Here is a 57114-nt window from a genome sequence, read left to right as displayed (position 1 = left end):
TCCAGTGGTGTATGGGCGGCGCAAAGGGCGAGCACCGCGTAAGCAGTCGGATCATTATAGTTAATTAAATGATATTGAAAATGATTATCAATGCCCTGTGAACTGTGTGGTTAATGAACAAATTGTTGCGTTAACATGCTGATAGAAGAGGGCGCTGGGGGGCCGCGTCGAACCGCCGCCCCGGCGCGTTGGTTACTCTCTATACTGTAGGGAGCGCCAACGCCGAAATGTATCGAAATGTGCCAATGCGTTCACTGAATGAGCACGAGTGTGTAACAACCACAAGCACGCTGTGGTAATATGGCCGGCGTTCGTAGCAAGCATAACAACAGTGACATTCGCGTTTGCCGCGCTAGCGGGCAGGCGCATTTGAACAATGTGACAATCGAGAGTAAAGGAGACCCCCATGCAGGTCAGCAGAAGGCAGTTCTTTAAGATCTGCGCTGGCGGTATGGCAGGAACGACGGTGGCCGCGCTGGGCTTTGCCCCCGAAGTGGCGTTGGCGGAAACCCGGCAGTACAAACTGCTGCGCGCCCGCGAGACCCGTAATACCTGTACGTATTGTTCCGTCGGCTGTGGGCTGTTGATGTACAGCCTTGGTGATGGCGCCAAAAACGCCAAAGAAAGCATTTTCCATATCGAAGGGGATCCGGATCACCCGGTAAACCGCGGCGCGCTTTGCCCGAAAGGCGCCGGCCTGGTTGACTTCATCCACAGCGAAAGCCGCCTCAAGTACCCGGAATACCGGGCGCCAGGGTCGGACAAATGGCAGCGCATCAGCTGGGACGACGCCTTTACCCGCATCGCCAAGCTGGTGAAAGAAGACCGTGACGCCAACTTCATCAAAACCAACGACCAGGGCGTTACCGTCAACCGCTGGCTGACCACCGGCATGCTGTGCGCTTCGGCCGCCAGCAACGAAACCGGTTTTCTGTCGCAGAAATTTAGTCGCGCTCTCGGCATGCTTGCCGTAGACAACCAGGCGCGTGTCTGACACGGACCAACGGTAGCAAGTCTTGCTCCAACATTTGGTCGCGGTGCGATGACCAACCACTGGGTTGATATCAAGAACGCGAATTTGATTATCGTCATGGGCGGTAATGCGGCGGAAGCGCATCCGGTGGGGTTCCGCTGGGCGATGGAAGCCAAAATACACAACAATGCCAAGCTGATCGTGATCGATCCGCGCTTTACCCGAACCGCATCGGTGGCGGACTTCTACACGCCGATCCGCTCCGGGACCGACATCGCTTTCCTGTCGGGCGTGTTGCTGTATCTGATGACCAACAACAAGTTCAACCGCGAATACGTCGAGGCCTACACCAACGCCAGCCTGCTGGTGCGGGAAGACTTTGCCTTCGAAGACGGCTTGTTCAGCGGCTACGATGCGGAAAACCGCAAGTACGACAAAACCACCTGGAACTACCAGTTCGACGAGAACGGCTTCGCCAAGCGCGACGTCACGCTGCAGGATCCGCGCTGCGTGTGGAACCTGCTGAAGCAGCACGTGAGCCGCTACACGCCTGACGTGGTGAGCAACATCTGCGGCACGCCGAAGGACGATTTCCTCAAGGTGTGCGAATACATCGCCGAAACCTGCGTGGCGGATAAAACCGCGTCGTTCCTGTACGCCCTGGGCTGGACTCAGCACTCGGTCGGCGCGCAGAACATCCGCACCATGGCGATGATCCAGCTGCTGCTCGGCAACATGGGCATGGCGGGCGGCGGCGTCAACGCGCTGCGCGGCCACTCCAACATCCAGGGGCTGACCGATCTCGGCCTGCTGTCGCAGAGCCTGCCGGGCTACCTGACGCTGCCGTCGGAGAAACAGACCGATCTCGAGACCTACCTGAAGGCCAACACGCCGAAGGCGCTGCTGCCGGGCCAGGTGAACTACTGGGGCAACTACCCGAAATTCTTCGTCAGCATGATGAAGACCTTCTACGGCGACAAGGCGCAGAAGGACAACAGCTGGGGCTTTGACTGGTTGCCGAAGTGGGACAAAGGCTACGACGTGCTGCAGTACTTCGAGATGATGGCGCAGGGCAAGGTCAACGGCTACTTCTGCCAGGGCTTTAACCCGGTGGCGTCGTTCCCGAACAAAAACAAGGTGGTGGCTTCACTGTCCAAGCTGAAGTTCCTGGTGACCATCGATCCGTTGAACACCGAGACCTCCAACTTCTGGCAGAACCACGGCGAGTTCAACGAAGTGGATCCGTCGCAGATCCAGACCGAAGTGTTCCGCCTGCCGTCCACCTGCTTCGCCGAAGAGAACGGCTCGATCGTCAACTCCGGCCGCTGGCTGCAGTGGCACTGGAAAGGCGCGGACGCCCCGGGCGAAGCGCTGAACGACGGCGAGATCCTGGCGGGCATCTTCAGCCGCCTGCGCGAGATGTATGCGCGCGACGGCGGCGCGGTGCCTGAGCAGGTGCTGAACATGACCTGGGACTACCTGACGCCGGACAACCCGGCGCCGGAAGAGGTGGCGCAGGAGAACAACGGCAAGGCGCTGGCGGATCTGCTGGATGCCGACGGCAAAGTGCTGGTGAAAAAAGGCGAACTGCTCAGCTCGTTCGCGCAATTGCGCGACGACGGCACCACCGCCAGCGGTTGCTGGATCTTCGCCGGCAGCTGGACGCCGGCCGGCAACCAGATGGCGCGGCGCGACAACGCCGATCCGTCCGGCCTCGGCAACACGCTGGGCTGGGCCTGGGCATGGCCGCTCAACCGTCGCATTCTGTACAACCGCGCCTCGGCGGATCCGCAGGGCAAACCGTGGGATCCGAAACGCCAACTGCTGGAGTGGGACGGCGCCAAGTGGGTCGGGGCCGATATCCCGGACTACAGCACCGCCGCGCCGGGCAGCGACGTCGGGCCGTTCATCATGCAGCCGGAAGGCATGGGCCGCCTGTTCGCCACCGACAAGATGGCGGAAGGGCCGTTCCCTGAACACTATGAGCCGTTCGAAACGCCGCTCGGCACCAACCCGCTGCACCCGAACGTGGTGTCCAACCCGGCGGCGCGCGTGTTCAAGGACGATCTGGCGGCGATGGGCAAATCCGACAAGTTCCCTTACGTCGGCACCACCTATCGTCTGACCGAGCACTTCCACTACTGGACCAAGCACGCGCGGCTGAACGCCATCGCCCAGCCGGAACAGTTCGTGGAAATCGGCGAAAAGCTGGCGGAGAAGAAAGGCATCAAGCAGGGCGACACCGTGAAAGTCAGCTCCAACCGTGGCTACATCAAGGCCAAGGCGGTGGTGACCAAGCGTATTCGCACGCTGCAGGTGCACGGCCAGGAAGTCGACACCATCGGCATCCCTATTCACTGGGGTTACGAAGGGGTGGCGAAGAAAGGCTTTATCGCCAACACGCTGACGCCGTTCGTCGGCGACGCCAATACGCAAACGCCGGAGTTCAAGGCGTTCCTGGTCAACGTGGAAAAGGTGTAACGGAGACGAATTATGGCCATGCAATCTCAAGACATCATTCGTAAATCCGCCACCAATGGTTTCACGCCGGCGCCGCGCGCCCGTGACCACCAGGAAGAAGTGGCCAAACTGATCGATGTCACCACCTGTATCGGCTGCAAGGCCTGTCAGGTGGCCTGTTCCGAATGGAACGACATCCGCGACGAAGTGGGGCACAACGTCGGGGTGTACGATAACCCCGCCGATCTGACCGCCAAGTCGTGGACGGTGATGCGCTTCTCCGAGGTGGAGGAAAACGGCAAGCTGGAATGGCTGATCCGCAAGGACGGCTGCATGCACTGCGCCGATCCGGGTTGCCTGAAGGCCTGCCCGTCGGAAGGCGCGATCATTCAGTACGCCAACGGCATCGTCGACTTCCAGTCCGAGCACTGCATCGGCTGCGGCTACTGCATCGCCGGCTGCCCGTTTGACGTGCCGCGCATGAACAAGGACGACAACCGGGTGTACAAGTGCACCCTGTGCGTCGACCGGGTGGACGTCGGCCAGGAACCGGCCTGCGTGAAAACCTGCCCGACCGGCGCCATTCACTTCGGCACCAAGGAAGCGATGAAGCAGGTGGCGGCGGATCGCGTCAGCGAGCTGAACACCCGCGGTTACCAGAACGCCGGTCTGTACGATCCGGCGGGGGTGGGCGGCACGCACGTGATGTACGTGTTGCACCACGCCGACAAACCACAGCTGTACCACGGTTTGCCGGACAACCCGAGCATCAGCCCGGCGGTGACCTTCTGGAAGGGCGTGTGGAAACCCCTGGCGGCCATCGGCTTTGCCGCCACCTTCGCGGCCAGCGTGTTCCACTATGTCGGCGTCGGGCCTAACCGCGTCGAAGATGAGGACGAGCACGACGAGTCGCACGACGAGGAGACGCGCAAATGAGAAAGGAAAAGCCCATTCAGCGTTACAGCGCGCCGGAGCGCATCAACCACTGGATCGTGGCGTTCTGCTTCGTGTTCGCCGCCATCAGCGGGCTGGGGTTCTTTTTCCCCTCCTTCAACTGGCTGATGAACATCTTCGGGACGCCGCAGCTGGCGCGCATTCTGCACCCGTTTGTCGGGGTGATCATGTTCGCCGCGTTCCTGCTGATGTTCCTGCGATACTGGAAGCACAACCTGATCAACCGGGAAGATATCGTCTGGGCCAAGAACATCCACAAAATCGCCATGAACGAGGAAGTGGGTGATACCGGGCGCTATAATTTCGGCCAGAAGTGCGTGTTCTGGGCGGCGATTATCAGCCTGCTGCTGCTGCTGGCCAGCGGCGTGGTGATCTGGCGGCCGTATTTTGCGCCGTCGTTCTCCATTCCGCTGATCCGCATCGCGCTGCTGGTGCATTCGCTGGCCGCGGTCGGCCTTATCATCGTGATTATGGTGCACATTTACGCCGCATTGTGGGTAAAAGGCACCATTACCGCGATGGTGGAAGGCTGGGTGCCGGCGGCCTGGGCCAAGAAACATCATCCGCGCTGGTACCGTGAGGTCCGCGAGAAACGACAGGAAGATAAACCCTGATGAGTATCCGCATCGTTCCTAAAGAGCAGTTAGGGGCACAGCGTGAGAAGTCCACAACGGCGGAGAACATCCCGCCGTTACTTTTCGCCAACCTGAAAAGCCTGTACAGCCGCCGCGCCGAACGTCTGCGTCAGCTGGCTGTCGACAACCCGCTGGGCGACTACCTGAACTTTGCCGCCGAGCTGGCGCAGGCGCAGCAGCATGCGCTGCACGATAACCCGCTGGCGCTCGATCTTAGCGAAGCGTTGGTGCAGGGCGCCGCCAGCGGCAAACCGCCGCTCGATCTGAGCGTGTTCCCGCGCAGCGAGCACTGGCGCAAGCTGTTGACATCGCTGATCGCCGAGCTGCGCCCGCAGGCGCCGGAGCATATTCTGGCGGTGCTGGACAACCTGGAGAAGGCCTCGGCGCACGAGCTGGAGCTGATGGCCGACGCCTTACTCAACCGCGAGTTCGGCAAGGTAGGCAGCGAGAAGGCGCCGTTTCTCTGGGCCGCGCTGTCGCTCTATTGGGCGCAGATGGCCAGCCTGATCCCCGGCAAGGCGCGCGCCGAATACGGCGAGCAGCGCCAGTTCTGCCCGGTGTGCGGCAGCATCCCGGTCTCCAGCATGGTGCACATCGGCACCGTCAACGGCCTGCGCTACCTGCACTGCAACCTGTGCGAAAGCGAATGGCACGTGGTGCGGGTGAAGTGCAGCAACTGCGAGCAGACTCGCGATCTCAACTACTGGTCGCTGGACAGCGAGCAGGCGGCGGTGAAGGCGGAGAGCTGCGGCGACTGCGGCACTTACCTGAAGATCCTCTATCAGGAAAAAGACCCGCAGGTCGAAGCGGTGGCCGACGATCTGGCTTCGCTGGTGCTGGATGCCCGTATGGAAGAAGAAGGCTTCGGCCGCAGCAGCATCAATCCGTTCCTGTTCCCGGCGGAGTAACCGCCCGGCCCCGTACGCGCGGGGCCGGATGAGCAATTTCAGAACGGGCTTCTGGCAATCGCCCGGGCGAGTTGCTACGTTTAGGCCATAACGCGCCAAGCGAAAGGAACCACGATGTTAAACACCCTGGCAAAACTGACCGCGGTCGCCGTGTTGGCGGTTGGACTGGCGGCCTGCGACAACAAAGACGACACCAAACCGGCGGTGCCGCCGCCGGACACCAAGCCGACCGTGACGCAGCCCGCGCCACCGCCGCCGCCTGCGCCGGTAGAAACCCCGCCCGCGCCGCCGGGGCTGAACGTGTCGCTGCAGAAGGGCAAGATCACCTTCGAGCTGCCGCCGGGCTTTAGCGATCAAACGCTGAACAGCGGCATCATCAACGACAGCACCTCCACCATTCAGCGCTTCCTTGACGGCAAGTCGCGCCAGAGCGCGGTCTCGTCCGAAGTGATCCCGCCGGACGGCATGAAGCTTAACACCAGCGACAAAATGCTGAAGGAGCTGACGCAGAGCGCCATCACGGTGCTGGCCGAACGCTATCAGAATATCCAGACCACCAAAGAAGAGAACTTCAGCGTCGGCAAACAGAAGTTTCGCCGGGTGGATACCGAACAGACCGTCAACGGGCAAAAGGTGGTCTCCACCCTGGTGTTGACGGTGTTCAACAAGCGGGTGGTGACGTTGCAAATGCTGTCGCCGGCCAAAACGCCGGAAGTGCATCAGGCGCTGGTGCAGCGGATTATCGATACCCTGGCGGTGAAGTAAGGACGCCGCAGCCAGGACGAAGCGGAGGAGATCGGATGAAGCTTATCGGCAGTTACACCAGCCCCTTTGTGCGCAAGATTTCCGTGATGCTGCTGGAGAAGGGAATTGCGTTCGAATTCGTCAACGATCCGCCGTATGAGCCCGGCAGCCGGGTGAAGGAGTTGAACCCGCTCGGCAAAGTGCCGGTGCTGATCGCCGATGACGGCGAGGTGTTTTACGACTCGCCGGTGGTGGCCGAATACCTTGAGCTGCTGGCGGTGGAACCGGCGTTTTTGCCGGTCGAGCGCGCCGCTGCGCTGCGCGTTCGTCAGGTGGCGGCGCTGGCGGACGGCGTGACCGAAGCGGCGGCGACGCTGTTCCGCGAAAGCCGGCGCGCGCCGGAAAAACAGGACGAAAGCTGGATGCTGCGTCAGCGCGACAAGCTGACGCAGGGCCTGGACGCGCTGGAGGCGCTGGCGCGGGAAAAAGCGTGGCTCAATGCCGAGCGGCTGACGCTGGCGGATATCGCCACCGGCTGCGCGCTGGGCTACCTCAATTTCCGCCGCATCCTGCCCAACTGGTGCGTCGAGCGCCCGGCGCTGGTCAAACTGGCCGAACGCCTGTTCGCCCGCGAAAGTTTCGCCCGCACGGCGCCGCCCTAAGCTTTCCTTTCTCCCCGCCGCGGCGGGGTTTTGCTATGCCGATACGTTTAAACTGAAAACCGAGCGACCATGAGCACTGAATCCCACCTTCTTTACAGCCAACTGCCCGCCATCGACCGCCTGCTGCGTGAACCCGCGATTGAACCGCTGGTGGCGCAGCATGGCCAGACGCTGATCGGCGAACTGCTGCGCCGGCTGCAGGCCGAGGCGCGCGCCGCTATCAGGCAACAGCAACGTTTACCCGCCTGGTGCGGCGACTGGCCGCAGGCGCTGCGGGCCGAGCTGGCCCGGCAGCAACGCCCGGCTTTGCTGCCGGTGTTCAACCTCAGCGGCACCGTGCTGCACACCAACCTCGGGCGCGCCCTGCTGGCGCAGCCGGTGAAGGATGCGGTGAACGCGGTGATGGGGGAGGCGGTGACGCTGGAGTACGATCTGGACGGCGCCGGGCGTGGCCATCGCGATCGGGCGGTGGCGGATCTGCTGTGCCGGCTGACCGGCGCGGAAGACGCCTGCATCGTCAATAACAACGCGGCGGCGGTGCTGCTGATGCTGGCGGCGATCTCCCCCGGCAAAGAGGTGGTGGTGTCGCGCGGCGAGCTGGTGGAAATCGGCGGCGCGTTCCGCATTCCCGACGTGATGCGCCAGGCCGGCTGTCAATTGGTCGAGGTCGGCACCACCAACCGCACCCATCTGAAGGATTACCGCCAGGCCATCAACGAGCAGACTGGTTTGTTAATGAAAGTGCACACCAGCAACTACAGCATTCAGGGCTTTACCGCGGCGGTCGACGAGGCCGAACTGGCGCAGCTCGGGGCCGAACAGGGCGTGCCGACCGCCACCGATCTGGGCAGCGGCTCGCTGATCGATATGGCGCAGTACGGCCTGCCCGCCGAGCCGATGCCGCAGCGGCTGCTGGCCGCCGGCGTCGATCTGGTGACGTTCTCCGGCGATAAGCTGCTGGGCGGCCCGCAGGCTGGCATCATCGTCGGCAAAAAGGCGCTGATCGCGCGCCTGCAGCAGCATCCGCTCAAGCGCGCGCTGCGCGTCGGCAAGCTGACGCTGGCGGCCCTGGAGGCCACGCTGCGGCTTTATTTGCAGCCGGAAAAACTGGCTGAGCAGCTGCCGACGCTGCGGCTGCTGACCCGCCCGCAGCAGGAGATGCAACAGGCGGCCGAGCGGCTGCTGGCGGCGCTGACGCCGCGGTTCACCACCGATTTCGACCTGCGCGCCGAACCCTGCTGGTCGCAGATAGGCAGCGGTTCGCTGCCGGTGGATCGCCTGCCCAGCTATGCCCTGACCTTCACGCCGCGCGACGGCCGCGGCGCCACGCTGGAAGCGCTGGCCGAACGCTGGCGCCGTCTGCCGCAGCCGGTGATCGGCCGCCTCGGCGACGGCCGGCTGTGGCTTGATCTGCGCTGTCTGGAACAGGAAGGGGCGCTGATCGCAGCGCTGAGCGCATCATGATCATCGCCACCGCCGGCCATGTCGATCATGGCAAAACCACCCTGCTGCAGGCGATCTCCGGGATCAACGCGGATCGCCTGCCGGAAGAAAAGCGCCGCGGCATGACCATCGATCTGGGTTACGCCTACTGGCCGCAGCCGGACGGCCGGGTGCTGGGCTTTATCGACGTGCCCGGCCACGAGAAATTCCTCGCCAACATGCTGGCGGGCGTCGGCGGCATCGACCATGCGTTGCTGGTGGTGGCCTGCGACGACGGCGTGATGGCGCAAACCCGCGAGCATCTGGCGATCCTGCGCCTGAGCGGGCGCCCGGCGCTGACGGTGGCGCTGACCAAGGCCGACCGGGTGGAGGCGGCGCGTGTCGATGAGGTGCGCGGTCAGGTGCGCGACGAGCTGGCGAGCCAGGGGTGGCCCGATGCGCCGCTGTTCGTGACCGCGGCGGCGGCGGGCGAGGGCATCGAGGCGCTGCGCGCGCATTTGCTGGCGTTGTCGCCCGCTGAACATGCGCTGACGCGCCGTTTTCGCCTGGCGGTAGACCGCGCGTTCAGCGTCAAAGGGGCGGGGCTGGTGGTGACCGGCACCGCGCTCGGCGGCCGGGTGAAGGTGGGGGATACGCTGTGGCTGACCGGCGCCGACGCGCCGGTGCGGGTGCGCGGCCTGCATGCCCAGAATCAGACCGTGGAACATGCGCAGGCCGGGCAGCGCATTGCGCTTAACATCAGCGGCGATGTCGATAAAGAGCGGGTCGCGCGCGGCGATTGGCTGCTGGCGCAGCGTCCGCACGAAGCGGCGGAACGCATTCTGGTGGCGCTGGAGACGGATCGGCCGATCCGCCATTGGCAGCCGCTGCATCTGCACCATGCCGCCAGCCACATCACCGGGCGCATCTCGTTGCTGAACGACGGGCTGGCGGAACTGATCCTCGATCGTCCGCTGTGGTTGGCGCAGAACGATCGGCTGGTGCTGCGCGATATCGGCGCGCGGCAAACGCTGGGCGCGGCTCGGGTGCTCAGGCTGAATGCGCCCAAGCGCGGCAAGCGTCAGCCGGACTATCTGGCATGGCTGCAAGCCCTGGCGCTGGCGCAAGACGATGCGCAGGCGCTGGCGCTTGAATTGCCGCACGGCGCGCTGTCACTGGCAGCGTTCGCTTGGGCGCGTCAATTGACGGACGATGGCCTGGACGAGCTGCTGGCGAACCGCGATCTGCTGATCGTCGGTGACCGGGCGCTGGCGCAGGATCAGGTGCAACAGGCGGAAAGCCGCCTGCTGCAGGTGCTGGCGGAGTACCACCAACAGCACGCCGATCAGCTGGGCTTAGGGCGCGCCCGCCTGCGGCGCATGGCCCTGCCTCAGCAGCCGGAAACGCTGGTGTTTATGATGATCGATCGGCTGCTGCGGGCCGGCGCGCTGCGCAATACGCGCGGCTGGCTGCACCTGCCGGAACACGGCCTGGCGTTCAGCGCCGAAGAGGCGCCGCTGTGGGCGCGCATCGAACCGCTGTTCGGCGACGAGCCGTGGTGGGTGCGCGATCTGGCGAGCGAGCTGGGCGAAGAGGAGAGCCGGGTGCGCGCGCTGTTGCGCAAGGCGGCTCAGCTGGGCCATGTGACGGCGGTGGTGGTGGATCGCTACTACCTCAGCCGACGCATCGATCAGTTCGCGGCGCTGATCCGCGAGCTGGATGCGGAGCGCGGGGGCGCCAACGCCGCCGATTTCCGCGATCGGCTCGGCGTCGGGCGCAAGCTGGCGATCCAGGTGCTGGAGTTCTTCGATCGCAGCGGCTTTACCCGCCGCAAGGGCAACGAGCATCTGCTGCGCGACGGCGGGTTGTTCGGCAACTGATTGCATGTTTTTTGTTCTCCAATGGCGGTATAATCAGCTTTAATCACTTTGATTGATGTTGATTGTACTGAGGAGCAAGACGATGAATACGAAAGTCATCACCGCTCATGTCCCGCTGCCTTTGGCTGAAAAGGTGGATGAAATGGCCGCCAAACTTGAACGCTCGCGGGGATGGATAGTGAAGCAAGCCCTCACCGCCTGGCTCGAGCAAGAGGAAGAGCGCCGTCGATTAACGCTGGCGGCGCTGGCCGATGTCGAACAGCAAAACGTTATCGATCATGAGTCGGTAGAAGCCTGGGCGGCCAGCCTGGACAGTGACGAGCCGCTGCCGGTACCGCGCTGATGGAATTAAAATGGACGAGTAAGGCGCTATCGGATTTGGCGCGTTTGTTTGAGTTTCTTGCCTTGGCTAACCGCACTGCGGCAGCGAATTCGGTGAAGGCCTTGGTCGCCGCGCCTAAAGCGTTGCTCGATAATCCCCGCCTGGGTGAAAGATTGGACGAGTTTTTACCGCAGGAAGTGAGGCGTATTCTGGTCGGCCGCTATGAGATACGTTATCAGGTACAGCCGGCAGCGATTTATGTTCTGCGTATTTGGCATACCCGCGAAGAGCGATAGGCCGAATTCCCCTACCCGATAAACCTGACGGCGGCCCGGCTGACGTCGGGCGTTTGGGCGGTGAGAAACGCCTGTAAACGTTCGATCAGCGGCCGTTTTGCCGATTCTTCCGGCCAAACCAGATAGTAACCGTCGCCGGTGCGCACGGCGACGTCACAAGGCAACACCAATAATCCCTCCTCAATCGTCCGCAGGCTCAGCGCCAGATCGCCGATCGAGACGCCGTGCCCGGCGATGGCCGCCGCGTTGCCCTGTTCCAGCGAATCAAATACCTGGCCGCGCATGAGATCGATCGGGGTCGCGATGCCGCTTTTCTGCAGCCAGCGCCGCCAGTCGCGCCGATCGGGCGAAGGGTGGATCAGCGGGCAGGCGGCGAGATCCCGCTGCCCGTCGGCGAGCAGCGCGGGGGTGCAAATCGGGATCAGCCATTCGTCGAACAGCTTGGCGGCGGCGGTATTGGCGCCAAAATGGCCGTTGCCGAGCAGGATGGCGCAGTCGTAGGGTTCGCTGAAAAAATCCACGCTGTCGATGTCCATCCAGACGCTGGCTGCCTGCACCTCGAACGCCTGCGCCGTTTGCCGGAACCGGCTCAGGCAGTCCAGCAGCCAGCGCAGAGTCAGGGTGGAGGGCGCCTTCAGCCGCAGCAGATCGCGGTGGCTTCTGAACAGCTCACAGGCTTGCTCGATGCGGCCAAACCCTTGCTGCAGCTCGGCGGCGAAGATTTTCCCCTGCGGCGTGACCTCGATACGCGGGCCGTTGCGCTGGAACAGCCGGCAGCCGAAGTGCTGCTCCAGCGTTTTGATGTGCTTGCTGACCGCGCTCGGGGTGAGATGCAGCTCCTCGGCGGCCAGCGTGAACGAGCCGGTGCGGGCGGCGCTTTCGAAGGCGCGCAGGGCGTAAAGCGGCGGAAGGGAACTGGCCATCGCGGCGTCTCTAATAATGAGTCTGATTCACAGTAAACGACAGGATTACTCCTTTTTCAAGGCGGGGGCGGCGGCATGATAATGGCGCGACGCCAACTGACTGAATGTGAGTGAAATAAAGATGAACCTGTCGTTGCTGGCGGCGTATTTCGCCGCCATTTTGTTGCTGATCGCCGCGCCGGGGCCGGTGGTGGCGATGGTGGCCAACACCGCGGCGCGCTTTGGCGCCCGGCGTGCGCTGTTGACCGCGCTGGGCAGCAACGGAGCCTCCTTGTTGCTGATCGGCGTCGCCGCGCTGATTATCACCGGGCTGTTCGCCGTGGATATGCGCTTGCTGCAGTGGATAGGCCTGCTGGGTTGCCTGTTTATCGGCCGTATGGCGATCGTCTCGCTGTATGAGGATTTATCCGCGCGAGCCCCCGATGTGCAGCCCGTTGCGCCGCCGCAAAAACGCTCGGCGATCCTGAACGGTTTTCTGGTGGGCATCGCCAACCCCAAAGACATTATCTTCTTCGTCGCCTTTTTCCCGCAGTTCATCGCCGTCACCCCCTCGATCGGCGCCAGCCTGACGCTGCTGACCGCGCTGTGGGTGCTGGCGGACTTCGCCATTTTGCTGACCTATATCACCCTGCTGTCGGGAACGGCGCTGCAGCGCGCGCGGCGGGCGATCTCTGTCCTGTCGGCGTTGCTGCTGTTGGGGGTGGCGGTGGTGGGAACGGGGTATGCGCTGTGGGGGCTGCTCGGCTGAAGCCGCATAAAAAACGCCGGTCGGGAAACCGGACCGGCGTTTTATCGTCGCGTTTACGCCGCGCCGTTCGGCTGCGGCGTGGGGTCGCCGTTGCGGCGTTTGGCGAGGAACAGCGCCACCAGCGTCAGCCAGCACAGGCCGCTGATGAGGTTGAACAGGTTGAACAGCCCGCTGCCGCCCCAGACGTAGGCGACCTTGGCCAGCTCGATGCCGACGGTGAACACCATCATGCTCAGCATGCCCATAGTGGCCGACACTGTGCCCTTGCTGACGTTGCTGGAGAACAGCGTCAGGCGGTACAGCCCGGCGTTGGCCAGGCCAATGCCGAAGGCGTACAGACTCAGGCCGGCGGTCATCCACAGGTAGGCGTGGCTGGAGAACTGGGTCGCCAGCGCGGCGATCAGCAGCCCCAGCAGCATCGGGCCTGCGCCCAGCTTGATCAGGCGCTCCACGCTGTTTTTGCCGGTCAGGCGTGCCAGCGTCAGGTTGCCGAGGATCAGCGCGCCGAACACCGGGATCTGCAGCAGGCCGTAGTCCAGCGTCGACAGCGACTCGCCGCTGATCAGGATCACCGGCGATTGGGCGATCCAGGCCAGCAGCGGCAGGCTGGCGAAACCGATCGCCAGGGCGCCGCACAGGAAGCGGCGGTTGCCCAGCACCTGGCGGTAGTCGCGCCACAGGTTGGCGGCGGAAAACGCCTCGCCCTGCAGCGTGGCGGTTTCCGGCATCGCTTTCCACAGGCCGTAGAAGGCGATGGCCGCCAGCGCCGCAAACAGCACAAACATGCTCTGCCACGGCGCGACGTGGATCAGCGCCGCGCCGGCCAGCGGCCCGAGCAGCGGGGCGATCAGCGCCACGTTAGCCATCAGGGCGGTGATTTTGATGCACACCGCCTCCTCGAACGACTCCTGGATGGTGGCGTAGCCGACCGCGCCGATAAAGCACAGGCCGATGCCCTGCAGGAAACGCATGGCGATAAACTGCTCGATGGTGGTGACCAGCAGGATCGCCAGGCAGGAGACGATGAAGAACGCCACCCCGGCCAGCATCACCGGGCGACGGCCGCGACGATCCGACAGCGGCCCGAGCAGCCACTGCAGGAAAATGCCGCCGGCCAGATAGGCGGTCATCGAGGTGGGCACCCACTCTTCGCCGGCGTTGAAATCCGCCACGACGGCCAGCATGCCCGGCTGAATCATATCGTTGCCGATATAGGTGGCGAACTCGAACAGCACCAGACAAAGAGGGAATAAAAGCGCCTGTCGGCCCAAACGTGCCGCAGGTGGTAATGTCGTTTTCATATTATTGTACTGATAGTAAAAGAGAAAAAGGAACTGCCAGGGCGGGAAGCGCAAACTGAGCGAGTTGTGGCGGCTATTTTGCCGCCAATTGTTCACCTTCGCAATCATAAGGTGTTGTTTAAGTGCATTCTGATATTTCGCTTTTGGGTTGTCGCCGAACGCCGTGCCCGATAACCTCTTCTTAACATATCAATATGACACAAGATCGGGCGAGCGTTTGAGCGAGAAAATCGGCTGGATAGACAACCTGCGGGCGATGGCGTGCATGATGGTGGTGATGATCCACGCCACCACCTATTACGTCACCAACGGCGCGGCGATAGGGTTGCACAACTGGGACATCGCCAACGTGCTGAACTCACTGTCGCGCGTATCGGTGCCGCTGTTCTTCATGATTTCCGGCTACCTGTTCTTCGGCGAAAAGAGCGCCGGCCGGCGGCATTTCACCCGCATCGCCTGCTGCATTCTGTTCTACAGCGCCATCGCGCTGATCTATATCGCGGCCTTTACCAAGATCGGTTTCTGGCCGTCGCTGCGCGGCATCCTGCAAAAGCCGGTGTTTTACCACCTGTGGTTTTTCTACGCCATCGCAGTGATTTACCTGCTGTCGCCGCTGATCAGCGTCAAGCCGGTGTCGCGCCGCTATCTGGCCGTCGCGCTGGTGGTGTTGGCGGCGCTCGCCAACCCGAATACCGACAAGCTGGCCTTCGGCAACGCGCACCTGCTGCCGGTTAACCTGTATATCTACGGCGATACCTTCTACTACCTGCTGTATGCGTTGGCCGGGCGGGCGATTGGCATGATGGAGGCGCGCGGGCGCGCCGTGGGCTGGTTGGCGGCGCTAGGATTTGCGCTGTGCGTGGCGCTGATCGCGCGCGGCACCAAGCATCAGCTGTTCATCAACGGCAACTTCGCCGATACCTACTACATCTACAGCGGCCCGCTGGTGTTTATGGCGGCGGTGGCGCTGTTGGTGTGGGTGAAACACTGTTTGCCGCAGCCGATCGGCTGGCTGAGCGTATTTTCCCGCCATTCGCTGGCGATTTACGGTTTTCACGCCCTTATCGTTAACGTGATGCGCAGCCGGCACTTGGATTTCACCGGCCACCCGCTGCTGGATATCTTCTGGGTGTTCGGCGTGGCGCTGGGGGGCAGCCTGCTGCTGTCTGTCGGCCTGCAGCGGCTGGATACCCGCCGGCTGGTGTCATAGCGGCGAGCGCTGGCGCTGCTGGGCGCGGCGCAGCTGCCGCCCGGAAGAAAAACCGGCCGCCAGCGCGGCCTTCTCCAACCCATACCCTTGCTGCAGGCGCTGTTGCGCCACCGCCAACCGCAGCTGTTCATGATATTCCCGCACGCTGATGCCGACGTGGCTGCGAAACAGCCGCGCCAGATGGCGGCTGCTGACGTGCGCCTTCTCCGCCACCTGCGGCACCGACCAGTCGGCTTCCGGCTCGGCGGCCATCACGTCCTGCGCGCGGTGCACCGCCGGGTGCAGGTGGTTGCGGTAACGCAGCCAGGGCGACAGCTGCGGATCGTCGCCGGCGCGGCGGAAATAAACCACCATGTCGCGTGCGACGTCGCGCGCCCGGCCGGAGCCGCAGTGGCGGTGGACCAGGTGCAGTGCCAAATCGATGCCGGTGGTGATGCCCGCGCTGGTATAGACGCCGCGGTCTTCGACGAAGATGCGGTTCTCTTTCACCTGCGCCGCCGGCGCCTGCAGGCGGATACGTTCGATGACGTCGTGGTGGGTGGTGCACTGATAGCCGTCGAGCAGCCCGGCCTGCGCCGCCAGCAGCGCGCCGGAGCAGATGCACACCAGGGTGATGCGCTGCCGCTGCAGATCGGGCCGCAGCGTCGCCAGCCAGCGGCGGGCCTGCTCGGCCTCTTCACCGGCGAAATAGCGCTGCGAATCGCCGACGCCTGGCAACACCAGGATGGCGCCGTCTTCCAGGCGTTCGGGCAACGGCTGCAGGCCGCTCAGCGTCATGCCGATGGAGCAGACGAGCTGCGGCGCCGGGCTGAGGTAACGCAGGCTGAACGACCCGGCGAGGCGCAGGGTTTCCGCCGGGCCGCTGACGTCGAGCGACAGCACGTTGGGCAACAGCAGAAAATAGACGGCCTGCGGCATGGTTACTCCTGTGCGAGTTGCGCCAGCGCCTCATCCACGCTGGCGATGCGGGCGAAACGATCGACCAGTACGGTTTCAGTATGCCGCTTCAGCTGCGCGGGGGTAAAGACTTCACCGTCGGGATGGCGCATCGGGAAGGTCAGCGTCGCCTCGGTGACGAAGGTCACCCGATAACCGAGATCGGACGCCACCCGGGTGGTGGTTTCACAGCACTGTTCGGTGCGGATGCCGGAGATGATCAGGTGGTTGATATCCCGCTCGCGCAGCCAGGCGTCGAGGCCGGATTCGGTCAGCGCATTGTGTACATGCTTATGCACGGTGATATCCGCTTGGTGGGTGAGGAATGGCAGGCGCTGCACGTGGCCCGAAGCCAGCGAGAACGGCCCCTGCGGCGAGACGTGCAGCACGTCGACCAGCGCCGCGCCGCGTTGCTGACAGCCCGCGATCAGACGGGTCAGCGCCTGTTGAAACGCCGGCAGATCGTCCTCCTGCCAGAATGGACGGTGCTGGAATGATTGCTGGACATCGATGATCAATAACGCGCTCTGTGACATTTTCGGCCCTCCGCCAGTGTGTGTAGCGACCATATTGCGCCGCTCATTACTCTGGCAGAAGGCCAAAAACGGCCATCATGATGACAACAGCGGACCGACCTTAGGCTTTGCTCACCTGGCCAGCCACCAGGCGCCCCTGATGGAAGGTGGCGCTGCGCGCCGGCAGGCGGGCGACCGCCTCGGCGGAACAGCTGGCGTTGACCAGCACGAACTCGGCGGCATCGCCGGCTTTCGGCCAGGCGCGCTGGCCCTTATCGTCCAGCGGCAGCACGCCGCCGGTGGAGATGGCCATGGCGCGCGACAGGTGATACTCGTCGGAGCCGCGGTACAGCTGGGCGTACAGGTTGGCCTTCTCCAGGATGTCGCCGGTGCCGAACGGCGACCAGTGGTCGATCACGCTGTCGGTGCCGGTCATCACGAACACCCCTTTCTCGCTGAGCTGCGGCAGCGGCATCATCAGGCTGCCGATCGGCACCGTGGAGGCGATGGTGATCTGCTGCGCCGCCAGCCGGGTGGCGGTTTCCGCCAGTTCGCCCGGCGTCAGCGTGGTCAGGGCGAAAGCGTGGCTGATGGTGACCTTGCCGCGCAGCGCCGGGTTTTTCTCCACGGTGGCGATCATGTAGTTGATGGCGGCGACCCCGGCCGGGCTGGTTTCATGCAGGTGGATATCCACGCCTTTGCTGGTATCGAGGGCGATCTGGAACATGGCGTCCAGCGATTTCTCCATCGCGCCGTCGACGTTGGTCGGATCCAGCCCGCCGACGTACTGCACGCCCATCTGCATCGCTTCGCGCATCAGCGCATCGACCCTGGAGTGCAGCAGGCCGTGCTGCGGGAAGGCGACGATTTCACAGCTGAAGTCCGCCTGGTGGTTTTCCAGCGCGCGCTGCAGGTGCTCCAGGCTTTTCAGGCCGCTGACCGGATCGATATTGCAGTGGCTGCGCGCCACGGTGCTGCCTTTGGATTGCAGCAGGGCGATCAGATTTTCCGCCCGCTGCTGCGAGGTGGGCAGCAGTTTCGGGATCAGCGTCTGCTCCAGCGCGATCATGTCCATGATGGTTTTGCCCTGGCGCGGGCGCGGCGCCTGCCACGGGCCGCTGTAGAAGGTTTTATCCAGGTGGATGTGCATATCGCGAAACGCCGGCAGCAGCAGCTGGCCCTGCGCCTGATAGCGGGGCACGCCGGCGGGCAACGCAGCGTTGGCGGCGTGAATGGCGGCGATCTTGCCGTCTTTGATCTCAAGCGTGTACAGCGCGGTGCGGGTGCCGATCACCGTGTCGCCGTCGTATTCAAAGCCGTCTTCCAGCCGCACCTCGCTCAGGCAGTAGTGGCGATCGGTCAGGGTCATCGGCGTTGGCGCACACTGCTCGCCGCCAGGAGACGCGGCCTGTGCCACGCCACCGGTCAGGCCGATCACCGCGCAGGCGGTGGTGAGTTTGCCGGTTTGGCTGAGGAAGGCTCTGCGGCCCGGTTGTTGAGGGTTTTCCACGTTCGGTTCCTTAATCCAGAGGTGAGGTGGGTGAAAACATCCCCCAATTTAGGAGAGGAACCGGCCGGTTGGCAGCGACATTTGCCACTGGTAACTATTCGATTTGGTAATGACCGGCGTGCGCTGGCGTTTATATCAACCCGCAAAACACCGTCAGACGCTGGGCCAGCGCCAGCGTGGCGGCGGGGGCGCCGTCGCGGTAGTAGAGCGCCAGTTCGAAGCTGTCTATCGGCGGCAATCCTTCGGCCGCCCCCAGCACCCGGTGCGTGGGTAAACGACAGCTGGCCGGCAGCAGGGTGACGCCCAGCCCGGCGGCGGAAGCGGCGGTCAGCGCCGCCAGGCTGGCGCTGCTGTAGCCGATGCGCCAGCGTTTGCCGAGGTTGTCGAGCGCCTGGCACAGCTCGTCGCGGTACAGGCCGCTGAGTGGAAACACCGCCAGCGGCACCGGCGATTGCTCGATGGCCGGGAAGGCCAGGCTGTCCAGCCACAGCAGCGGTTCCGGCCGCGCGGCGCGCGGCGGTTGCCGGCGGCGCTGCTTCACCAGGATCAGATCCAGCTCTTCACGCGCGTAGGCGCTGTGCAGATCGGCGCTCAGGCCGCTGGCGACGTCCAGCCGCAGGTGCGGGTGCTCGCGGCTGAATTCCGCCAGCAGCTCGGTGGTGGGCACGGCGAAATCTTCCGGCATACCGATTCGCAGCACGCCGTCGCGCCAGATGCCGGTCAGCGCGTCATGGGCTTCTTCATTCAGCGCGATAATGCGGCGCGCGTAGCTCAACAGCTTGACGCCTTCTTCGGTCAGCAGCACCTGATGCGAGGAGCGTTCAAACAGCGGCTTGCCCAGCATCTCTTCCAGCCGGCGCACCTGCTGGCTGACGGTGGACTGCGACAAGAACACCCGCTCTGCGGCGCGGGTGAAGCTGTTGCTGTCGCACACGGCGACGAAGCTGAGCAGCAGCTGCGGATTGAACATCGGGTAGCGATTCATTTTCCCACTGTTGGCTATTTTATTATTTAATTTCCCAATACTAGCGGCGTTGCCTACAGTAACGCAACGCTGCGGCGATCGCGCTGTGACGCCGCACTCTTCATTTTGCAGTACCAGGAATATACCGTGTTAAATCATTCTGTTAATTCACCTTCTCCACGTCGCTGGCTCAACCCTCTGTTGCTGGCGCTGGTGTTGATCGGCCTGAACATGCGGCCGCTGTTGACTTCGATCGGCCCGTTGCTGCCGACGTTGCGCCAGGTCACCGGGCTGAGTTTTGGCGGCGCGGCGCTGCTGACCACGCTGCCGGTGCTGATGATGGGGCTGATGGCGCTGGCGGGCGGCGCCATCAACCGACTGTTCAGCGAACGCAGCGCCGTGGCGTTGAGCCTGCTGGCGATCGGGCTGGGCGCGCTTTGGCGCGAACTGGCCCCCGGCAGCGTGCAACTGTTAATGAGCGCGGTGCTGGGCGGGCTCGGCATCGGGGTGATCCAGGCGGTGATGCCCGGCATCATCAAGCATCACTTCCTTAAAAGCATGGCGCTGGTGGCGGGGCTGTGGTCGGCGGCGCTGATGGGCGGCGGCGGGCTGGGTGCGGCGATCACCCCATGGCTGATGAGCGCGGGGCATGACTGGCACAGCGCGCTGGCCTGGTGGGCGTTGCCGGCCCTGGTGGCGCTATTGGCCTGGTGGCCGGTCAGCCGCGGGCTGTCTCGCCTGGGCGCGGCGGGCGAACACCGCGGCTCAAGCCTGCTGCGCAACCGGCGCGCCTGGCTGCTCGGCGCCTATTTCGGCCTGATCAACGGCGGCTATACCAGCCTGATCGCCTGGCTGCCGCCGTATTACATGCAGCTTGGCTGGCAGCCGCAGGCCAGCGGTTCGCTGCTGGCGCTGATGACCTTTGGCCAGGTGATGGGCGCGCTGCTGCTGCCAGCGCTGGCGCGCAATCATGACCGGCGGCCGCTGCTGCTGCTGGCCTTGATGATGCAACTGATCGGCTTTATCGGCCTGATTTACCTGCCGCAAACGCTGCCGTGGCTGTGGGTGTTGCTTTCCGGGCTGGGGCTGGGCGGCGCGTTCCCGCTGTGCCTGGTGCTGGCGCTCGATCACCTGCACCAGCCGGCGGCGGCAGGGCGGCTGGTGGCCTTTATGCAGGGCGTCGGCTTCCTGCTGGCGGGCGTGACGCCCTACCTCTCCGGCCTGCTGCGCGACTACAGCGGCGGCTTCGTGCTGGACTGGCAGATCCACGCGCTGCTGGTGGTAGTGCTGATCGCCATTACCTGGCGCTTCCACCCGCACAGCTACCGGCGGGCGTTCGCCGAATAATATTTCTGTCATTGCCGCTCCCTATAGTGACGTTGCTTTTACTTCTGGGCGATAACAACGAAAAGGGACAATGACATGTACAACACCAAAACCCGGCTGGCGCTGCTGGTCGGCTGCATGGCGCTGAGCACCAACCTGTGGGCCGAGGCGCAGCCGGTGCAGGCGACGCTGGCCGGGCATGCGCTGCTGCCGGTAAAATCCGCCGTTGCCACACCGAAGGACGCGCCGAGCGATCTGCAACAGAGCGGCAAATACACCAGCGGCAAACGCGTCACCGAGCTGGGCAGCGTGGCGGGCAAATCCGCCGATCGCCTGACCGGGATCGGCCTGCCGATCAACGGCCAGCCGCTGCAGGGCCACTCCGGCATCAAACACATGCCCGACGGCACCTACTGGGTGCTGACCGACAACGGTTTCGGCAGCAAGGCCAACTCGCCGGACGCCATGCTGTACCTCAACCACTACAAGATCGATTTCAAAGACGGCACGGTCGCGCCGCTGAAGACGGTGTTCCTGCACGATCCGGATAAAAAGGTGCCGTTCCACATCATCAACGAGAGCACCGAGCAGCGCTATCTGACCGGCAGCGATTTCGATCCGGAAAGCTTCCAGTTTGCCGACGATGCCTTGTGGATCGGCGAAGAATTTGGGCCTTACCTGATCAAGGCCGACCTGAACGGCAAAGTGCTGGCGGTGTTCGACACCCAGGTGGATGGCAAAGTAGTGAAATCGCCGGACAACCCGACGCTGACCCTGCCGGGCGCGCCGGACGGCAAACAGAACTTCCAGGTGGCGCGTTCCAAAGGCTTTGAAGGCATGGCCGCCTCGCCGGACGGCAGCAAGCTGTACCCGCTGCTGGAAGGGGCGCTGTGGGACGGCGAACAGTTCGAGAACGTCGGCGGCAAACGCTACCTGCGGGTGCTGGAGTTCGACGTCAAACAGCAGGCCTGGACCGGCCGCAGCTGGCAGTACGTACTGGAAGACAACCAGAACGCCATCGGCGACTTCAACATGATCGACGCCACCCACGGGCTGGTGATCGAGCGCGACAACGGCGAAGGCACGCCGGATAAAGCCTGCGCCGCCGGCGCGCCGACCGACAACTGCTTCAGCCAGCTGGCCAAGTTCAAGCGGGTGTATAAAATCGCCTTCTCGGACGCCAACGTCGGTAAACCGGTCGAGAAACTGGGTTATATCGACCTGATGAACATTCAGGATCCGAACAAGCTGGCGCGCAAGCCGCTGAACGACGGCGTGCTGACCTTCCCGTTCTTCACCATCGAGAACGTGGACGTGGTGGACGCCAACCACATCATCGTCGGCAACGACAACAACTTCCCGTTCTCCTCCAGCCGCCAGCCTAATATGGCGGATGACAACGAGTTCATCCTGCTGGACGTGAAGGATTTCCTGAAGTAGCGCTCCCCGGCCGCCGAATCGCCGGCGGCCGCCATTTCCCGCTTAGCGCAGCGAACGAACTGCGCTATAATCAGCGCCTTGCTTCCCTCTTCTCCAAGGAAGATCCTCGTCCCCGGTGGGGCGGCCGGACTTCAAATCCGGTTGGGGCCGCCAGCGGTCCTGGGCAGGTTCGACTCCTGTGATCTTCCGCCAATCAGTATCTCCCACACTCTCCTAAAATCAACAAAACCCCCGTAATAACTGGATTAAATGCTCATTATTGTCTCCGGAACTCAACCGGGCTCTACCTACATCAATAAAACTTTGGGGGTGCTTTAGGGGGTGCAAAATTGTATGCTGTTTTTTGGCACCCCCAGACTATGTGGTAACCCCTTATTCCTCTGACTTGGCTGTGCCACACATACGCCGCGCTGCTTATATTTTCAATGGAGATGCTATGCCACTAACGGACATTAAGGTGAAAACGGCTAAGCCGATGGATAAGGCCTACAAGCTAACTGACGGTGGCGGCATGTATCTGCTGGTTAAACCGAATGGCTCAAAATACTGGCGACTGAAGTACCGCTTTGTCGGCAAGGAAAAGATGCTGTCGATCGGCGTTTATCCGGATGTCTCTTTAGCCGATGCACGCCAAAAGAGAGACGAAGCGCGTAAAGTCTTGGCTGCAGGGGGCGATCCTGGTGAGGTGAAGAAGGCGGATAAGCTGGCGCAAAAACTCTCTACTGAAAACACGTTTGAGGCTATCACCCGCGAGTGGCATAAGCAAAAGGCCGATCGTTGGTCTTTACGTTATCGCGATGAAATCATTGATACCTTCGAGAAGGACATATTCCCTTATCTTGGTCGACGCCCGATTGCTGAGATTAAGCCGATGGAGCTGCTCGAAACGCTCCGGCGCTTGGAGAAGCGCGGTGCGCTGGAGAAGATGCGTAAAGTACGCCAGCGTTGTGGTGAGGTATTTCGCTATGCCATTGTGACAGGGCGTGCGGAATACAATCCGGCTCCCGATCTGGCGACCGCCTTGGCAACGCCAAAGAAAACCCACTTTCCCTTCCTTACCGCAGAAGAACTTCCATATTTCATTAGGGATCTGGCTGGTTACACCGGCAGTGTGATCACTAAAACGGCGACGCAGATCATCATGCAAACGGGGGTTCGTACCCAGGAACTACGCTTTGCGCGTTGGGAAGATATTGACTTTGAGAAGCGTCTTTGGGAGATCCCCCCTGAGGTGATGAAGATGAAACGGCCCCATATCGTTCCGCTGTCGGAGCAGGTTGTGGAGCTGTTTCAGTCGCTAAAACCGATTACCGGTATGTATCCGTTGGTATTTGTTGGAAGAAATGACCGGACAAAGCCTATATCAAAGGAAAGCATTAATCAGGTGATTGAACTGCTGGGTTATAAAGGGAGGCTGACAGGGCACGGTTTTCGCCACACGATGAGCACGATCTTGCATGAGCAGGGGTTCAACTCGGCATGGATAGAGACACAGCTTGCTCATGTAGATAAGAACAGTATACGGGGCACCTACAACCACGCTAAGTACTTGGATGGGCGACGCGAGATGCTGCAGTGGTATGCCGACTATATGGACAACCTGGAGCGCGGTGGGAATGTGGTGCATGGGGAGTTTGGGTGTCGTGCTTAGTTGAGAGTGGTATTTTCTGAAGAAGAGCAACAGCGCTGGCAGTGATGCTGGTGCTGTTGGTTTTCGCGGGACTTATTTTTAAACTGAGTATTAGGCATCATTCGTGATGAGCGCCAGAGCGCAAAAGCTGATTACCCACAGTTGATACCCTGTTTTGCTCTCTTTGAGCTGTCATCGCTGGTGTTCACGGCTGGACTGAGATCAGAGAGCCGATGAAACAGAGGTGTTGTATCATGAAACTTGAATTTTTGGAGCGCACTTTATTGGCTGGATTTAGGTCTGTGGCTAATAATGCTCATTCATATGGACACCTTGTCAAACTTGGTCACTTGATGCTTATTCATAGTACTTAAGGTACATACACCGGAACGTTGAAGGAGCTTACTGTCATGGATAAATATCTGCTCAGCGAGCGTGATATCTGCACAAAATTCATTACACCAGCTATTCAACAAGCTGGCTGGCAGCAGCATCAGTTCCGAGAGGAAGTCAACCTCACCGACGGTCGTGTCATGGTTCGCGGTAAGATGGCCTCTCGAGTAAAAAATCCTGAAGCTAAAGGCGGTCCTAAACGTGCCGATTATGTGCTTTATGCAAGACCAAACGTGCCGATCGCGGTTGTAGAGGCCAAACAGGCGAAGTTCTCCATTGGGCACGGTATGCAACAAGCTCTAGCCTATGCTGAAATGCTAGACGCGCCGTTTGCCATTAGTAGCAATGGCGATGGTTTTCTCCTGCATGACCGAACAGGCCTTTCCCTACCTGTCGAACGAGAACTTCAGCTTACCCAGTTCCCGACCTTGGCCGATTTGTGGACGGTATATCAACAATGGAAAGGATTAGTTGCACCTGAAGCTGTAACGCTGATTGAACAGCCGTTTTATACCGATGGTAGCGGTCGCGAACCACGTTACTATCAGCGTGTGGCAATCAACCGTGCCATTGAAGCAGTAGCCAGAAGGCAAGAGCGAATATTGCTGGTCATGGCCACTGGTACAGGGAAAACGTATACAGCTTTTCAGATTATTTGGCGTTTATGGAAAGCAAAATCCAAGAAACGTATTCTATTTTTGGCCGATCGCAATATCCTCGTCGACCAGACCATGCAGCAGGATTTCGCCCCTTTCGGAGAGGTGATGCACAAGATCACTAACCGTGAAGTCAAAAAGAACTATGAGATCTATCTTGCTCTTTACCAAGCGGTAACGGGGAAAGAAGAATGGAAGCAAATCTATCGCCAGTTTCCAGGGGATTTTTTCGACTTAGTCGTGATTGATGAGTGCCATCGTGGCAGTGCCGCGGAAGACTCAGCATGGCGCGATATACTAGATTATTTCACTACAGCCACTCACCTTGGTCTGACTGCCACACCGAAAGAAACCAAGGAAACAAGCAATACCAGCTATTTCGGAGACCCTATTTATACCTATTCGCTCAAGCAGGGTATTGAAGACGGTTTTCTTGCCCCCTACAAGGTGATCCGCATTGCAACCGATGTTGATGCAGTCGGCTACATACCAGAGAAGGGGAAAATCGATAAGCTAGGCCAGGCCATGGAGCAACGACAGTACAACACAAAAGACTTTGATCGCACTTTAGTACTGGAGAAACGCACAGCTCTTGTCGCCAACAAGGTATGGGAATACCTCCAAGCAACCGAGCCGATGGCCAAGACGATTGTTTTTTGTGACGACCAAGATCACGCTGAGAGGATGCGACAAGAGTTGGTAAAGCTCATCCCCGGAGCCACAAATAATCGTCGTTACGTCATGCGAATTACCGGAGACGATAACGAAGGGAAAGCACAGCTCTCTTATTTTATCGACAACGATGAACCTTACCCGGTTATTGCCACTACCTCTAAGCTACTCACCACGGGCGTTGATGCTAAAACCTGCAAGCTGATTGTCTTGGACCAAAGTATCAACTCGATGACGGAGTTCAAACAAATTATTGGCCGCGGCACGCGCCTGCGCGAAGATTACCAAAAACTCTACTTCACCATCATGGACTTTAAAGGCGCTACGCGACTGTTTGCTGATCCCGATTTCGACGGCGAACCGGTGGTGATCTACGAACCTCGCCCTGAGGATCCTGTGGTACCGCCAGATGTCGTCACGCCCCTTAGTATAGAAGAACCCGAACCTCCACCCTATGACCCTAGTCTCACAGATAAGGCTGGTCACAGCGCAGGCCGAGTAAGGTATGTGATTGATGACGTCAATGTGTGTTTAGCGGTAGAACGCTCGCAATATCTTGATGTCGACGGCAAGCTCATCACTGAGGACTACCGAGACCTGCTTAAAAGTGACATTAAAAGCACCTTGCGGGCTAAATTTGGTAACCTAACCAACTTTCTACGGCGCTGGAGCAACGCCGAGCGCAAACAAGCAGTATTAGAGGAATTAGCCGAACATGGCGTACCATTCGAGATCCTGCAACAGGCTGTCGCTAATGGCAGCGAACTGGATGCTTTTGACCTGGTAACCCACGTCGCCTTTGATCAGAAGCCACTCACTCGGCGTGAGCGGGCCAACAACGTGAAAAAGCGTGATGTGTTCGGTAAATACGGTGAGCAAGCTAAGGCCGTACTGGAAGGTCTACTCGAAAAATTTGCCGATCATGGTGTACAAGACATAGAGGATGCCAACGTGCTGGAATTACCACCATTTGACCAATTTGGTAGTAAAACACAAATCCGGCGGGGGATTTTTGGTGGCGTAGAGCAATACACTCAAGCCGTGAAGGCGTTGGAACTGGCTCTCTACGACATATCCGAACAAAAACAGGCTTGATTAAACAACGGGCCCTCAAAAAGCGAATAGAAAGATGAATCTCAGTAGTACCATTAAATCCATTCAAGACATCATGCGCAAAGATGACGGTGTCGACGGAGATGCACAGCGTCTCGGTCAGCTCACATGGATGTTGTTCCTCAAGGTGTTTGATCAACGTGAGGAGGAATGGGCGGATGATAACCTGGCGTATATCTCTCCCTTGCCCGGAAAGTACCGCTGGCGTAACTGGGCAGCTTATATAGAGGGTGATGATGGCAAAAAGAAACCACAAATTGCCGGTAGTGAATTGATCAGCTTCGTCAACAACGAGTTATTCCCAACGCTCAAAGAGATTGATGCTAACAAAAGCCCCCAGCACAAAGTCATCCGTAGTGTCTTTGAAGATGCTAATAACTACATGAAATCCGGCCCGCAGATGCTGGCGGTGATCGAGAAGCTGGAAGACGCTATCAATTTCCACGATTTTACCATTCGCGCCAATATTGGCGATGTGTACGAGCAATTACTCAACGATTTGCGCGGCGCAGGTAATGCAGGGGAATTTTACACCCCGCGTGCCATCACAGCTTTTATGGTTGATAGAGTTAACCCGCGTCTAGATAAGCGTGAGACAGTAATGGATCCCGCCTGTGGAACAGGTGGTTTCTTGACCGCCGCCATAGAGCATTTCCGAAACCAACTCTCGACAATGAAATCACCGCGTCCTGAAGACAGGCGTGCCATTGAAGATCTGATCCTCGGCATCGAAAAGAAGCAGTTGCCGCACCTGCTCTGCACCACCAACATGCTACTGCACGGTATTGACGTGCCAAGCCAGATAGAGCACAAAAACACGTTAGGAATTGGCTGGAACGAATGGAGCGCCAGCGGCAAGGTTGATTGCATCATCACCAACCCCCCATTCGGAGGGTATGAAGACGATGGCGTGGGCAGCGACTATCCGGCTGACTTGCGCACCCGCGAAACCGCCGACATGTTCATGGCGCTCATCATCAAGAAACTGTTGAAGGAAAAGGGTCGCGCCGCCGTGGTGCTACCCGATGGTTTTCTGTTTGGCGATGGCATCAAAGGCTCTCTGAAAAGGCTGTTGTTGCGCGACTGTAAGTTGCACACCATCATCCGCCTGCCCAAGGGGGTGTTTGCGCCGTACACTACCATCAAGACCAACCTGCTGTTCTTTACCAAGGGCAACATGGTCAATGACGGCACCGAGCACTTTCACACCGATACCATCTGGTTCTATGAGCATCCCTATCCACAAGGCTACAAGAGCTATTCCAAAACCAAGCCTATCCGGCGGGAAGAATTCGAACCTGAGCGAGAGTGGTGGGGCTCGGAGGAAAACGACTTTGCCGACCGCGTGGAAAACGCATTCGCCTGGAAGGTTGATTTCAAGACCAAGCGCGAACAGGCCGAAGTCGCTGCACAGCCACACTGGCAACGCGCTGAAGAGCTGAATAACCAGTCCGCTGCGCTGGAAGCAGAAGCAAAAGACTTGCGCAACAGCCTGGGGGGTAGCACCGACAGGGCCTACCGCAAAAAAATCGAATCGCAGATTGTCGAGCTGCGCGCCAAAGCTGAACTGCTGCGCCTGCAAGCTCGCGATGCACAGGCAGCAGGGGATCGCCTCTACTGGCCTATCTTCAACCTCGACCTAAAAAACCCGAACGCGCCGGAAGAGGAAACCCATGACCCGGATCGGCTGCTGGATAAGTACAAAAAATTGCTGGGCGAAATTGAAGAAACCGAAAATCAGCTCAAAAGTGAGTTGGCCGCAGCCCTAGCTCACCACTTTTCTGGTGAGGATGCCTGATGGACGTGAAACAGTTTTTAGCCGAATTTGGGTATATTGCCAATGCGCCGGGGGGTATTGGTAAGTTACGCGAACTGATTCTTGATTTAGCGATTAGGGGCAAATTAACTACAACATCAGATAGGTCTGAAAATGCCCGATCGCTTCTCTCAGAAATTAAGATTTTTCGCGAAGAAATGGTTAAAAGCGGAAGGCTTCGTAGGCCCATGCCTCAACCCGATATCGAAGATTTTGAATTGAAATTTAAACTGCCCGAAAATTGGGCTTATGAGCGTTTAGGGAACGTTTGCGAGATTGTCAGAGGCGTCACATTTCCCGCATCAAAAAAGCAAACTACCCGGTCTTCCGATGTGGTAGCTTGCCTCCGTACCAGCAATGTCCAGTCGGAAATCGATTGGAATGATTTGATTTTCATCGAACAAAAATTTGTTACCAGGGTCGATCAATGGGTCGAAAAAGGTGACACCATGATCTCAATGGCAAATAGCTACGAACTGGTTGGTAAAGTGGCACTAGTGAGAGACGTCAAAGAACGTGCAACATTTGGCGGTTTCATCGCCGCAGTACGCCCTCATATTCTTGAACCTGAGTACCTTTATCTTGCGCTACGCAGCCCTTATATGCAGGCACGGATGCGTGGCACGGCAAGTCAAACAACAAATATTGCAAATATTTCACTCGGAGGGATGCGGCCAATTCCAATGCCAATCCCACCAAAGGAAGAACAATCCCACATCGTCGCCAAAGTCGATGAGTTGATGGCTTTGTGTGACAAGCTGGAGGCGCAGCAGCAAGCCCGTCGCAAACTGCAAAACGCCCTGCGTCAGTCCACGTTGCAAGCCGTCGCCAGCGCCACCAGTCCGCAAGAACTGCGAACCAGTTGGACGCAATTGGCAGACAATTTGGGTAGGCTATTTCATGCTCCGGAAGATGTGGATGAGTTCATCGCAGAGCTCAAAAATATTGCTGTCCGTGGTTTGCTTTCTTCGCCATCAACATCGCTTGCGCCTGTGGACAGTATCATGGCCGATTGCGATAGTTTACGCGGCCAATACATCATGTCAGGTTTGATGCGTCGGCAGAAACAAATCTTAGTTGCTGACTCGGAAGTTGTATACCCAGAACATTGGGCTATTGCACCGTTTGATAAAGTCGCGGTGGTTATTGGAGGGGTAACTAAAGGTCGCGACTTGCGTGGACGTGATGTCATGACGTGCCCTTATCTGGCTGTTGCCAACGTTCAACGCGGATTCTTCAAGCTGACTGATCTGAAAACAATCCAGATCGGAAAACAGGAGTTGAATAAATATCTTGTCCAAGAAGGTGATTTGCTCATCACTGAAGGCGGTGATTGGGACAAGGTCGGTCGCACGGCAATATGGCGAGGTGGTGTCGATAACTGCCTTCATCAAAACCACGTATTCAAGGCTCGGGTTCCTTCATTGTCCTTACTGAACGAATGGGTCGAACTTGTATTCAATTCAGGCATTGGCCGTAACTATTTCGCCGGAGCTTCAAAACAGACAACCAACCTAGCTTCAATCAATATGACGCAACTTCGAAGCTTTCCAATGCCTATTCCACCGCTTGATGAGCAACGAGCAATTTTGGCCAAACTTGATGCACTGACGAAGCAAGCTGGTATTTGGCGCAAAAAGCTAGAGAGTAAGAATCACTTGGCATTATTGCTGGCTAGCGCGACTGTTGCAGCATTTACCGGCCTCACTATCGAACAACAAGAGGAACCCATGAAAGTCCCACAGACCGAGTTGATTGCTCCGCTGCGTTTAGGCATTACGCCGGATATCAAAGCCCAAGCTCCGCTGGCCACCATTCTAGCTCGTCACCAAGGAGAGATGGGCGCCAAGGATTTATGGCAGCGCTTCGGCAGTGAGATCGATGCTTTTTACGCGCAACTGAAAACAGAAGTGGTACACGGTTGGATTCTGGAACCTGCCCCCGCCGAAGTGCTTGAAAAACCAGCCGACAAGGTGAGCGCCTGATATGCAATTGCTGCGCATCCTCATCCCCGCTTTTCGTAATCTGCGCGATCTCGATATCGCTTTCGCAACGCACTTGCACCCCACTGCAGGCGCAACAGATGCACCACCCAAACCTATCCGTAGCCATGCCCTGATTGGTCAGAACGGTACCGGCAAGTCCAACCTGATCGAGGTGCTGATCACTATCTTTCGCGATGTGGATCTGGACCGCGAAGCGGCTTTTGATTACAAGCTGGAATATAGCATTCGTGGTCATGTGGTACGCATTGAGGCTGATACTTCCAAGCAAAAGCGCCCCTATGTGTGGGTGGACGGTAAAGCCGAATCACAAGGTTACTTGCTGAAAAACCGTGAGCTGCTGCCTGCGCACATTTTTGCTTATTACTCGGGTCGCAACGAGCGTATCGAAAGCTTGTTTCAAGAACACCAGCGCCGCTTCAATCAACGCCAGGAAATCCCTACGGACGAAGTACTGTCTGAGCAACTTCTGGGGAACTTTACCGGCTCCGAGGCAGATATTCGCGCTGTCGAAGAAGCCAAACGCCGCCGCGAGTCGCGGTTGAAGCAAGTAGGTGACGACCGCCTGCGCCGCTTATTTTACTGTCGTGGTGGCCATAGCCAACTGGTGTTGCTGGCCTGCCTACTGTCTGACGACCCAGTGTTTCAGAAGGTGCTGAAGAACCTGCACATCGAGTCGCTGGAATCTGCACTATTTGTGCTGAAAGAACCGCACCGCCTGCGTGAAAAGCGTCGCAGTGGCAAATTCGACGAACAGGAACTGAACGAGGGTGATCCACGTTTCTGGTATGCACGGGGCAATGTGGTGAGCGAATTCCTCGACAAGCTGTGGCAAGTGGCTTGGGCTCCGATTGAGCAAGAGGCGACCAAACAGATCGACTTCCGTGGCCGTACCGAAAAACAGAAGCAGCTGTACCTTTTCGTACCAAGTCAGGAGAAGCTTACACTACTTGGCGAACTGGTAGGCAGTACCGACAGTTTTTTCCGCTACGCCGAGGGTGCTTATATTAGTGATCTGATCGAAGAAGTTCGCATCACAGTGAAGAAACGCGATGAGCATGGTGGAAAGGTGAGTTTCGCGCAACTGTCAGAGGGGGAGTTGCAAATGTTGACTGTGCTCGGTCTGATGCGAATCACCCACGAAGATCATTGCCTATTTTTACTCGACGAGCCAGATACTCATTTAAATCCCATCTGGAAACTGCGTTATTTCGATGACATCGAAAATGTGTTTGCTTCCGATGAGGGCGGTTTGATTCAAGGTGGTTCACAAATCCTAATCACTACTCATGACCCTATTATGTTGGGTGGTTTGAAACGTGAACAAGTGCATATACTGCGCCGTGACGGTAACCAGACTATGGTGGAAATACCGGATGAACATCCACAGGGTATGGGGATAACCGGTTTACTCAAGAGTGAACTGTTCGGTCTTTCATCCACATTAGATATAGAAACTGAACGTCGTTTATTTCGTCGTAATGAGCTGTTTGCTTTAGATGAACGCACTGATGCTCAGGATGATGAACTGAAGCGCTTGAGCGCAGAGCTGGCAGATTTAGGATTTGCCAATTCGGATTTCAAGGATCCATTTTACGCCAAGTTTGTACGTCGGATGGCCAAGCATACTCGTTTCCATAAACCGGTATTATCTCCTCAGGAACAAAGTGAACAAGATGCGATTGCCGACGAAATAATTGACGAGATCTTGCGAGAGGAAGGCAAAAAGTGATCTTTATTGATCTTGATAGCAAACTACCAACTGATAGGGATTTGCCTGATGACATTCGTTGGTCCCAGCAGGATTGGGATGCTTGGCTTGCTGAGTCAGCAAGATTGGTTACTCAGCTGGCAGCGCTGAATACGCAAGGGCTTGTCAAGGAACGTAATGATCTGATTGATAAAAATAGCAAACACTGGAGTAAGCTCAAGCCTTGGTTGCTGTCCCTTTCTCATAAAAAGTGCTGGTTCACGGAAGCTCGAGATATTGCATCCCATCTTGATGTTGAGCACTTTCGACCTAAAAAGTCGGCACGTGGTATCAAAGGTATTGAACGTGATGGGTACTGGTGGCTGGCTTTTGACTACGCTAATTTTCGTATCGCAGGTACTGTACCAAATAGAAAGAAAGGGACTTGGTTTCCGCTACGATTTGGATCCAGCTGTTCTACCTTTAATCGCCGTTGTGAGGGGGATGAAATACCCCATTTTCTTGACCCAACAAATCCTCATGATGTCACGCTATTAGCTTTCGATGAAGAGGGGAAAGCAGTTCCAGCCCCAGGAATTACTCGTTGGGAACGTGTGCGTGTGATGCGGACGGTTGAGCGACTGAAGTTAACAGAACACCAAACGTTAGCGGAAGAAAGGCGCAAGGTCTGGCAGAATGTAACTAGGCATATTAGTGAATATCAGCGTGCACTCTCGGAGGCTAAGTACTCAGCTGCTGCTCGTGAGCGAGTTAAGGCTTCGGCGCGTGAAATTGTAAAACTTACTAAGGCAGATGCTGAGTTGTCATCAGTTGCTAAGTGGTGTGTTTGGTTACGTAATGACAGCAAACTTTTGAGGTTGGTAGGGTAATTTAGTTTAATGCTCTCTCGGTTTCTAACTAACAGTATTGATTTAACTTTATTGCGTTTTTTGACGATTGTTATTTAGTTGGATTTAATATATAGGAAAGTAAATATGGATATTAAAGAATTTCCTGCGGGTGTTATTGAGCATCTTGGATGGTACGTATACCGTCTTATTGATCCGCGTGATGGCAGCACATTCTACGTTGGGAAAGGTCGGGGGAATCGTATCTTTGCTCACATGCGGGGCGAGGCATCCGCAGGGGCTGACGATGAATTATTAAGTGAAAAAATACGACAAATCAGAGAGATAAAAGCTGCTGGGTTGGAGGTGATTCATGTAATCCATCGGCATGGAATATCTGATGAGCAAACAGCGTTTCATGTAGAGGCAGCTCTTATAGATGCATATCCAGGTCTTACCAACATCATGAATGGCGCAGGTAGCAATGAGTTTGGAGCGGCGCACATCAAGGAGCTTATTGCTACTTACGCACCTGAGACGATTGAGTTTCGCCATAAAGTGCTTATGATCTCCGTTAATCGAGGTGTGAAGGAGTCGTGTATTTATGACGCTGTGCGTTTTTGTTGGCGAATAAATGTTCATCGAGCGAGAAAGGCAGAAGTAATTCTGGCTACAGTGCGTGGCATCGTACGAGGTGTGTTTATTGCCGATGAATGGCTACCTGCGACGCAGGAGAACTTTCCTGGGGCCATGTACTGGGGGGATAACCCAGAACTGGAGTCGACCACCATTGGTCGTTTTGGCTTCAGAGGTAGGGAAGCACCACCTAACATTAGCAAACTTTACATGGGCAAGAAAATGCCGGATGACTTGCGCAAGAAAGGTGCTATGTCGCCAGTAAAATACTCGCCAGGCTTTTAGAACCGATGATTGTGCTGTTTGATTTTCACTCTTGTATTTATTTTTTCAGTGTGTGCAACACTGACCTGCCCCCAGGATTAGATACAACCTTCAGTTAGTAATGTCGGTTGGTTTTTCTTCATATTTCCTGTTTCGCCAGTCCGTTGCGAATTCAGCTGGTGTCTGGTAATCCAGCGATGAATGGGGACGGCACTCGTTATAATCCTGCCGCCAGTCATTAATCGTTTTCCGGGCATGAAGAATATCGCTGAACCAGTGTTCATTCAGACACTCATCGCGAAAGCGTCCGTTAAAACTCTCAATAAATCCGTTCTGCGTTGGCTTACCTGGCTGGATAAGCCGTAGTTCCACACTATTCTCAAAGGCCCATTGATCGAGCGCGCGGCAGGTAAACTCCGGGCCCTGATCGGTTCTTATTGTCGTCGGATACCCCCGAAACAACGCGATGCTGTCCAGAATACGTGTGACCTGAACGCCTGAAATACCGAAAGCAGTGGTGATCGTCAGACACTCTTTCGTGAAATCATCCACACAGGTCAGGCACTTGATCCTGCGACCGTTGGCCAGTGCATCCATAACGAAATCCATCGACCATGTAAGGTTCGGTGCATCCGGGCGCAGAAGCGGAAACCGTTCGGTCGCCAGCCCTTTACGGCGTCGTCTGCGTTTTACGCTCAGTCCATTAAGGTGGTAAATACGGTATACCCGCTTGTGATTGACGTGAAGGCCCTCCCTCCGCAGCAACTGCCAGATGCGCCGATAACCAAAACGTCTGCGTTCAAGCGCCAGCTCAGTAATACGCCCTGATAAATGTGCATCAGCAGCTGGACGCTGAGCATCATAACGGCAGGTCGACAGGGACAAACCTGTAAGCCGGCAGGCACGACGTTGCGACAGACCGGTCGCATCACACATCAACACCACGGCTTCCCGCTTCTGGCCTGTCGTCAGTACTTTCGCCCCAGAGCCACCTGAAGCGCCTCCTTATCCAGCATGGCTTCGGCAAGCAGCTTCTTGAGCCTGGCGTTCTCTTCCTCAAGCGACTTCAGGCGCTTAACCTCGGGCACCTCCATACCGCCATACTTCTTACGCCAGATGTAAAAGGTGGCGTCGGAAATGGCGTGCTTACGGCAGAGCTCACGGGCAGAAACCCCGGCTTCAGCCTCGCGGAGGATACTGATGATCTGTTCGTCGGAAAAACGCTTCTTCATGGGGATGTCCTCATGTGGCTTATGAAGACATTACTAACATCGGTGTGTATTAATCAACGGGGAGCAGGTCAGGGAGTCATGAAGATGCCAACTAATCCTCTCAACTGGGCCGAGCTCGGTGACATTCTTGCGGCCTGGTGGCGTCGTCAGTCCAGCATGCGGGATCACGCTGTTCAGCGACTCGATGGCATTCATTGTGTAGATCACATTACGGAAGTCTGCCGCAAGCTGGGCATCTCCGATGCCACGTTCTACAGCTGGCGCAAAAAGTACGGCGGGATTTCTCCTTCAGAACTGAAGCATATGCGGCAGCTCGAAGAGGAAAACCTTCGCCTGAAGAGGCTGGTTGCCGGTCTGAGCTTCGATCTGCGTAACTGCTTAGGTTATGTTGAACGACACGGACGGGCGGCAGCTCTTTTTCCTTTATGCCCAGGAACCGCATCAGCCGGTTCAGATCCAGTTCACCCGGAGTATTCAGCATCTGCTCCATCCCGCGTGCCACGACCGAGATGCCCATTCGCTTCAGGCAACTTTTTGTTCATTCTCTCCAGGCCCTGTAGTACCGAAAGGCTGGTTCAGTCTTTCTCAGCGTCGGCACGAAGCGGGCGCGTTTTGCCTCACCGGCACTCTTTGAAGCGGTACCTTGAATTGCCCGATATTCCGGGATTAATGGCATACAGGTCTCCGGCGTCCGGGTACTGGATCAACTCCGAATCAGTCATAGCAAAACGAGCAGTGGTAATGAATAACGTTCCGAGTTGGTCCCCACCGAAGCAGCAGCTGGTTGGACGCGGAACAGGCATTGTCACGTTATCGCTCAGATACCCGTTCCGGTCATAGCGTAACAGACATCCCCCATTGAACTGACAGACCCATAAGCCCTCCTCCTTATCCAGAGCGATGCCATCCGGACGTCCCAGTCCGGTGGGCGTCCTTGCGAACAGTCTGACATTTGCAGGTTTGCCATGTGCCGTATAAGTCGCCTTAAAAATCGAGCAGGTGATCGAATCGACAAAATAGACGGTGTTTCCGTCTTCCGACCATGCAATTCCGTTAGGCAGAGCGATCCCTTGCTGAATTAGACAGGCGTCACCTGAGCTGCTAAAACGGTAAAGCGCGCCAGGGTTACGATCCGGCCCCTCATGCATAAGTCCTGAAATAAAACGGCCCTGCGGATCGCAGGCACCATCGTTGAAGCGACATCCTGTACCGTCGTGAACAGCCGGACTGATGAGGCTCACTTCTCCGGCCTGCAGTTCGAGCATGGCAACGGCTGTGTCTTCTGTGAAAATGAGATTGCCTTTGTCGGTCAGCGCCAGGGCGCCAATACGTGCCGCTGACTTATAAACGGTTTCTGTCCTGCCATTCTGCAGTAGCACATGGATCCTTCCGCGAGTGATGTCCACGAAATACAACACACCTTTCTGTTCATCCCACACAGGACTTTCACCCAGTTCGGCGCGCACCTCTGTAACGCGACGCATATCGTAACCGTCAGGCATTTCAGACCTCTTTTATCTGCTGCCAAAGGCGGGCGACATCCGTCACGCTTTCACACTCGACACGCTTCAGGTCTGTGGGGTAAACAACGCCTGGATTCTCACAAAAACGCGTGGCGGTGAACTGGCCATTGCTGGCACGAAGGATGTAGCCAGTGTCCTGACACAACGGACTTGACAGATAAAGGACGCCAGGCGCTACCCACTCCGGTTTGAGGTCAGCCGGAGGCTGCGTAATCCCCCACATGCGTGTTCTGGCAACCGGCGAGACAGCGTTCACAAGAATGCCATGTTGTTCGCCTTCCTGGCTCAGGGCATTCATGACTCCTATCTGGGCCATTTTGCCCGCAGCGTAAGCCACGAGGCCGGGCTGTGCATAACGCTGAAACATGGCACGATCGGACGTGTTAAGCACTACTCTGGGCGAGGAAGAGCGTTTAAGGTATGGCCATGCATATTTACTCAGCCAGATCGGCGCACGAAGACTGATACCGATGGCTCGCTCAAGGAAATCCTCATCCTGGTCTTCGATAAGCTGATAGTCCACCCAGCCTGCGTTGTGGATCAGTATGTCCAGTTTACCTAACCGGGTAACAGCCAGTTCAATCAGTTCCCTGCACGCCTCCTCACTGTCCAGGCGTCCACTGTGTGAAAGCAGTTGCCCCTGGTCGGCGCGCAGGGTGCGGGCAGCTTCTGAAATCACATCCTCAGCGGCACCTTCACCAGACCGGTTTGTGCCAGCGTCGCTGATGACAACCCGCGCACCATTATCCAGCAACGACTGCGCGTATGCGCGTCCCAGGCCCTGTCCTGCGCCGGTGATGATTGCGACCTTATCTTTCAAAAGCGTATCTGTAAGCGGTTTTGTGTTGCTCATGCTGAATCCCCGTGATCATGGAAGTCATGATGATCGCGTGTCACAGGAAACCGGTAAAATATATTATTTGTAGGCTGGTAATATCTGTAACGTCTTAATCTGCACTGAGTGCCATAGATCTGTGTATCTCTTCGATTAATTTATCCCGGATTAAAGACGCCGAGTGTGCATTCCACCCCATCAGGAGTTCCACGTGCTGCAGCCCGGCCGGAGCATCGACTCTGAATGGCCTGAATATCACGTCTTCCCGTGTCTCTTTGGCCAGTGAGGCGGGCAGCAATGCGACGCCGAAACCGCTGGCAACAAGTGCAATGAGCGTCTGCAGTTGCCGGGCCTGTTGTGAAATATGGGGTCTGAATCCTGCCGCTCCGCACAACTGGATCAGCTGGTCGTGAAAACCCTGCCCCAGGTGGCGTGGTGCTGAAACGAAGTGGTCGCTCTGGAAGGCTGAGAGGTGAAGGGTTTCACACTGTGCAAGGCGGTGTGTGGCAGGCAGAGCGAGCATAACCGGCTCACGCAGGATGGTGTCGAAACGCAGCCCTGGTGCGCTCCTGCCGGGCGTGCGCATAAATCCGAGGTCCGCGCGTCCCTGCTCAAGCGCTTCTGTCTGCTCCTGAGTCGTGGCCTCCAGCATCGTAAAGGAGATCGCCGGATAAGCGGTACGAAATTCTCTCAGTGCACGCAGAAGGGGGGCATAACCGGCAATGCTGATAAAGGTCAGGGTGAGATGACCTTCAATTCCCTGTGACACGCGGCGGGTTTTTTCAACACCTTCATCAAGAACACGTAACACTTCTCGCGCTGATTCGAGAAAATTAATCCCTGCAGGCGTAAGTGACACACTGCGGTTCGTGCGTTCGAACAGCGAGACACTTAACTCCTGTTCTAGTCGGCGGATAGCCTGACTGAGGGGAGGCTGCGCCATATGAAGTCGCTGCGCAGCCCGGTTGAAATGTAATTCTTCTGCAACGGCAATGAACTGGATAAGAAGCCGGGTTTCTATCATGAGATCACATGGATACCATTCGGGTTTTTATGAGATTCATACCATATTGCTGATGCAGAAATATACCTTTTAAGCAGAAGGTAGTGGAGGCGAAAGACCTCGATCAACCATGCCCGTTCACTCATAAAATAATGTCCATTAAACAGATGATGGACATTATTTTCAGGGAAAGCGGGCCGCTCTGACAGACGGTTCAAATGTGACGCTTACCTTTAATTTCTGTTAGTTACCGCGTGAATCTGCGATACGTTGCTGTAGCCAGGCTTCAACTTCACTCTGTAGCCAACGAGAACTACGCCCCAATTTGATAGGTTTCGGGAATTCACCGAGTTGAATCAATTTGTAGAACCACTTGTCTGTAAGCTGCGTAAAGCCAGTGATAAACGCCATATCGACAAGCTGATCATTCAGAAGGGATGGTGTGTTGGTGTTCATGATTAAATCTCCTTTAAGTCAATTGGTTAAAGGAGGAATGACTGTCTTTAAGTTTGTGTTGCAGCCTTCCTCAGTGGATGGAAGGCCGTGTAAAAAAGTACTGATAATCCTAATCTTCAGAATGGTGATGCGTCTGCATTACCTGAAATCTCGTCAGAGTGTTTTCCAACGGTTTTTAGTCCTCATCGAAAGTCCCTTGTGCAGAGACTGAACATCCCAATGTACGTACCTTGTTGCTGTACTGCTTGGTTCGGTGTTTGGCCATATAATCAATGCGCTGGAACACCGCCTGACAGTCATCCGTGGCCCCCAGCTTTGCTCTGAACAGGTGATAACACGGGTTTTCCGGAAACGAGGCCAGAGCACGGTATTCATCACCTTTCAGCTTCAGCGCACTTAACCATGCCTGAGTAATCAGGTCTGCCAGGTTCCCCTTTTTCTGATACTTCCCCAGCCGCCAGAAGGCATCTCGGTTAAACATCAGCAGCGCGTGATAGTGGATTTTTTCCCCGCACTGATTGTTCTCTCTTACCCAAATGAAATGCAGATCTGAACTATGGACTTGCTTACCAGGGTTCTTTTTCTTTCTCCGTTTGAATACCGCGGTGAGACGAGACCTGATGGCCGGTGTAAAGGCTTCAATGGCTTTGTTGTCATCAACGCAATAACTATCCGGAAAACGCAGGTCTACACGGACGGCAAAGGTTCTCGGATGTGTTATCAGGGCATTGTTCAGCGTGCTACGGAATCGCAAAAGGTAATGGAGGTTATGGGTCTCAGAGGTGTTTCTTGTCATAGCGCTGTCTCGGGTTGTTATTTTACAGATAATTACTCGCTCACTTGAGAATGACGGGATGCGTGAGTGAGCGCGTTATCGGATATGGGGAAGCACGGTCAGTGGGGCTGTGGCGTAACCTGTGTTGTGCGTTAGTCATTTCTGGCGGAGAGGCTTGGCGGTAAGTGTGGAGGGTTGAGCTTTGCTTCTCACGCTGGGTTTGGGGTTAGGGTTTCGCATAGTATTACTACGGAGTTACTGGCTATCAGGATTACAGGTGACATATCAAGTCATATTTATGGGATTGGTTAATATTTATTAAAATCAATATGATTTATTTTGTTTATTAATTTGACCTATATAATCCTTATTATTTATATAAATATATATTATTATATCCGATAGACGTTTGGTCCATGCGAGGGAAAGCAACCTTGGAGCACTGAGGCCTGGATGATACAAATTCGGTTTTTCACCCCTCAATTTTACTCGGGAGTTATCCTCGGGAGAACAGGGCAAAATACAGCAGAGTATACGGACCTTGTTGCTTAACGAGATGAGTTCTGGGCTCCTGGCGGAAAAGTGGAAGGTGTCACATTCAGCAAGGGTGACGGGGGGCTGCTGAGCAGCCAGCAAGAACAACAATCTTATCATCGGGAGTGGGAGACTGCCGAAGTCATCTGCAAGATAGGGGGGAGCAGAACCAAAAGGTAAGGTCTTACATGCAATACAAAGCCCAGTAAAAAATCACATAAGACAGCTGGAGAGCCTGGGTTGCTGCCGTAAAGAGCTAGAGGCGTTGAGTTTCGATCTTATTGTGTGAATGAGACGTTATGTTACCATGTCAGTATGTTATAAAAAGTGCAGCACTTTCTTGAATGATAAAAGTGCCGCACCTTGAGAGGTGCTCATGCCCAGCCACAACCGGATCACCGTTAATCTCCCATCCAGGTCACTCTACAGTGACCTGAAAAAACTAGCCCAAAAGACGGAACTCACTCTTTCAGGACTTGTGCAGAAAATCGTTATCGCAAGTCTCAGGTCTGATGTAACGGACACTGTGTTTCTGGAGGGGTTACGTGCAGATACAAGCTCAGACGAAGTTGAGACACAGGAGCGGGATTTAACACGAATCCTTCGCAGTACCGTGATGAGGGAGAAAGGAAACTACACATCAGACAAACGGGTTATGCTCAATGCCAGGTCACTAGTGCTGCGTGATTATCAATATGAACGCCTTACCGCGGAGTTTGAGAGAAATACTCAGGTTGAACTTTTAAACAGTAAAATTAGTAATGAATTAAAAAAACCAGTCCGAGATTCACTACGGGAGCATGTCACCAATATGATCCCCTTAATCATAGGTCAGTTGGGTGGTGTGCCCGATATTCTTCATTTGTTCGTCAAAAAAGCATTGGTTCAGTATTATTGTGATGACTATGACCAGTTACACTTCAACATTCGACCTGAGTTGCATGTGTTACCTCTCATCATTGACGATGTCATGAACAGCAGGCTAGACTTTCTTCAGATCAGATTTAAACAGTTCAAAGATGTGGCCGTAAATGGTTGGGATAAGAGCAAGTATGAGCGGCTTATTTTAATCGATAATGCATCTACTTCCCGCTCGGGAGGGTACTTCGTTGGTGTTTCCTTGTACAAACTGGATTACATGGCGGATGAGTATAAGGATTTTCATTGCATCTCTATAGACAATGATACTGGACGGAAATCTGTAAACTGCATGGTGCACATTCATCACAGAGATGTGAAATTCAAAAGGATCTTAAAGCCTTTCGCTCCATAAATATTCAGACCGATATTACTTCTGTGATAACCAAATTAAATTTTTATCACAGGTGATATTGATGAGCAACGAACATCCGGCAAATAGGCCGCTGGCGAGGATACTCTCCCGTCTGCCAGCAAACACAGTACGTGAGATCCGGCATAATCTCAGTCGTGCCCTCTCTTATGAACCGACAATCGGACTGATGGGCAAAACCGGTGCAGGTAAATCCAGCCTGTGTAATACGCTTTTTACGTCTCCTCCTGCCAATGTGGATGCGGTGAAGGGGGGGACCCGTCTTGCTCAACAGTACAGAACCTCTGAGGGTCTGTATGCTCTCAACATTGTTGATTTCCCAGGGATCGGTGAAACACCCATGCTTGATAAGATGTATGCCCATTTGTACCAACACTGGTTGAATAGGCTGGACCTGATCGTCTGGGTGCTGAAAGCTGATGACCGCGCATGGAATGACGATATCCGGTGTTACCAGCAGTTGGTTTCCCAAGGCGCAGATCCTGCCCACTTTCTGTTTGTCCTCAGCCAGGCCGATAAAATAGAGCCTTGCCGAGAATGGAATACTGCAACCCACCAGCCCTCTCTACGGCAGCGGCAGAATCTACAGGAGAAAGTGACCCAGGTGAATACCTTATTTTCTCCCATTCATCCTGTTTTGGCGGTTTCTGCCTCTGAAGGTTTCAACATATCTCAGTGGGTCGAAACCCTCATCACCATTTTACCCGATAAAGCCAGTAGTGCAGTTACCAGTCAGCTTGAGCCTGTGTATCGGACGGAGAAGGTGACCACCACGGCACAGGAGGGCTTTGCCCGTGTTGTGGGTGAAATCTTTGACAACAGCGTGGAGGCCCTGCTGGAGTCTCACACACTCAGAGCCTGGTTAACACGGATCCGTTATCGATTGATCTCTCTGGCCAAATTGCTTTGGCATCGCTTCTTTTAACGTATGCCGAGAAACCTGCGTTGTGTTCGATCTGTTTCGCCGATCGAATATAGATTTGTTATAGTTTTTGACTATTAAATAAATATTAATGATCGTTTTTAACGATAGATTTCAACGATCGGTTTCGGTTTATTGATCTTCACTAACGATTATCCCTCCTCTTTACATCCCGATACGATCCCCTCGCGGGGGAGGTCGTTCAATCCCACTGTTTTCTAATTAATTATTAATAAAGGAATATTTCTCTATGTTGAAACCTTATCCGTTTTTCAAACAGGACACCTACGCCTGGTGTTTATCCATTGGCCTTCCTGTTATCTGGGGTCTCTCCGCTATCTTCCTCCCACAGAAAGTTGCGCTGGGTCTTTATATGCTTTGCTCCCTGGTCTGGGTGCTCCTCGACCGATTGAGCCTGTTTAAACAGGAGAAAACTGCGCCTTCACTGGGATGGTTCCTGCTACCGATGGTTTACCTGCGGCAACGTGACGAGCGTCAGGGGAAACCCTGGCGCTTGTTACAGGTATGGCTGATTTGCACCGTGTTATCAGCCGTGGTCGGTAATCATTTTAAAACGCAATCGGGTACCGAACGGCTGGCGCAAAGCGCTTGCCCGGTGGTCACTAAAATCCTGCAGCGTCAGGGCATAGAGGAGCACTGTATCCGTATTACAGATATCAAGGAGGAGGTGGCAGGGCGTTTTTATCAGGCTCAGGCTTTGCTGAATACCGGCTCAAAAGAGCCGCTGACGATAGAGGTACGCTCAGGCGGGAATATTTACGTTACGCTAACGGATTCGGAATAAGTTATCTTTATCAAGGAGATGATGAACATGAAAAAAATGATAATGATGTTTACCCTGTTGGTCAGCGCTCTGTTGAGCCAGGCCGCATGCGCAGCGGCTTATGATCCCAAGCCGATAAAATACCGGAATGTGGTGGCTGACAGCGTACAGGTTGAGCATGACCGTATTATGGATGGCGTTGATGAATTTATCATCACGGGGAAGAAGGGGAAAGTTACTGAGAAATTCAGGCTCACCTGCAACGCTGATGAAGCGCGTTTGAATATCCTGTATTACCTGAAAGATATCTATGGTGATAAGGCTGATGGGGCAACGGGAATGACCCTGCAGTATTACCCGGCAGGGGCTCATCAAATGAACATCAGTATCGATCATCCCGATACGTTGATGGACAGCCTTCTGACGGCTAATTTGGCACAGGCTGTTTCAAAAATGCTAGATCACAAGACTGGAACCTTTGTTTTTCACTTCTACCATAATGACAGCAGCTTCGATCATGTCCCTCTGGCGTACAGCTTCCAATACCCTGCGAAATTGCTAGCCCCAGCCCTGGGGAAGGCATTGGTTGATGCTAAGGCTACATCATGCGACATCAAATCAGGCAATAGTCAGTTATCACCACTCAAGCGCCTTGTTGATCACCAATAGCTAATTGAATAACGCCATCATTCTGCTACTCACTTCGAGCCCTGTCGCTGATCGCGATGGGGCTTTTTGTATTAAGGAGCCGAGATGACCTATTTCAAGCAGTTTCCTGCGCTACTGCTCAATGAGCCCTGAATACAGCGCCATCATGCATATGAACGACTGAAAACAACGGGAATAACATCATGAACTTAACCTTATCCCCTGCAGTCACTGAACTGCCATTAAGTACACAACGTACTATCAAACGCGCCCTGTTCTTGCTGGAGGCCCATTTGCGTGAGCCGGGAGCCTCATTCACTTCACCCGGTACCGTCAGCGATTGGTTGCGGTTGCGAATGGCGAGGCTGGAGCGAGAAGTCTTTATGGTGCTCTGGCTGGACAATCAGCATCGATTGTTAGCCCACGAAACGTTGTTCACCGGCAGTATCAACAGTACCGAAGTCCACCCCCGCGAAATCGTGAAAGCGGCACTGCAACACAATGCTGCTGCGGTGCTTCTGGCGCATTGCCATCCTTCCGGCCACGCTGAGCCCAGTGTTGCCGATCGGCAAATCACCGGCAGGATTAAAGATGCGCTGGCTCTGGTTGAGGTCAGGGTACTGGATCACTGTATTGTCGGCGGCATGTCGGTGTATTCGTTTGCTGAACACGGCTTGTTATAGGGGGCGATACGATGCCATCAATCATTGCCCCTGTCTGGGGACTTAAACGTAACGTCACTCCGCAGTTTGGCGCCCGCCTGGTACAGGAAGGCGACCGACTGCATTTTCTGGCCGACCGTGCCGATATCAGCGGGACCTTCAGCGACGCGCAGCTACGAGATGTAGATAACACTTTCCCGCAGTTCATCAACCACCTGGAACTGATGCTGCTCTCCGGTGAGCTCAACCCTCGCCACCAGCACTGTGTCACGTTGTACCGCAATGGCTTGACCTGTGAGGCCGATAGCCTGGGATCACACGGTTATGTGTATCTCGCCATTTATCCTACTCCCCAATCAACTGCATAAATCTTCGCCTTTTATATCTATCGATCATCTAGCTAACTACGAGATAACCCACATGCAGACCTTACCTGTCACTCCGAAACAGGCGGCTTACGCTTGCCCATCACCCGTTATTGTCTGGCAATCCATGCTCACGTATCTGCTGGAACAGCATTACGGATTGGCGCTTAACGATACCGAGTTCAGTGATGACGCGGTGATCCACGAACATATTGATGCCGGTATCTCTCTGGCTGATGCGTTGAATTTCACGGTGGAAAAGTTCGACCTGGTTCGCATCGATCGCCGGGGGTTCTCCTGCCAGGAACAATCTCCCTTCATCACGGCTATCGATATTCTCCGTGCCCGTCGAGCCACCGGCCTGATGACCCGTCTGGGTTACCAGACCACCACCTCAGTTATCCGGGGCGAAAAACAGACATGAGCCTGTCCGGATTACTGCTGGCATGCTGATTACCTGCCCTGCCCACCCAGATTGGCAGATTTTGTTTTTTGAGGGCAAGCTCGCATTCGATAGGCAATAAAGCTATTAGCCATCTAGGTTTTGCGAAACGCTTTCCACACTATCTTTCCTGAGCTTTATCCCCTTTTTATCTGTTGCATAATACGTCTAACTGATTTGGTAGGCGTGTTTGCTTTTATGTAAGGATTACGATGATGCAAACTGAAACCGAAGTAATAGTTGAACATAGCGAGGTGATTTGCTCGACCAGCGTAGCGCGAGTCGTTGCTGGCCGTGATAGCGCTCTGAAACAGATAGAACAGCTGATCTATCAGCTTAGTGAAATTTCTTCACTCACTTCTTCAATTGGTGGGGGGACTGCTGGCGAGTGGGCGATGAGACAAGGAAGCCGCTATGACTGCTGGTTAATGGAAATGCCAGACAAAGCTATAAAGTTGATCACCCAAAATATCGATCGCAGTATTTGGCGTGATCTGATGATGAAATCTGGCATGCTGGCTCTCATGGATGCTGAAGCTCGCGAGCAGTGGTATAAAAATTTGGAAGAGGGCGACCTACCAGCTATCAATGAAGACAATATCCTCAGCACTTTTGAACAGCTACATCTGAATAAACAGGATGTATTTGAGCGCGGTGTTATCAATGTTTTCAGGGGACTATCATGGGAATATAAAACAAACAGTCCCTGTATGTTCGGCAAAAAAATCATTGTTAACAATCTGGTCACGCATAACCGTTGGGGATTCAGCTTAAGTTGGGGCTGGCGGCGGGACCAGTTAGTTGATTTGGAGCGAATGTTGTATCTGTTGGATGGTAAGCCCGTTCCTGACAATCGTGGGGATATCTCTGTGCGGTTAATGGAGTATATCCGAGATAACCCTCGTCAACAGAGTTACGAGGATGAGCTGTTTGGTATCCGCTATTTTCAAAAAGGTACCGCGCATGTAATTTTCAAACGCTTGGATCTGGTGGAGAAAATGAATGATATCGTGGCGAAGCACTATCCAGGGATGTTAGCTCGAGAAGAGCGTGCTCTCTATTCATTTTGAAGCGATAAGTGAGTCTATTTACCGCATCAAAAATGGAGTAAAATCCGCAAGATCCACGAGTCATTCGTTGCCTGCTTTTTATACAAAAAGGAGCAAGCAAAAGCATTTGGGGGTGCTTATGGGGGTTACTTAATTATCCATGATAAATAATCCTTTTAGTATCACGATATTGACGTTCTTATGCGACTCCTGTGATCTCGCCAATCAATATCTCCCAACCTCCTCTGTGATTGTCGGCTCCGGTAGAGTGAGTTTGCTTCTTTCGCTTTGTGTTAGTGCAGCTTGCGTGGGTAGAAGAAACGTTCATGAAGAAGGACTATGAGGCAGTAAGCCGTTGACGTAAAAACCGCTTACGCGGCCTTTTTATTTCTGAGAAACAGGGCAAGCAGATACAGGGCGCCCAGCGGCAGGGCCATGACATAACAGAATGCATAATACAGGATCAGCACGCCATTTTTGCCTATGGTATCGGCGAACAGTCCGCGGTGCCAAAATTCTTCACTCGTGAACTGCAGGGCGGCCGTTTCAGTGCCTTTTTTAGCACAGGGATACAGTAAAAAGCTCAGGATGGAGAGGATCAACGAAAGTGCGATATTCACCATGTCCTGGAAAGAATAGATGTAATAAAGCGCGATAAAAAAGTAAGTCACGCCCCACGCCTGACTTTTCCAATAATACACTTTGGTCATTTTCGCCTCCCTGCGCATGAGTTCCTTTCTGTTTCGTGCTTGGCGAAATGGAACATCGATGCCATTGCCCGCGCCGCTCGGTTTACCCAAGACGTCTGAGTATGCGCAGGGCTTCGGCAAAATGCCATATTACCGGCTTATCTGGCAGGCGTATTTGGGTTCTGCCGCGAGCGTCTCTTCTCCCCAACCCCTAACCCCCTCACTCCCGCTGCAAAAAGAACTGCTTGATGGTCTGCCGCAGCCAGCGATGCGCCGGATCGCGATCCAGGCGCGGGTGCCAGGCCTGCACGATAAACACCGACTCCAGCTCGAGCGGCAGCTCGATCTCCGCCAACGGCAGGTGGATGTTGCTCACCCCTTGCAGCACGTGGCGCGGCAGCGGCAGGATAAAGTCCGATTTCATGGTCAGCATCATCGCCGAATGGAAGCCCGGCAGGGTCAGGGCGACGTTGCGCTGCAGGCCGAGATCGCGCAGCGCGTCGTCGATCGGCCCCTGCGTGCGCCCACGGCGGGAGACGCTGATATGCGGGTAATGAGTCAGGGTTTCGGGCGTTACCCGGCCGATGATTGGGTGCCCAGGGCGCACCAGCGCCTGAAAGGTGCTGGTGAACAGGCTCTGCGTCTTGATTTCCGGGTGCCAGTCGCGCGAGGAACCGATCACCAGATCCACCTTGCCGCTGCGCAGCGCGTCATCCTCGCCGTCGCTTTCAGCGATAAACTTCAGGCCGCTTAACGGCGCCATGTCCCGCAGCGTCTCCAGCAAGCCGCCCGCCAGCGCGCCGATAAAAATGTCGTTGGCGCGAATGGTGAAGGTTCGGGTCAGCTTGCCGGGTTCGAACGCATCATTCGGTGCGATCAGCGCGGCGGCCTGCTCGATGATCTCGCCGAGCTGGCGTTTCAACTCCAGCGCGCGCGGCGTCGGCACCAGATGCTTGCCGGCCCTGACCATGATCGGATCGTCGAACTGCCGGCGGATGCGCCCCAGAATGCGGCTCATCGCCGGCGCGCTCAGATTCATCTTCTCGGCGGCGCCGCTCACGCTCCCTTCTTCCAGCAGCAGATTCAGCGCATAGATCAGGTTGAAATCAATTTTTTGCGGCATGGCCTCTCCGGTGGTGGTGCGCTCAATGGATTGCGTTTTGTGCAACTAGTTAATTACATCATTTCATTTTAAACAATCGAAATAAGTCCGGATACTGCCCACGACAACAAAGATTGAGGCTGAAACAGCAGGAGTGGGGAATGGTTGAGGTGTCTGTTACGCCGCACCACAAAAATCGGTGGCTCGCCAGCGCCGGCGAAATCAACGGCCGCACCTGGCTGGGGTTGTTCGGCGTGTTTTTGGCGGTGATGGCCAGCGGCGTGGGGGAAAACGCCAGCAAGTTCGCGCTGGCGGATATACAGGGCGGCATGCTGCTGAGTTTCGATGCCGGCAGTTGGCTGACCACCTGTTACGTTACCGGCTTTGTGATCGGTTCCGGGTTCACACCCTGTTTTTGGCCGACCTTTTCGTTGCGCCGGGTGGCGTTGACGATGTGCGGCATTTACCTGGCCGGCGGGCTGCTGACGCCCTGGTTGGGAGAACCGTATGGCGTGTTGCTGGCGGTGCGCAGCCTGCAGGGCTTCGCCGGCGGCGCGTTGCCGCCGATGCTGATGACGGTGGTGCTGCGTTTTATGCCGCCGCTGATCAAGGTGTTGGGGCTGGGCGCCTACGGCTGGGTCTCGGCCTGGAGCGCTACGCTGGGCGCCACCGCCGCCGCTTTCGCCTTTCACTGGGGTTGGAGTGGGTACTTCTACTGGAACCTGCCGCTGATGGCGATTGCCGCTGTGTGTATCGGCTACGGTCTGCCGCAGGATCCGCTGCGGCTGGAGCGCCTGCGGCAGTTCAACTGGCGCGGCCTGCTGCTCGGCGGCATGGCGCTCGGCATGCTGACGGTGGGCATTTCACAGGGGGAGCGGCTCGACTGGCTGAACTCGCCGCTGATCTACGTTTTATTATTGGGCGGCGGCGGATTATTGGCGTTATTTCTGATTAACGAATGGTATCACCCGCTGCCTTTTTTTAATTTGCAGCTATTAAGCAAAAGGAATTTGTCTTTCTCCTTAATTACGCTGGGTGGCGTGCTGTTAATTATGGTGTCGCTGGTCAATATTACGTCGGGATATTTATCCGCGATTCAGGGCTATCGTCAGGAACAAACTTCCGACTTAATGCTGTGGGTGGCGTTGCCGCAATTAATTACGCTGCCGATTGTCGCCATTATTTGCAATGCGCCGCGGGTGGATTGCCGCTGGGTACTGGCGATCAGCCTGCTGTTGATGGCCACCGCCTGCGTGCTGGCCGCCCAGCTGACGCCGGAATGGAACGGCGAGACGTTTCGCGTTATCGCGCTGTTGCAGGCGGTCGCGCAACCGATGGCGATCATCCCCCTGCTGATGCAGGCGACCGGTGGGCTGTTGCCGACCGACGGGCCGTTTGCGGCGGCCTGGTTTAACGCGGTGAAGGGCTTCGCCGCCACCGCGGCCGGCGGCGCCATCGCGCTGCTCAGCCGACAGCGCGGGGACTATCACGCCGGCACGATCGCCGACGGTTTTGGCTCGGCCTACAACAGCGCATCGGGGTCGGCGGAGCAGCTGGCGCAGCTTGCCGCCCGGCAGGGCCACGTGCTGGCCAGCGCCGATCTTTATCTGTTGGTTGCCGGCCTGGCGTTATTACTGACCGCGCTGATTTTAGTTATGCCGACCCGTATTTATCCGCCGCGTTCGGTCGCCGCCTGACATTTTATCATCAGAAATAAATATTAAGTGGAGTCACTTTTATGGCTAACAAAAAAGTCGCCGTCGCCGTATTGGCGGTTACCGTCATTACGCTGGGGTTATTAATGAATAAGTTTTTTATTAAAGAGACACAGCAGAATACCAACGACGCCTATATTCGCGCCGATATCTCGCGTATTTCTCCGCAGATTGCCGGTGAAATTGCGCAGGTGTTGGTCAGGGACAACCAGTGGGTTAAACAGGGGGAGTTGCTGGCGGTGATCGATCCGCGTGAATTCAACGTTGCCCTTGCGCAGGCGACGGCGCAGGAGCAATCCGCCCGCGCCCGGCAGGACGACGCCAGGGCCAACCTCAACCGGCAGAGCGCGCTGATCGCCGCCGCGCTGGCGGAGCGGCAGGCGGCGCAGGCGGAGCTGGCGTTTGCGCGTCAGGAGCAGAACCGCTACCAGAGAATGGCCAGTAGCGGCGCGGGGTCGCAGCAGGCGGCGCAGCAGGCGACAACGCGCGTGCACACGCTTTCCGCCAACGTGGCGCAGGCGGAGGCGACGCTCAAAGCGGCGCGAAACATGGAGCAGGTGCTGCAGGCCAAGCTGGCGGACAGCGATGCCGAGCTGATGCTGGCGCAGGCCAAGAAAGCGATGGCCGAACTGAACCTGTCTTACACCCGCATCACCGCACCGATCGGCGGCGTGATTGGCAAGAAAAGCCTGCGGGTCGGGGAGTTCGTCAAACCGGGCGATGCGCTGCTGGCCATCGTGCCGCAGGACAAGCTGTACATCATCGCCAACTACCAGGAAACCCAGCTGGAAAACATTGCGCACGGGCAGTCGGTAGACATCCATATCGATACCTTTCCCGGCCAAACGCTGAAAGGGCAGGTGGACAGCATCGCGCCGGCTTCCGGCGTCAGCTTCGCGGCCGTGGCGCCGGAGAACGCCACCGGCAACTTCACCAAGATCGTGCAGCGCATCCCGGTGAAAATTGTATTTGATATCAACAAAGAGCATGCCGCCTTGTTGAGCGCCCTGCGCGTTGGCATGTCTGCGGACGTCAGCATCAATACGTTGGACGGAGGCCTGCAATGAACAGAGCCGTGATCCCGCTGCTGTTGATGGCGCTGAGCGGCTGCCGGGCGGTAGGGCCGGACTACGCTCGGCCGCAGAGCGCGCTGCCCGAGAGCTGGGGTGAGCAGGCCGGCGGCGGGGCGCTGCCGGTGGCCTGGTGGTCGATATTCAACGATGTGCCGCTGTCGCAGCTGGTGCAGCGCGTGGCGGCCGGCAACCTGGATCTGCAGCTCGCCACGGCGCGCCTGCAGCAGAGCCGCGCCCTGCTGGGCGCGACAGAGGCGGCGCTGATGCCGGATCTGAGCCTGGACGGCGCCTATCAGCGCCAGCGCGCCACCTCGGTGGGCAGCATGGATCCGTCCGGCAACGGCGGAGAGGCGGATTACAACCTCTGGCGCGGCGGCTTCAGCGCCTCCTGGGAGCTGGACATGTGGGGCAAGCTGCGCCGCGCCTCGGAAAGCGCGCGCGCCGGCTTCGCCGCTTCGCAGGAGAATCGGCGCGCGCTGCTGACGTCGGTGACGGCGGAGGTGGCGAGCGACTATCTGCGCCTGCGCGCCACGCAGCAGCAGCTGGCGGTGGCGCAGGAAAACCGTGCTACGGCGCTGCGCACGCTGCAGCTGACGCAAAGCCGCTATCAAAGCGGCGCGGGCAACGAACTGGATATCGATCAGGCGCAGGTGCAGTTGGCGCAGGTGGATGCCCTGCTGCCGACGTTGGCCGACCGGCAAGAACGGCTGATTAACGCCATCGGCCTGTTGTTGGGCGAGCGGCCGGGCGCGCTGAACGCGATGCTGTCGCCGCCGGGGCCGCTGCCGACGCTGGCGCGCGCGGTGCCGATGGGGGTGCCGTCGGATCTGGCGCTGCGCAGGCCGGATATTCGCGAAGCGGCGGCGCGTTTGCATCAGGCGACCGCCGAGATCGGCGTCGCCACCGCCGACTACTACCCGCGCATCACGCTGACCGGCAACGCGGGCTACCAGGCATTGGCCTTGTCGGATATGGGCAGTTGGTCCACGCATACCTTCGCTATCGGCCCCGCCCTGTATCTGCCGCTGTTCGACGGAGGGAAAATCACCCAGCGGGTGCGCCTGAGCGAATATCGCCAGCAGGAAATGGCCATCGCCTACCAGCAAACGGTGCTGCGCGCCTGGCACGAGATCGACGACGCGCTTTCCGGCTATCGCGCCCAACAGCGCCGCCAGATGCACCTGGCCGAAGCGCTGGCCGCCAACCGACACGCGTTTGCGCTGGCGCGCGACAGCTATCTGAACGGCGCCAGCGATTTTATCCACGTCCTGAGCACGCAGCGCGCGCTGCTGGATCTGCAGTCCGCGCAAATTGTTTCAGAGGAGGAGACGGCGATCGCCGTGGTGAATATCTATCGAGCGCTGGGCGGCGGCTGGGAACTCACCTACCCGTCTGCGGCGCCACAGGAGAAGGCTGATGCACAACACGCTGAATAAGATTGTCGACGAGATGCTGGAAAGGGACACCCGCCGCAAACGGGAGGCCCGGGTGAGCGCCGTGCGGCAAGTCACCGCTCGGATCAGGCGCATCACGTTGAGCGGCGACGATGTGGATAAGTTTATCGCCGATCCGCGCGCGCAGGAGCCGGCCAGCTGGGTCAAGGTGTTCTTCCCGTGGCGCGATACGCTGGCCGGGCGGGCCTACACCCTGAGCGGCATCGACAAACTCGCTCGCACCTTCGATATCGACATGGTGCTGCACGGCGAAGGTCCGGCGTCGAACTGGGCGCGCGACGCGATGCCGGGCGACAAGCTGGGGTTCGCCGGCCCTTGCTCCGGCGGCTTTCGGCTGTTGCCGCAAACTCGCTGGCTGCTGTTGCTGGGTGATGAGACCGCGCTGCCCGCCATGCGCACTATTCTCGCCTCGCTCTCCGCCCCGTTGCCGGTGCTGTGGTTCGCCGAGGTGGGCGATGCGCAGGAGATCCAGGACGTCGATTGCTCCTTTTTGCAGGTGAACAGCTGGCAAATCCGCACCCGACATTTCGACAGCGTGATGAACAGCCCGCTGGTGCAGGCCGTCAGCCATTGCGAGCTGCCGGCCGGCGAAGGACAGGTGTGGTTGGCCTGCGAGCACCAGATCGCCGCCTATCTGAAGGCGCGTTTTATCAACGAAATGGGCATTTCCCGCGCCGCCTTGTTTGCCAAAGGTTATTGGAAAAAGGGCGAAGCCAATTTCAAGGGCGCGATTTAACTCGGGCGAGTGAGGATGGTTATGATTGAGAGAGTGTTATTGGCGGTGGACTGCTTTGAACACAGCGGCAACGCCCTGGAATTTATGGCGCGCCTGCAAGGCAGCATCGGCGGCGTAATTGTGCTGACGGTGGTGGACAATGCCTTCACGCTCAGCCGCAGCGGCCTGCGTTTCGACAGCGATGAGCGCGAGGAGTATCCCGCCGCCCAACGGGAAGAAGCGCTGGCGGAAAAGCAGGTCGGGCAGGTGACGCGGGCGCTGAAACAGCAGGGCTTCAATGCCCAGGGCTTGCTGGCCGCGGGGTCGCCCATCGAGGTGATCCCGGAACAGATGGCGCTGTTCAACTGCGATCTGTTGATCATCTCGCACCGCCACCTGTCTTCGTTGGGGCGCTGGCTGAACGCTTCCGTCACGCGTGGCCTGCTGGATGAGATCGGTCAACCGGTATTGGTGATCCCGCGCTAAGCTATGGGTAAGGGCAGCCGCATGCGGCTGCGCGCGTTCGGCGACGAAGGCCGCACATACCGGAGGTCAACATGCGAAGTCTGGAAGATCACCTTGCCGCTTATGCCGCCTATCACCGCGATGCGCGCAATATCGCCACGCATTTTATCGGTATCCCCCTGATCGTCATCAGCCTGCTGGCGCTGCTCTCCCGGCCGGCGTGGGGCGCGGGAGGGCTGCCATTTTCGCCGGCCTGCGCGGCGGTTATCGTCTCGGCGCTCTATTACCTGCGGCTGAACCTGCGCCTTGGCATCATGATGCTGGCGTTGCTGCTGCTGTGCCTCGTGTTCGGCGCCTGGATGGCGTCGCTGTCGACGGCGGCGTGGTTGAGCATCGGCATCGGCGGCTTCGTCATCGGCTGGCTGTTTCAGTTTGTCGGGCATTTCTGGGAGGGGCGAAAACCGGCGTTTATGGACGACGTGACGGGCCTTATCATCGGCCCGCTGTTCGTGCTGGCGGAAGCCTGCTTCCTGGCCGGCGGGCTGCGCGAACTGCAGCGGAACATCGAACTGCGCGCGGGCAAAGTGCGCAGCGGGAGGGGATGAGGTGGCGTTGATTCCCACGGTGACGGCATTTCCGCTGCAGCAGGCCTTTATCCCGTTGCTGGAGGCGCTGACGGCGGGGCTGCCGCGCCAATTCCCGGCGCTCATCCACAGCATTTACCTCTACGGCAGCGTCGCGCGCGGCGAAGCCCTTCCCGGCGTGTCCGATCTGGACATCACGCTGTTGCTCATAAAGCCGGCCGATAGCGGGGCGTTGCAGCGCCTTGAGGCGTGGCGGCAAGCCTTTCAGTTGGAGCAGCGGATCGTGAGCAAGGTCGACTTTGACATCGGCAGCGTTGATGAAGCGTTGGCGCCGGAGCATCACGATTCCTGGGGATTTTGGCTGAAGCATCACTGCCGATGCCTGTGGGGCGAAGACGTGTCCGCCGCTTTTTCGCTGTTTCGTCCCGATCGGCGCATCGCGCTGGCGGTCAATGCTGATTTACGGCCCGCGTTGGCGCGTTATCGGGAGCAACTGCTGCAGGCAAGGACGGTATCGGATGAGAGGCGCTTAAAGCGCGAAGCGGCCAGAAAGCTGATCCGCGCCACCAATATGTTGCGCGCCGAGGGGAGCCCGTTCTGGCCGATAACGCTAACCGACTATGCCGATCAGCTGTTGGCGCTTTATGCAGAGCAGCGCGATGAAATGGACTATTGGTTAGCGCACGCGGCAGGGGAGGCGAATGACGCGGATTTTAGCGACAGAATGATGCAATTTCTTGACTGGATCGAAGCACAGAAAAAAATAACGCCGGCTTGAGCCGGCGTTGTCGGCGAGCGTTACCCGATCGCCGGGTAATCGGTGTAGCCTTCCCGGCTGCCGCCGAAAAATTTCTCTTTAATGGGCGCATTCAGCGCCAGCCCGTGTTGCAGGCGGTGAGGCAGATCCGGGTTGGCGATGAACGGGCGGCCGAAGCCGATCAGATCCGCCCAGCCTTTGGCCAGCGCTTCTTCAGCGCGTTCACGCGTGTATTTGCCCGAGTAAATCAGCGTGCCGCGGAAAATCAGGCGCAGTGATTCTTTGAACGCCGCCGGCATCACCGGGGCGTCATCCCAGTCCGCTTCGGCGATGTGAATGTAAGCGGCGCCGATATCGTTCAGCACGCTGGCCGCCGCCAGATAGGTGGCTTCCGGGGTATCGTCCTGCGAGCCCATCAGGGTGGTCAGCGGCGCCAGGCGCACGCCCAGTTTCTCTTTGCCGATGGCGTCCGCTACCGCCTGCGCCACTTCCCGCAGGAAACGCAGGCGATTTTGCAGTGAACCGCCGTATTCGTCGTCGCGCTGGTTTTCCCGCGAGTCGATAAACTGATTGATCAGATAGCCATTCGCGCCGTGCAGCTCTACGCCATCGAAACCGGCGGCGATGGCGTTGCGGGCCGCCTGAGCGTAGTCATTGACGATCGCCGGAATTTCTTCCCGCGTTAAGGCGCGCGGTGCGGAGTGTTGCACCATTTCACCCACGCCATGTTCCGGCCCGCGGCCTTCGACATCCACAAATACCTTGACCCCATCGGCTTGGATAGCGGAGGAGGAGACCGGCGCGGCGTGGCCAGGCTGTAGAATGGTATGCGACACGCGGCCGACGTGCCAAAGCTGCGCGAAGATCTTGCCGCCGGCCTGATGTACGGCGTCGGTGACTTTTTTCCAACCGGCGATGTGTTCCGGGGTGTAAATGCCGGGCGTCCAGGCATAACCCTGGCCTTGCTGGCTAATCTGCGTGCCTTCGCTGACGATCAGCCCGGCGCTGGCGCGCTGGGCATAATATTCAGCCATCATGTCGGTGGCGACGTCGCCGGCGCCGGCCCGAGAGCGGGTCATGGGCGGCATGACGATGCGATTGTTCAGCGATAAACCGTTTAAAGAATACGAGTCAAAAAGCATGGCGCTTCCCTCTGTGTGAATGGGGCCGTAGGGCATTGATGTTTTACTGAGGCCATTATATTTCGTCGTTTAATTCTAAAAACGCGCACAATAACAAAACACTTTTGCTCTGTGTTCAATAGTTGCGGTGGCCGCCGGCTTGCCGCAGGCGGCGGGAATGAACCCGATGTGCGCTCGGGCGACGGCGGCTATTGCCTGTCGGCGCGTGGTTGGGATAGAGTCGGCTGCTGTTTTTCCCCACGATTTTTAACAAAATCGCAAAAGTCTTTTAGCCTCCCGCCTGCTTATCTTTGGTGTGATCAATGTCATACTTTTGGCATCTTAACTTTCCCGCGCTTCGGCAGCGGTTAACCGGAGTTGTTGAATGAAAATTAACTTTCCCTTATTAGCCCTGGCGGTGGGGGCGTTCGGCATCGGCACGACCGAGTTTTCCCCTATGGGGTTGCTGCCGACCATCGCCAAAGGGGTGGACGTCTCCATCCCGATGGCCGGCATGTTGATCAGCGCCTACGCCGTCGGCGTGATGGTCGGCGCACCGCTGATGACGTTGCTGCTTTCTCACCGGGCACGCAGAAGCGCGCTGATCTTCCTGATGGCGATCTTTACTCTGGGTAACGTGCTGTCGGCCGTTGCGCCTGACTACACCACCCTGATGCTGTCGCGCATCATCACCAGCCTGAACCACGGCGCGTTCTTTGGCCTCGGATCGGTGGTGGCCGCCAGCGTGGTGCCGAAGGAGAAACAGGCCAGCGCCGTGGCGACCATGTTTATGGGCCTGACCATCGCCAATATCGGCGGGGTGCCCGCCGCGACCTGGCTGGGTGAAACCATCGGCTGGCGCATGTCGTTCCTGGCGACGGCCGGGCTGGGCGTGATCGCCATGCTGGGGCTGTGGTTCTCGTTGCCGCAAGGCAGCGCCGGCGCGCGTCCGGATGTGAAACGCGAGTTGTCGGTATTGGTGCGCCCTCAGGTGCTGTCCGCCTTGCTGACGACCGTGCTGGGCGCGGGCGCGATGTTCACGCTCTATACCTATATCTCGCCGGTGTT

52 protein-coding genes, 1 tRNA gene and 1 pseudogene (1 of these 54 cut by a window edge) are annotated in these 57114 nt (G+C 57.2%); 39 read left to right on the top strand and 15 right to left on the bottom strand.

Going from position 1 to position 57114, the window contains the following annotated elements; all coding sequences use genetic code 11:
* Nucleotides 1-406 precede the first annotated feature (406 nt).
* From fdnG to MMS95_RS07470, 10 genes are all read left to right on the top strand, one after another.
* The gene (fdnG, locus tag MMS95_RS07515) at nucleotides 407-3454 is read left to right on the top strand and encodes a formate dehydrogenase-N subunit alpha (protein WP_103086119.1); all 3048 of its coding nucleotides are present in this window, start codon (nucleotides 407-409) and stop codon (nucleotides 3452-3454) included.
* A gap of 12 nt (nucleotides 3455-3466) precedes the next feature.
* On the top strand, nucleotides 3467-4369 hold the full coding sequence (fdxH, locus tag MMS95_RS07510) for a formate dehydrogenase subunit beta (protein WP_004934014.1): 903 nt from the start codon (nucleotides 3467-3469) through the stop codon (nucleotides 4367-4369).
* Complete coding sequence (gene fdoI, locus MMS95_RS07505; RefSeq protein WP_156866342.1) at nucleotides 4366-5001, top strand: formate dehydrogenase cytochrome b556 subunit; 636 nt, start codon at nucleotides 4366-4368, stop codon at nucleotides 4999-5001. Before fdxH ends, fdoI begins: the two co-directional genes overlap by 4 nt.
* On the top strand, nucleotides 5001-5930 hold the full coding sequence (fdhE, locus tag MMS95_RS07500; RefSeq protein WP_156866343.1) for a formate dehydrogenase accessory protein FdhE: 930 nt from the start codon (nucleotides 5001-5003) through the stop codon (nucleotides 5928-5930). The genes fdoI and fdhE overlap by 1 nt, the downstream gene beginning before the upstream one ends.
* Before the next feature lie 114 nt (nucleotides 5931-6044).
* A complete protein-coding gene (locus MMS95_RS07495) occupies nucleotides 6045-6695 on the top strand; it encodes a DcrB-related protein (RefSeq protein WP_004934023.1) in 651 nt (216 codons plus the stop codon).
* Nucleotides 6696-6730: 35 nt separating this feature from the next.
* Nucleotides 6731-7336, top strand: coding sequence for a glutathione S-transferase (locus tag MMS95_RS07490; protein WP_156866344.1), 606 nt, complete (start codon nucleotides 6731-6733; stop codon nucleotides 7334-7336).
* Between the two features lie 69 nt (nucleotides 7337-7405).
* On the top strand, nucleotides 7406-8800 hold the full coding sequence (gene selA / locus MMS95_RS07485; protein ID WP_156866345.1) for an L-seryl-tRNA(Sec) selenium transferase: 1395 nt from the start codon (nucleotides 7406-7408) through the stop codon (nucleotides 8798-8800).
* Nucleotides 8797-10638 carry a selenocysteine-specific translation elongation factor gene (selB, locus tag MMS95_RS07480; protein WP_033631414.1) on the top strand — a complete coding sequence of 614 codons (1842 nt, stop codon included), beginning with the start codon at nucleotides 8797-8799 and terminating at the stop codon, nucleotides 10636-10638. The genes selA and selB overlap by 4 nt, the downstream gene beginning before the upstream one ends.
* A gap of 82 nt (nucleotides 10639-10720) precedes the next feature.
* The gene (locus MMS95_RS07475; protein WP_033631415.1) at nucleotides 10721-10981 is read left to right on the top strand and encodes a ribbon-helix-helix domain-containing protein; all 261 of its coding nucleotides are present in this window, start codon (nucleotides 10721-10723) and stop codon (nucleotides 10979-10981) included.
* Nucleotides 10981-11256 carry a type II toxin-antitoxin system RelE/ParE family toxin gene (locus MMS95_RS07470; protein ID WP_033631416.1) on the top strand — a complete coding sequence of 92 codons (276 nt, stop codon included), beginning with the start codon at nucleotides 10981-10983 and terminating at the stop codon, nucleotides 11254-11256. The genes MMS95_RS07475 and MMS95_RS07470 overlap by 1 nt, the downstream gene beginning before the upstream one ends.
* 11 nt (nucleotides 11257-11267) lie before the next feature.
* Here MMS95_RS07470 and MMS95_RS07465 read toward each other — a convergent pair whose 3' ends face one another.
* The gene (locus MMS95_RS07465; RefSeq protein ID WP_242141540.1) at nucleotides 11268-12179 is read right to left on the bottom strand and encodes a LysR family transcriptional regulator; all 912 of its coding nucleotides are present in this window, start codon (nucleotides 12177-12179) and stop codon (nucleotides 11268-11270) included.
* Nucleotides 12180-12300: 121 nt separating this feature from the next.
* Here MMS95_RS07465 and MMS95_RS07460 point away from each other — a divergent pair, with 121 nt between their 5' ends.
* On the top strand, nucleotides 12301-12927 hold the full coding sequence (locus MMS95_RS07460) for a LysE family translocator (protein ID WP_033631418.1): 627 nt from the start codon (nucleotides 12301-12303) through the stop codon (nucleotides 12925-12927).
* Nucleotides 12928-12980: 53 nt separating this feature from the next.
* Here the strand turns inward: MMS95_RS07460 and MMS95_RS07455 are convergent, their stop codons facing one another.
* Complete coding sequence (locus MMS95_RS07455) at nucleotides 12981-14228, bottom strand: MFS transporter (protein ID WP_033633516.1); 1248 nt, start codon at nucleotides 14226-14228, stop codon at nucleotides 12981-12983.
* Between the two features lie 217 nt (nucleotides 14229-14445).
* Here MMS95_RS07455 and MMS95_RS07450 point away from each other — a divergent pair, with 217 nt between their 5' ends.
* Nucleotides 14446-15438, top strand: a complete 993-nt coding sequence (locus MMS95_RS07450; protein ID WP_049278450.1) for an acyltransferase — start codon at nucleotides 14446-14448, stop codon at nucleotides 15436-15438.
* On the opposite strand, the gene MMS95_RS07445 is transcribed toward MMS95_RS07450, so the two are convergent.
* The 4 genes from MMS95_RS07445 to MMS95_RS07430 form a co-directional block, all read right to left on the bottom strand.
* Nucleotides 15433-16356, bottom strand: coding sequence for a helix-turn-helix domain-containing protein (locus tag MMS95_RS07445; RefSeq protein ID WP_033631420.1), 924 nt, complete (start codon nucleotides 16354-16356; stop codon nucleotides 15433-15435). The genes MMS95_RS07450 and MMS95_RS07445 overlap by 6 nt on opposite strands.
* 2 nt (nucleotides 16357-16358) lie before the next feature.
* Nucleotides 16359-16910 (bottom strand): isochorismatase family protein, encoded by a 552-nt coding sequence (locus tag MMS95_RS07440; RefSeq protein ID WP_004934049.1) that lies wholly within the window; start codon nucleotides 16908-16910, stop codon nucleotides 16359-16361.
* A gap of 100 nt (nucleotides 16911-17010) precedes the next feature.
* Nucleotides 17011-18399 (bottom strand): amidohydrolase family protein, encoded by a 1389-nt coding sequence (locus MMS95_RS07435; RefSeq protein ID WP_242141539.1) that lies wholly within the window; start codon nucleotides 18397-18399, stop codon nucleotides 17011-17013.
* A 130-nt stretch (nucleotides 18400-18529) separates the two neighbouring features.
* Entirely contained in the window at nucleotides 18530-19384 is an 855-nt protein-coding gene (locus MMS95_RS07430) for a LysR family transcriptional regulator (RefSeq protein ID WP_135637691.1), read from the bottom strand.
* A gap of 210 nt (nucleotides 19385-19594) precedes the next feature.
* On the opposite strand from MMS95_RS07430, the gene MMS95_RS07425 reads away from it, so the two are divergent.
* The 10 genes from MMS95_RS07425 to MMS95_RS07380 all read left to right on the top strand — a co-directional run bounded on the left by MMS95_RS07425 (nucleotide 19595) and on the right by MMS95_RS07380 (nucleotide 33871).
* Complete coding sequence (locus MMS95_RS07425) at nucleotides 19595-20710, top strand: cyanate transporter (RefSeq protein WP_347340949.1); 1116 nt, start codon at nucleotides 19595-19597, stop codon at nucleotides 20708-20710.
* Nucleotides 20711-20785: 75 nt separating this feature from the next.
* The gene (locus MMS95_RS07420) at nucleotides 20786-22129 is read left to right on the top strand and encodes an esterase-like activity of phytase family protein (RefSeq protein ID WP_242141538.1); all 1344 of its coding nucleotides are present in this window, start codon (nucleotides 20786-20788) and stop codon (nucleotides 22127-22129) included.
* A 97-nt stretch (nucleotides 22130-22226) separates the two neighbouring features.
* Nucleotides 22227-22321 (top strand) — tRNA-Sec (locus tag MMS95_RS07415).
* 244 nt (nucleotides 22322-22565) lie between these two features.
* The gene (locus MMS95_RS07410) at nucleotides 22566-23780 is read left to right on the top strand and encodes an integrase arm-type DNA-binding domain-containing protein (RefSeq protein WP_242141537.1); all 1215 of its coding nucleotides are present in this window, start codon (nucleotides 22566-22568) and stop codon (nucleotides 23778-23780) included.
* Between the two features lie 389 nt (nucleotides 23781-24169).
* The gene (locus MMS95_RS07405) at nucleotides 24170-26575 is read left to right on the top strand and encodes a DEAD/DEAH box helicase family protein (protein WP_242141536.1); all 2406 of its coding nucleotides are present in this window, start codon (nucleotides 24170-24172) and stop codon (nucleotides 26573-26575) included.
* Between the two features lie 34 nt (nucleotides 26576-26609).
* Nucleotides 26610-28391 carry a class I SAM-dependent DNA methyltransferase gene (locus tag MMS95_RS07400; protein ID WP_242141535.1) on the top strand — a complete coding sequence of 594 codons (1782 nt, stop codon included), beginning with the start codon at nucleotides 26610-26612 and terminating at the stop codon, nucleotides 28389-28391.
* The gene (locus MMS95_RS07395) at nucleotides 28391-30394 is read left to right on the top strand and encodes a restriction endonuclease subunit S (RefSeq protein WP_242141534.1); all 2004 of its coding nucleotides are present in this window, start codon (nucleotides 28391-28393) and stop codon (nucleotides 30392-30394) included. The genes MMS95_RS07400 and MMS95_RS07395 overlap by 1 nt, the downstream gene beginning before the upstream one ends.
* Before the next feature lies 1 nt (nucleotide 30395).
* Nucleotides 30396-32144 carry an AAA family ATPase gene (locus MMS95_RS07390; RefSeq protein WP_242141533.1) on the top strand — a complete coding sequence of 583 codons (1749 nt, stop codon included), beginning with the start codon at nucleotides 30396-30398 and terminating at the stop codon, nucleotides 32142-32144.
* Nucleotides 32141-32992, top strand: a complete 852-nt coding sequence (locus tag MMS95_RS07385) for a hypothetical protein (protein ID WP_242141532.1) — start codon at nucleotides 32141-32143, stop codon at nucleotides 32990-32992. The genes MMS95_RS07390 and MMS95_RS07385 overlap by 4 nt, the downstream gene beginning before the upstream one ends.
* 105 nt (nucleotides 32993-33097) lie before the next feature.
* Nucleotides 33098-33871: a hypothetical protein gene (locus MMS95_RS07380; RefSeq protein WP_242141531.1), complete on the top strand. Its 774-nt coding sequence runs from the start codon at nucleotides 33098-33100 to the stop codon at nucleotides 33869-33871.
* A 90-nt stretch (nucleotides 33872-33961) separates the two neighbouring features.
* On the opposite strand, the gene MMS95_RS07375 is transcribed toward MMS95_RS07380, so the two are convergent.
* A protein-coding gene (locus MMS95_RS07375) for an IS3 family transposase (RefSeq protein ID WP_242141530.1) occupies nucleotides 33962-35082 on the bottom strand; the annotation gives its coding sequence in 2 pieces (ribosomal slippage) (nucleotides 33962-34824 and nucleotides 34824-35082; 1122 coding nt in all).
* Nucleotides 35083-35238: 156 nt separating this feature from the next.
* On the opposite strand from MMS95_RS07375, the pseudogene MMS95_RS07370 reads away from it, so the two are divergent.
* A pseudogene (locus MMS95_RS07370) lies at nucleotides 35239-35448 on the top strand (transposase); the annotation flags it as partial.
* A 251-nt stretch (nucleotides 35449-35699) separates the two neighbouring features.
* Here MMS95_RS07370 and MMS95_RS07365 read toward each other — a convergent pair.
* The 5 genes from MMS95_RS07365 to MMS95_RS07345 form a co-directional block, all read right to left on the bottom strand.
* The gene (locus MMS95_RS07365; RefSeq protein WP_242141529.1) at nucleotides 35700-36584 is read right to left on the bottom strand and encodes an SMP-30/gluconolactonase/LRE family protein; all 885 of its coding nucleotides are present in this window, start codon (nucleotides 36582-36584) and stop codon (nucleotides 35700-35702) included.
* 1 nt (nucleotide 36585) lies between these two features.
* Nucleotides 36586-37458: an SDR family NAD(P)-dependent oxidoreductase gene (locus MMS95_RS07360; RefSeq protein WP_242141528.1), complete on the bottom strand. Its 873-nt coding sequence runs from the start codon at nucleotides 37456-37458 to the stop codon at nucleotides 36586-36588.
* A 94-nt stretch (nucleotides 37459-37552) separates the two neighbouring features.
* Nucleotides 37553-38464: a LysR family transcriptional regulator gene (locus tag MMS95_RS07355; protein WP_242141527.1), complete on the bottom strand. Its 912-nt coding sequence runs from the start codon at nucleotides 38462-38464 to the stop codon at nucleotides 37553-37555.
* A gap of 222 nt (nucleotides 38465-38686) precedes the next feature.
* Nucleotides 38687-38899, bottom strand: coding sequence for an AlpA family transcriptional regulator (locus MMS95_RS07350; RefSeq protein ID WP_242141526.1), 213 nt, complete (start codon nucleotides 38897-38899; stop codon nucleotides 38687-38689).
* Between the two features lie 175 nt (nucleotides 38900-39074).
* Nucleotides 39075-39695, bottom strand: coding sequence for an inovirus Gp2 family protein (locus MMS95_RS07345; protein ID WP_242141525.1), 621 nt, complete (start codon nucleotides 39693-39695; stop codon nucleotides 39075-39077).
* Between the two features lie 889 nt (nucleotides 39696-40584).
* Here MMS95_RS07345 and MMS95_RS07340 point away from each other — a divergent pair.
* The 8 genes from MMS95_RS07340 to MMS95_RS07305 all read left to right on the top strand — a co-directional run bounded on the left by MMS95_RS07340 (nucleotide 40585) and on the right by MMS95_RS07305 (nucleotide 46392).
* Nucleotides 40585-41481 carry a hypothetical protein gene (locus MMS95_RS07340; RefSeq protein ID WP_242141524.1) on the top strand — a complete coding sequence of 299 codons (897 nt, stop codon included), beginning with the start codon at nucleotides 40585-40587 and terminating at the stop codon, nucleotides 41479-41481.
* A 61-nt stretch (nucleotides 41482-41542) separates the two neighbouring features.
* Nucleotides 41543-42424, top strand: a complete 882-nt coding sequence (locus MMS95_RS07335) for a GTPase (protein ID WP_242141523.1) — start codon at nucleotides 41543-41545, stop codon at nucleotides 42422-42424.
* 247 nt (nucleotides 42425-42671) lie between these two features.
* Nucleotides 42672-43226: a hypothetical protein gene (locus MMS95_RS07330; protein WP_228205408.1), complete on the top strand. Its 555-nt coding sequence runs from the start codon at nucleotides 42672-42674 to the stop codon at nucleotides 43224-43226.
* A 27-nt stretch (nucleotides 43227-43253) separates the two neighbouring features.
* Nucleotides 43254-43874 (top strand): hypothetical protein, encoded by a 621-nt coding sequence (locus tag MMS95_RS07325; RefSeq protein ID WP_228205407.1) that lies wholly within the window; start codon nucleotides 43254-43256, stop codon nucleotides 43872-43874.
* Between the two features lie 182 nt (nucleotides 43875-44056).
* Complete coding sequence (gene radC, locus MMS95_RS07320; protein WP_242141522.1) at nucleotides 44057-44536, top strand: DNA repair protein RadC; 480 nt, start codon at nucleotides 44057-44059, stop codon at nucleotides 44534-44536.
* An 11-nt stretch (nucleotides 44537-44547) separates the two neighbouring features.
* Nucleotides 44548-44883, top strand: coding sequence for a type IV toxin-antitoxin system YeeU family antitoxin (locus MMS95_RS07315; protein ID WP_228205405.1), 336 nt, complete (start codon nucleotides 44548-44550; stop codon nucleotides 44881-44883).
* A 52-nt stretch (nucleotides 44884-44935) separates the two neighbouring features.
* Nucleotides 44936-45304 (top strand): TA system toxin CbtA family protein, encoded by a 369-nt coding sequence (locus MMS95_RS07310; protein ID WP_242141521.1) that lies wholly within the window; start codon nucleotides 44936-44938, stop codon nucleotides 45302-45304.
* Nucleotides 45305-45537: 233 nt separating this feature from the next.
* A complete protein-coding gene (locus MMS95_RS07305) occupies nucleotides 45538-46392 on the top strand; it encodes a DUF4942 domain-containing protein (protein WP_242141520.1) in 855 nt (284 codons plus the stop codon).
* Nucleotides 46393-46742: 350 nt separating this feature from the next.
* On the opposite strand, the gene MMS95_RS07300 is transcribed toward MMS95_RS07305, so the two are convergent.
* Both MMS95_RS07300 and MMS95_RS07295 read right to left on the bottom strand, forming a co-directional pair.
* On the bottom strand, nucleotides 46743-47081 hold the full coding sequence (locus MMS95_RS07300; protein WP_004934067.1) for a colicin E1 family microcin immunity protein: 339 nt from the start codon (nucleotides 47079-47081) through the stop codon (nucleotides 46743-46745).
* Nucleotides 47082-47280: 199 nt separating this feature from the next.
* Nucleotides 47281-48183, bottom strand: coding sequence for a LysR family transcriptional regulator (locus MMS95_RS07295; protein WP_031299766.1), 903 nt, complete (start codon nucleotides 48181-48183; stop codon nucleotides 47281-47283).
* A gap of 140 nt (nucleotides 48184-48323) precedes the next feature.
* Here MMS95_RS07295 and MMS95_RS07290 point away from each other — a divergent pair, with 140 nt between their 5' ends.
* The 7 genes from MMS95_RS07290 (at nucleotide 48324) to MMS95_RS07260 (ending at nucleotide 54946) form a co-directional block, all read left to right on the top strand.
* Nucleotides 48324-49859, top strand: a complete 1536-nt coding sequence (locus MMS95_RS07290) for an MFS transporter (RefSeq protein ID WP_156866355.1) — start codon at nucleotides 48324-48326, stop codon at nucleotides 49857-49859.
* Between the two features lie 41 nt (nucleotides 49860-49900).
* Nucleotides 49901-50944 carry an HlyD family secretion protein gene (locus MMS95_RS07285; protein ID WP_048326506.1) on the top strand — a complete coding sequence of 348 codons (1044 nt, stop codon included), beginning with the start codon at nucleotides 49901-49903 and terminating at the stop codon, nucleotides 50942-50944.
* Nucleotides 50941-52386, top strand: a complete 1446-nt coding sequence (locus MMS95_RS07280; RefSeq protein WP_156866357.1) for an efflux transporter outer membrane subunit — start codon at nucleotides 50941-50943, stop codon at nucleotides 52384-52386. The genes MMS95_RS07285 and MMS95_RS07280 overlap by 4 nt, the downstream gene beginning before the upstream one ends.
* On the top strand, nucleotides 52367-53140 hold the full coding sequence (locus MMS95_RS07275) for a siderophore-interacting protein (protein WP_156866358.1): 774 nt from the start codon (nucleotides 52367-52369) through the stop codon (nucleotides 53138-53140). Before MMS95_RS07280 ends, MMS95_RS07275 begins: the two co-directional genes overlap by 20 nt.
* Nucleotides 53141-53161: 21 nt before the next feature.
* On the top strand, nucleotides 53162-53605 hold the full coding sequence (locus MMS95_RS07270) for a universal stress protein (RefSeq protein ID WP_015376224.1): 444 nt from the start codon (nucleotides 53162-53164) through the stop codon (nucleotides 53603-53605).
* Between the two features lie 71 nt (nucleotides 53606-53676).
* Nucleotides 53677-54189: an Mpo1-like protein gene (locus MMS95_RS07265; protein WP_156866359.1), complete on the top strand. Its 513-nt coding sequence runs from the start codon at nucleotides 53677-53679 to the stop codon at nucleotides 54187-54189.
* A 1-nt stretch (nucleotide 54190) separates the two neighbouring features.
* Nucleotides 54191-54946 (top strand): nucleotidyltransferase domain-containing protein, encoded by a 756-nt coding sequence (locus MMS95_RS07260; RefSeq protein ID WP_166444727.1) that lies wholly within the window; start codon nucleotides 54191-54193, stop codon nucleotides 54944-54946.
* A 20-nt stretch (nucleotides 54947-54966) separates the two neighbouring features.
* Here MMS95_RS07260 and MMS95_RS07255 read toward each other — a convergent pair whose 3' ends face one another.
* Entirely contained in the window at nucleotides 54967-56067 is a 1101-nt protein-coding gene (locus MMS95_RS07255; protein ID WP_004934091.1) for an alkene reductase, read from the bottom strand.
* Between the two features lie 364 nt (nucleotides 56068-56431).
* Here MMS95_RS07255 and MMS95_RS07250 point away from each other — a divergent pair, with 364 nt between their 5' ends.
* On the top strand, nucleotides 56432-57114 hold the 5' portion of the coding sequence (locus MMS95_RS07250) for an MFS transporter (RefSeq protein WP_004934092.1). 484 nt of this gene lie beyond the right edge of the window; only the first 683 of its 1167 coding nucleotides appear in the window; its start codon is at nucleotides 56432-56434; the stop codon falls past the right edge of the window.

Source organism: Serratia sp. PGPR-27 (assembly GCF_022678525.1).
Lineage (GTDB): Bacteria > Pseudomonadota > Gammaproteobacteria > Enterobacterales > Enterobacteriaceae > Serratia > Serratia nematodiphila.
Note: the sequence above shows the minus strand (reverse complement) of the source record. Positions and strands in the feature narration are given on the sequence as shown.

What these genes read in the sequence shown, in the direction of transcription:
- MMS95_RS07315 (WP_228205405.1), top strand. Translation starts at nt 44,548, where the DNA reads ATGCCATCAATCATTGCCCCTGTCTGGGGACTTAAACGTAACGTCACT.
- MMS95_RS07355 (WP_242141527.1), bottom strand. Translation starts at nt 38,464, where the DNA reads ATGATAGAAACCCGGCTTCTTATCCAGTTCATTGCCGTTGCAGAAGAA.
- selA (WP_156866345.1), top strand. Translation starts at nt 7,406, where the DNA reads ATGAGCACTGAATCCCACCTTCTTTACAGCCAACTGCCCGCCATCGAC.
- selB (WP_033631414.1), top strand. Translation starts at nt 8,797, where the DNA reads ATGATCATCGCCACCGCCGGCCATGTCGATCATGGCAAAACCACCCTG.
- MMS95_RS07420 (WP_242141538.1), top strand. Translation starts at nt 20,786, where the DNA reads ATGTACAACACCAAAACCCGGCTGGCGCTGCTGGTCGGCTGCATGGCG.
- MMS95_RS07350 (WP_242141526.1), bottom strand. Translation starts at nt 38,899, where the DNA reads ATGAACACCAACACACCATCCCTTCTGAATGATCAGCTTGTCGATATG.
- MMS95_RS07390 (WP_242141533.1), top strand. Translation starts at nt 30,396, where the DNA reads ATGCAATTGCTGCGCATCCTCATCCCCGCTTTTCGTAATCTGCGCGAT.
- MMS95_RS07275 (WP_156866358.1), top strand. Translation starts at nt 52,367, where the DNA reads ATGCACAACACGCTGAATAAGATTGTCGACGAGATGCTGGAAAGGGAC.
- radC (WP_242141522.1), top strand. Translation starts at nt 44,057, where the DNA reads ATGAACTTAACCTTATCCCCTGCAGTCACTGAACTGCCATTAAGTACA.
- MMS95_RS07365 (WP_242141529.1), bottom strand. Translation starts at nt 36,584, where the DNA reads ATGCCTGACGGTTACGATATGCGTCGCGTTACAGAGGTGCGCGCCGAA.
- MMS95_RS07445 (WP_033631420.1), bottom strand. Translation starts at nt 16,356, where the DNA reads ATGCCGCAGGCCGTCTATTTTCTGCTGTTGCCCAACGTGCTGTCGCTC.
- MMS95_RS07495 (WP_004934023.1), top strand. Translation starts at nt 6,045, where the DNA reads ATGTTAAACACCCTGGCAAAACTGACCGCGGTCGCCGTGTTGGCGGTT.
- MMS95_RS07280 (WP_156866357.1), top strand. Translation starts at nt 50,941, where the DNA reads ATGAACAGAGCCGTGATCCCGCTGCTGTTGATGGCGCTGAGCGGCTGC.
- MMS95_RS07285 (WP_048326506.1), top strand. Translation starts at nt 49,901, where the DNA reads ATGGCTAACAAAAAAGTCGCCGTCGCCGTATTGGCGGTTACCGTCATT.
- MMS95_RS07345 (WP_242141525.1), bottom strand. Translation starts at nt 39,695, where the DNA reads ATGACAAGAAACACCTCTGAGACCCATAACCTCCATTACCTTTTGCGA.
- MMS95_RS07295 (WP_031299766.1), bottom strand. Translation starts at nt 48,183, where the DNA reads ATGCCGCAAAAAATTGATTTCAACCTGATCTATGCGCTGAATCTGCTG.
- MMS95_RS07335 (WP_242141523.1), top strand. Translation starts at nt 41,543, where the DNA reads ATGAGCAACGAACATCCGGCAAATAGGCCGCTGGCGAGGATACTCTCC.
- MMS95_RS07400 (WP_242141535.1), top strand. Translation starts at nt 26,610, where the DNA reads ATGAATCTCAGTAGTACCATTAAATCCATTCAAGACATCATGCGCAAA.
- MMS95_RS07310 (WP_242141521.1), top strand. Translation starts at nt 44,936, where the DNA reads ATGCAGACCTTACCTGTCACTCCGAAACAGGCGGCTTACGCTTGCCCA.
- MMS95_RS07470 (WP_033631416.1), top strand. Translation starts at nt 10,981, where the DNA reads ATGGAATTAAAATGGACGAGTAAGGCGCTATCGGATTTGGCGCGTTTG.
- MMS95_RS07410 (WP_242141537.1), top strand. Translation starts at nt 22,566, where the DNA reads ATGCCACTAACGGACATTAAGGTGAAAACGGCTAAGCCGATGGATAAG.
- MMS95_RS07255 (WP_004934091.1), bottom strand. Translation starts at nt 56,067, where the DNA reads ATGCTTTTTGACTCGTATTCTTTAAACGGTTTATCGCTGAACAATCGC.
- MMS95_RS07360 (WP_242141528.1), bottom strand. Translation starts at nt 37,458, where the DNA reads ATGAGCAACACAAAACCGCTTACAGATACGCTTTTGAAAGATAAGGTC.
- MMS95_RS07455 (WP_033633516.1), bottom strand. Translation starts at nt 14,228, where the DNA reads ATGAAAACGACATTACCACCTGCGGCACGTTTGGGCCGACAGGCGCTT.
- fdoI (WP_156866342.1), top strand. Translation starts at nt 4,366, where the DNA reads ATGAGAAAGGAAAAGCCCATTCAGCGTTACAGCGCGCCGGAGCGCATC.
- MMS95_RS07405 (WP_242141536.1), top strand. Translation starts at nt 24,170, where the DNA reads ATGGATAAATATCTGCTCAGCGAGCGTGATATCTGCACAAAATTCATT.
- MMS95_RS07465 (WP_242141540.1), bottom strand. Translation starts at nt 12,179, where the DNA reads ATGGCCAGTTCCCTTCCGCCGCTTTACGCCCTGCGCGCCTTCGAAAGC.
- MMS95_RS07380 (WP_242141531.1), top strand. Translation starts at nt 33,098, where the DNA reads ATGGATATTAAAGAATTTCCTGCGGGTGTTATTGAGCATCTTGGATGG.
- MMS95_RS07300 (WP_004934067.1), bottom strand. Translation starts at nt 47,081, where the DNA reads ATGACCAAAGTGTATTATTGGAAAAGTCAGGCGTGGGGCGTGACTTAC.
- MMS95_RS07425 (WP_347340949.1), top strand. Translation starts at nt 19,595, where the DNA reads ATGCGGCCGCTGTTGACTTCGATCGGCCCGTTGCTGCCGACGTTGCGC.
- MMS95_RS07340 (WP_242141524.1), top strand. Translation starts at nt 40,585, where the DNA reads ATGCCCAGCCACAACCGGATCACCGTTAATCTCCCATCCAGGTCACTC.
- fdhE (WP_156866343.1), top strand. Translation starts at nt 5,001, where the DNA reads ATGAGTATCCGCATCGTTCCTAAAGAGCAGTTAGGGGCACAGCGTGAG.
- MMS95_RS07325 (WP_228205407.1), top strand. Translation starts at nt 43,254, where the DNA reads ATGAAAAAAATGATAATGATGTTTACCCTGTTGGTCAGCGCTCTGTTG.
- MMS95_RS07305 (WP_242141520.1), top strand. Translation starts at nt 45,538, where the DNA reads ATGCAAACTGAAACCGAAGTAATAGTTGAACATAGCGAGGTGATTTGC.
- MMS95_RS07395 (WP_242141534.1), top strand. Translation starts at nt 28,391, where the DNA reads ATGGACGTGAAACAGTTTTTAGCCGAATTTGGGTATATTGCCAATGCG.
- MMS95_RS07270 (WP_015376224.1), top strand. Translation starts at nt 53,162, where the DNA reads ATGATTGAGAGAGTGTTATTGGCGGTGGACTGCTTTGAACACAGCGGC.
- MMS95_RS07330 (WP_228205408.1), top strand. Translation starts at nt 42,672, where the DNA reads ATGTTGAAACCTTATCCGTTTTTCAAACAGGACACCTACGCCTGGTGT.
- MMS95_RS07265 (WP_156866359.1), top strand. Translation starts at nt 53,677, where the DNA reads ATGCGAAGTCTGGAAGATCACCTTGCCGCTTATGCCGCCTATCACCGC.
- MMS95_RS07440 (WP_004934049.1), bottom strand. Translation starts at nt 16,910, where the DNA reads ATGTCACAGAGCGCGTTATTGATCATCGATGTCCAGCAATCATTCCAG.
- fdxH (WP_004934014.1), top strand. Translation starts at nt 3,467, where the DNA reads ATGGCCATGCAATCTCAAGACATCATTCGTAAATCCGCCACCAATGGT.
- MMS95_RS07430 (WP_135637691.1), bottom strand. Translation starts at nt 19,384, where the DNA reads ATGAATCGCTACCCGATGTTCAATCCGCAGCTGCTGCTCAGCTTCGTC.
- MMS95_RS07490 (WP_156866344.1), top strand. Translation starts at nt 6,731, where the DNA reads ATGAAGCTTATCGGCAGTTACACCAGCCCCTTTGTGCGCAAGATTTCC.
- MMS95_RS07290 (WP_156866355.1), top strand. Translation starts at nt 48,324, where the DNA reads ATGGTTGAGGTGTCTGTTACGCCGCACCACAAAAATCGGTGGCTCGCC.
- MMS95_RS07460 (WP_033631418.1), top strand. Translation starts at nt 12,301, where the DNA reads ATGAACCTGTCGTTGCTGGCGGCGTATTTCGCCGCCATTTTGTTGCTG.
- MMS95_RS07475 (WP_033631415.1), top strand. Translation starts at nt 10,721, where the DNA reads ATGAATACGAAAGTCATCACCGCTCATGTCCCGCTGCCTTTGGCTGAA.